We start from the raw sequence: 57,671 nt of genomic DNA, 5'->3' as shown, positions 1-57,671 counted from the left end.
CATCCACCCGGAATATATGGTAGGCGATGTTGTAGAGATTGAAGTAACGCCTAAGGATTTCGGACGCATTGCGGCCCAAACAGCGAAGCAGGTCGTGACACAGCGTGTGCGCGAAGCTGAACGCGGTGTGATCTATTCTGAGTTTATTGACCGTGAAGAAGACATCATGACTGGTATCGTCCAGCGCCTGGACAATAAATTTATCTATGTGTCTCTAGGCAAAATTGAAGCTTTGCTGCCGGTTAATGAACAAATGCCGAATGAAAGCTATAAGCCTCATGACCGCATTAAGGTGTATATCACAAAAGTAGAAAAAACGACGAAAGGCCCGCAGATTTATGTGTCAAGAACACACCCAGGCCTCTTGAAGCGTTTATTTGAAATCGAAGTGCCGGAAATTTATGATGGAACTGTAGAGCTGAAATCTGTTGCCAGAGAAGCAGGCGACCGTTCGAAAATTTCTGTTCGCACTGATGATCCTGATGTGGATCCGGTGGGCTCTTGCGTCGGTCCTAAAGGCCAGCGTGTTCAGGCGATTGTCAATGAATTAAAAGGTGAAAAAATTGACATTGTCAACTGGTCGAATGATCCTGTAGAATTTGTCGCGAATGCGCTCAGCCCTTCGAAAGTGCTGGATGTCATCGTGAATGAAGAAGAAAAAGCGACAACTGTTATTGTTCCTGATTACCAGCTGTCTCTGGCGATTGGCAAAAGAGGACAAAACGCACGCTTAGCTGCTAAATTGACAGGCTGGAAGATTGATATTAAGAGCGAAACAGACGCAAGAGAGCTTGGAATCTATCCGAGAGAACTTGAAGAAGACGACGAAGAGCCGCTCTTTACGGAGCCTGAAACTGCTGAATCGGATGAATAAGAGGTGACCTTAGGTGAATAAACACAAAAAGATCCCGTTACGCAAGTGTGTAGTGACTGGAGAAATGAAGCCTAAAAAGGAACTAATCCGAGTTGTACGTTCAAAAGAAGGCGAAATCTCAGTAGATCCGACCGGGAAAAAGAACGGGCGGGGTGCTTATTTAACGCTGGATAAAGAGTGCATCTTAGCGGCAAAAAAGAAAAACACTTTGCAAAATCAATTTCAATCACAAATCGATGACCAGATTTTCGAAGAATTGCTGGAACTGGCGGAAAAGGTGAAAAAATAAAATGTCTGGAATGGAATGGTTTCCCTTGCTGGGTCTGGCCAATCGAGCTCGTAAGGTCGTGTCAGGCGAGGACTTGGTTATTAAAGAAATCAGGAATGCGCGTGCGAAGCTTGTCCTGCTTACAGAGGATGCATCATCTAACACAGCAAAGAAAGTAACCGACAAGTGCAATTATTATAAAGTTCCTTATAAAAAAGTCGCGGATCGCGCGATTCTTGGACGCTCTATCGGTAAAGAATCCCGTGTCGTTGTCGCCGTCACTGACCAAGGTTTTGCGAATAAGCTGATCAGCTTGCTCGATTAATATTTTTGGGGGTGAACGAATGGCTAAAATGAGAGTATACGAATATGCAAAAGCGTTAAATGTTTCAAGTAAGGAAATTTTGACCGCACTGAAGAACATGGATTTAGAAGTGAATAATCATATGGCCATGCTTGAAGAAAAGGCCATTAAACAGCTTGATGCCAAATTTAAAAAAGGCGGCGCAGCCGTTAAATCTCAAAAGCCTGCGGAAACGAACAAAAACAAACAGCCGCAAGGGGTAAATCAGCAGTCTGCTGGAAATCAACCAAATAAAATTCGAGACGGAAAGAAGAATGACGTGCAGAATAATCAATTTAACAAAAACAAGAAGAATAACAACAACAAAAAAAATAAACGCAACAATAACAACAACAGAAACCAACATCAGCAAAAGCCTGTGAAGCCGAAAAAAGAGCTTCCTGAAAAAATTACGTTCTCAGGCACTTTAACAGTCGGCGCGCTGGCTGAAGAGCTTGGCAAAGAGCCTTCTGAACTCATCAAAAAACTGATGCTTCTTGGAGTTATGGCGACCATTAACCAAGAGCTCGATAAAGACACAATCGAACTGATTGCATCAGAATACGGTGTTGAAACTGAAGAAGTTATTGTCCTTGAAGAAACTGAATTAGAGAAATACGAAGAGCCTGACAAAGAAGAGGATCTTGAAATTCGTCCTCCTGTCGTTACAATCATGGGTCACGTTGACCATGGGAAAACAACGCTTCTTGACAGCATCCGTAAAACAAAAGTTGTTGAAGGAGAAGCTGGCGGAATCACTCAGCATATCGGAGCCTACCAAATCGAAGAAAACGGCAAGAAAATCACTTTCTTGGATACCCCGGGTCACGCCGCATTTACAACAATGCGTGCACGCGGTGCGGAAGTAACCGATATTACGATCCTGGTTGTAGCTGCGGATGACGGTGTAATGCCGCAAACAGTAGAGGCGATCAACCACGCCAAAGCGGCAGAAGTACCGATCATCGTTGCTGTGAATAAAGTTGATAAAGAAGCTGCAAACCCTGACCGTGTGATGCAAGAACTGACAGAATACGGACTAGTGCCTGAAGCTTGGGGCGGAGAAACGATTTTTGTTCCGCTTTCCGCTTTAACTGGAAAAGGCATTGATGAACTCGTTGAAATGATTTTGCTTGTCAGTGAGGTAGAGGAACTGAAAGCGAACCCGAACCGCCAGGCAAAAGGAACTGTTATTGAAGCGGAACTTGATAAAGGCAGAGGGTCAGTTGCGACATTGCTCGTACAGACTGGAACACTGCATGTCGGTGATCCGATTGTAGTCGGCAATACATTTGGCCGTGTCCGTGCAATGGTCAATGATATTGGTCGCCGTGTGAAAACAGCGGGACCGTCTACTCCGGTTGAAATTACCGGTCTAAATGACGTGCCTCAAGCGGGAGATCAATTCCTTGTCTTTAAAGATGAAAAAACAGCTCGTTCTGTTGGAGAAGCCCGTGCTTCCAAACAGCTTGAAGAGCAGCGCAGCGATAAAGCAAAGCTGAGTCTTGACGACTTATTCGAGCAAATTAAACAAGGTGATGTAAAAGACATCAACCTCATCGTAAAAGCTGACGTTCAAGGATCTGCCGAAGCTTTAACAGCCGCACTTCAAAAAATTGAAGTTGAAGGCGTTAAAGTGAAAATCATCCACACAGGCGTTGGTGCAATCACAGAATCTGACATTATTTTAGCATCTGCTTCCAATGCAATTGTTATCGGGTTTAATGTGAGACCGGACGGTAATGCTAAGAGTACGGCTGAAGCTGAAAACGTAGATATTCGTCTTCACCGTATTATTTACAAAGTAATCGACGAGATTGAAGCAGCTATGAAAGGTATGCTTGATCCTGAATATGAAGAAAAAGTAATTGGTCAAGTAGAAGTGCGCCAAACATTTAAAGTATCTAAAATCGGTACGATTGCCGGCGGATATGTTACTGAAGGAACGATTACGCGCGACAGCGGCCTCCGTTTAATTCGTGACGGCGTCGTGATCTTCGAAGGCGAAGTGGACGTTCTGAAACGCTTTAAAGACGATGTGAAAGAAGTTTCACAAGGCTACGAATGTGGTATAACGATTAAGAAATACAATGACATTCGTGAAGGTGACATCCTTGAAGCGTTTGTCATGCAAGAAATTGAAAGAACGTGATCGGATTTGCGGAATGTGAATGCATCATTTATGATGCAGGATCGTTAAAAGAAAAGCGCGCCGTTCTGAAGCGGATCTTAACCAGGGTTCAAAATAAGTTCAATGTTTCGATTTCGGAGATTGGCTATCAGGACACATGGCAAAGAACCAGCTTTGGAATTGCCGCTGTTTCTTCCTCTCGCGTTCAGACAGAAAAAGAGTTGCAGCGTGTTCTTGCGTTTATCGACTCTTTTCCTGAAATTGAACGGACGATCACTAGAACAGAGTGGTTTTAACTTAGAGGTGATTGAATTGAGTATGAGAGCAAACCGTGTCGGCGAGCAAATGAAAAAAGAGCTCGGTGATATTATCAGCCGAAAGCTGAAGGACCCGAGAATTGGTTTTCTGACAGTAACGGATGTACGTGTATCAGGTGATTTACAAATTGCAAAGGTGTATATTTCCGTTCTCGGAGACGAGAAAAAAAGGGAGGAAGCACTGAAAGGGCTTGCTAAGGCGAAAGGGTTTATTCGCTCTGAAATCGGCAGCCGCATCAGACTTCGTAAAACGCCTGAAATTGAATTTGAGTTCGATGAATCAATTGATTACGGAAATCGAATCGAAACATTGATTCACCAATTGAATTCAGAGAACCCGTCTGAATAACAAATGAAGAGGATAGGCGTTCGTCGTCTGTCCTCTTTTCTGCGTTTTGAAGAAAATCCTCACAACAGAAGGAGTGAAAGACATATGGTTAACGGAGTTCTCCTTTTACATAAACCGGTCGGCATGACATCACATGATTGTGTCATGAAGATCCGGAAGCTGCTTAAAACAAAAAAAGTCGGACATACGGGAACGCTTGATCCTGAGGTATCAGGTGTGCTTCCGATTTGTGTGGGCCGGGCTACAAAAATTGTCGAATATTTAACTGAGAAGTCTAAAACATATGATGCTGAAATTACGCTTGGTGTTTCAACGACGACAGAGGATCAAACCGGAGAAACCGTTGAAACAAAGCCAGTAGATCAAGCTGTTGATGAAGCAGAAATAGAAAAGGTTTTAAACAGTTTAAAGGGACAACAAGAACAGATTCCCCCGATGTATTCCGCAGTAAAGGTAAACGGCAAAAAATTATATGAATATGCAAGAGCGGGACTTGAAGTAGAACGGCCAAAACGTCTTATTACCATTGAAGATATTGTGCTCACTACAGGGGTTAAACATAATGGAGAGACAGCGAGTTTCCGGTTTACAGTAACATGTTCAAAAGGAACCTATGTGCGGACATTGGCGGTTATGATTGGCGAAAAGCTCGGATATCCGGCTCATATGTCTCATTTGATCCGTACGGCATCCGGTGACTTTTCTCTTGATAAATGCTTTACGTTTGAAGAGCTGGAAGCTCAAGCCGAGTCCGGAACTGTAGCAGAGCATACAGTCTCTATTGAACGTGCGCTCAATCATTTGCCGAAATGGATCATAAGTGATACATTAGCTAAGAAAGTAGAAAATGGGGCTTTGCTTGAAACACCAGAACAATTCTCGGATCTGACAAGTGATGACCGTCTCGCAGTCTATACGGAATCCGGAAGCTGTCTGGCGATTTATTTCCCTCATCCTACAAAACACGGGCTGTTAAAGCCGGCAAAAGTATTGATGCAAAAAAGCGAACAATAGAAAAAAGGTGACCGTTCTGTGAAGACGATACATATTACACATCCGCATCATTTAATCAAAGAGGAGCAGCCAAAGTCTGTTATGGCGTTAGGTTATTTTGACGGCGTTCATTTAGGGCATCAAAAGGTAATCGGCACAGCTAAACAGATAGCTGAAGAAAAGGACCTGACATTAGCCGTGATGACCTTTCATCCCCATCCTTCCCATGTGCTGGGCAGGGATCAGGAACCAAAGGATCTGATTACCCCTCTTGAAGATAAAATCAGCCAAATTGAACAATTAGGCACGGAGATACTGTATGTCGTTAAATTCAATGAAGTGTTTGCTTCTCTGACTCCTAAGCAGTTTGTTGATAAGTATATTTTAGGCCTTAATGTACAGCATGCAGTGGCAGGCTTTGATTTTACGTACGGAAAATACGGCAAAGGAACAATGGAAACGATGCCCATTGATTTAGATGGAAAAGCTGATTGCACAATGGTGGAAAAATTGACGGAGCAGGATAAAAAAATCAGCTCCAGCTATATTCGGACTGCACTTCAAAACGGAGACGTTGAACTGGCCAATGTCTTGCTTGGACAGCCCTACTTTATTAAAGGAATTGTCATTCACGGAGATAAAAGAGGGCGGACAATCGGGTTTCCGACGGCCAATATCGGCTTAAATAACAGCTATATTGTCCCGCCGACCGGTGTATATGCCGTCAAGGCGGAAATAAACGGCGAGATTTACAACGGCGTTTGCAATATCGGCTATAAGCCGACGTTTTATGAAAAACGTCCGGAACAGCCTTCAATTGAGGTCAATTTATTTGATTTTGATCAAGAAGTATACGGAGCCGCTATAAAAATTGAATGGTATAAACGAATTCGGAGCGAGCGCAAGTTCAACGGCATTCAAGAATTAACAGAGCAAATTGAGAAAGATAAGCAGCAAGCGATCCGTTATTTCAGCAATTTGCGGAAATAACATGCAGCGCACACAAATTTTATTCTAAAATATTTGCATATAGGCTCGATTTTTAGTATGATAGTTTTCGTAGTCTTAAAACCTTTGCTTGGCAATCCGAAGTCACCGACGGTTGCTAGGTAACTGGGGCTAAATATTATTTGGAGGTGAAACAGGATGGCAATTACTCAAGAGCGTAAAAACCAACTCATCAGCGAGTTTAAAACACACGAATCTGATACTGGATCTCCAGAAGTTCAGATCGCTATCCTAACTGATTCAATTAACAACTTGAACGAGCATTTACGTACTCACAAGAAAGACCACCATTCACGTCGCGGTCTTCTTAAAATGGTAGGTAAGCGTCGTAATCTTCTTACGTATCTGCGTAATAAAGACGTAACTCGTTACCGTGAGTTAATTAACAAACTAGGCTTACGTCGATAATCGTAAAAAGCGGGAGGATTCCCGCTTTTTTATCGTATAAAAGCGAAAAAATTTTCATAACCAATCATTGAAATCCTTTTACATACTACTTTGACATTGATATGTTCAATCCATTTCGTTCATAATAGGAGTAATTGATTATTTCACACAACGAAGAGAGGAGTTCGTAATCGTATGGGACAAGAAAAACACGTCTTTACCATAGATTGGGCCGGAAGAACGCTTACTGTTGAAACCGGCCAGCTTGCCAAACAGGCAAATGGTGCTGTTATGGTTCGCTACGGCGATACAGCAGTACTCAGTACAGCAACCGCTTCAAAAGAACCGAAACCGCTTGATTTCTTCCCGCTTACTGTAAACTACGAGGAAAGATTGTATGCGGTAGGTAAAATACCTGGCGGGTTTATTAAAAGAGAAGGACGTCCAAGTGAAAAAGCCGTTTTGGCGAGCCGTTTAATCGACCGTCCGATCCGGCCTTTGTTCGCCGATGGATTCCGTAATGAAGTTCAAGTCATCAGCATCGTCATGAGTGTTGATCAAGACTGTTCTTCAGAAATGGCTGCTATGTTCGGTTCATCGCTTGCACTTTCTGTATCAGACATCCCGTTTGAAGGGCCGATTGCAGGGGTAACTGTCGGACGCATTGACAATCAATTTGTTATTAACCCGACGGTTGATCAGCTTGAGAAAAGTGATATCAATCTTGTCGTTGCCGGAACTAAAGATGCAATTAACATGGTGGAAGCAGGAGCAGACGAAGTTCCTGAGGAAACGATGCTAGAAGCGATTATGTTCGGCCATGATGAGATTAAGCGCCTGATTGCATTCCAAGAAGAAATTGTTGCAGCTGTCGGCAAAGAAAAATCAGAAATTAAGCTTTATGAAATTGATGAAGAGCTGAGTGAAAAAGTTAAGGCTTTAGCAGAGCAAGATCTGCTGAAAGCAATCCAGGTTCATGAAAAACATGCCCGCGAAGATGCCATTAATGAAGTGAAAAACACAGTAGTGGCAAAATTTGAGGATGATGAGCATGACGAGGAAACAATCAAACAAGTCAAACAGATTTTGTCCAAGCTTGTCAAAAATGAAGTACGCCGCCTGATTACTGAAGAGAAAGTAAGACCTGACGGCCGCGGAGTCGATCAAATCCGCCCGCTTTCTTCTGAGGTTGGCCTCTTGCCGAGAACACACGGTTCCGGATTGTTCACAAGAGGACAGACCCAGGCTCTCAGCGTTTGTACGTTAGGTGCTCTCGGAGATGTGCAAATCCTTGATGGTTTAGGTGTCGAAGAATCGAAACGGTTTATGCATCATTACAACTTCCCGCAATTCAGCGTCGGGGAAACTGGACCGATGCGCGGACCGGGACGCCGTGAAATCGGACATGGAGCTCTTGGTGAGCGTGCGCTTGAGCCTGTTATTCCGTCTGAAAAAGATTTCCCTTATACTGTCCGTCTTGTATCTGAAGTGCTTGAATCAAACGGTTCCACTTCTCAGGCAAGTATTTGTGCAAGCACACTTGCGATGATGGATGCCGGTGTACCGATTAAAGCACCAGTCGCAGGTATTGCAATGGGACTTGTCAAATCAGGCGAACATTATACTGTTCTAACTGATATTCAAGGCATGGAAGATGCGCTTGGAGACATGGACTTTAAAGTTGCCGGAACTGCAAAGGGCGTAACGGCGCTGCAAATGGACATTAAAATTGAAGGCCTCTCCAGAGAGATTCTTGAAGAAGCGCTTCAGCAGGCGAAAAAAGGAAGAATGGAAATCCTCAACAGTATGCTTGCTACATTAAGCGAATCAAGAAAAGAGCTTTCTCAATATGCGCCTAAGATTTTAACAATGGCTATTAATCCTGATAAAATCCGCGATGTCATCGGACCTAGCGGAAAACAAATCAATAAAATCATCGAAGAGACCGGTGTTAAAATTGATATCGAGCAGGATGGCACAATCTTTATTTCGTCTACAGTTGAAAGCAGCAACCAAAAAGCGAAGAAAATCATCGAAGACCTCGTCAGAGAGGTTGAAGTCGGCCAGCTTTACTTAGGTAAAGTGAAACGAATTGAAAAGTTCGGCGCTTTCGTTGAAATTTTCAGCGGAAAAGACGGTTTGGTGCACATCTCAGAGCTTGCGCTTGAGCGCGTAGGAAAAGTTGAAGATGTTGTCAAAATCGGAGACGAGATTCTTGTGAAGGTTACTGAAATCGATAAGCAAGGACGGGTCAACTTGTCTCGTAAAGCTGTGCTCCGTGAAGAGAAAGAAAAAGAAGAACAAAAATCTTAAATGAAAACATAAAAGGAGCCTGGGAGACCCGGCTTCTTTATTTTGACGCTTTAAAAAGCAAGCGGGTTCTACCTTGTCCTTCTCCTTCATAATGTGAGGTGAGGGGGGACAGAACATGTACAAAAAATTTGTACCGTTTGCCGTTTTTCTATTTCTTTTTTTTGTTTCATTCGAGATGATGAAAAATCCGCACACACTTGATTATATAGGGGCAATGAAACAAGATACGGTGACCGTCTCGGCGTCCAAAGACCCGTTATATGAAGAATTGCTTCAAAAGGCGCCAGATTATGAAGTAAAGCCTCAGAATGCAAGAATAGACAAGGTGTGGAAAAGCATTCCCGGTTACAATGGTTTAAAGGTCAATATTGAAAAATCATATAAAAAAATGAAAAAGCACGGTGAGTTTCGGGAAAACGATTTAGTGTACAGTCAAGTAAAACCAAGCGTTCATCTTGAGTCTCTTCAGCCAGAGCCTATTTACAAAGGGAATCCGGAAAAACCGATGGTGGCTTTTTTAATTAATGTGGCATGGGGAAACGAATATTTGGAAAGAATGCTCCCTGTCCTTCAAAAGCATAACGTGAAGGCTACGTTTTTTCTGGAAGGCAATTGGGTGAAAAACAATGAACAGCTGGCTAAAAAGATTGCGGAAAAAGGACATGAAATCGGAAATCATTCATACAATCATCCGGATATGAGCAAACTGACTACAGGAAGAATTTCCGAACAGCTCGACAAGACGAATGAGCAAATAGAAAAAACGCTCGGCGTCAAGCCGAAATGGTTCGCTCCGCCAAGCGGGAGTTTCAGGAAAGCGGTTGTTGACATTGCAGCTGAGAAACATATGGGAACGGTGATGTGGACAGTTGATACAATCGACTGGCAAAAACCGGCTCCGTCTGCACTTCAAACCCGGGTGTTAAGCAAGATACATAATGGTGCCATGATTCTAATGCATCCGACTGATCCCACGGCGGAAAGTCTTGAAGCGCTGATTACAAAGATAAAAGATAAAGGATATGCGATTGGAACAGTCACTGAACTAATGGATGAAACAAGACTGTTGAAGTAACAGGGCAGGCAGCTAGTCTTTGAATAGGAGGAACAAATTTGATTAAACGATATACGTGTCAAAATGGTGTAAGAGTTGTGCTTGAAAATAACCCGACAGTCCGTTCTGTCGCGATCGGCGTTTGGATTGGCACAGGCTCGCGGCACGAAACGCCGGAGATAAATGGGATTTCCCACTTTTTGGAGCATATGTTCTTCAAAGGGACGAGCACAAGATCTGCACGTGAGATAGCAGAATCTTTTGATCGTATTGGCGGTCAGGTCAATGCGTTTACCTCAAAGGAATATACCTGCTATTATGCAAAGGTGCTTGATGAGCATGCGAATTACGCACTTGACGTATTAGCAGAGATGTTCTTTCATTCAACTTTTGATGAAAACGAGCTGAAAAAAGAAAAAAATGTGGTTTACGAAGAAATAAAAATGTATGAAGACGCGCCCGATGATATTGTTCATGATTTACTGAGCAAAGCCACGTACGGGAATCATTCTCTAGGCTATCCGATTCTAGGCACAGAGGAAACGCTTGATTCCTTTAACGGCGACTCTCTCAGACAATACATGCATGATTATTATACGCCGGACCGTGTCGTTATTTCTGTAGCGGGTAATATATCAGAAAGCTTTATAAAAGATGTAGAAAAATGGTTCGGATCATACGAGGCAAAAGGCAAAGCGACAGGTCTACAGAAGCCCGGATTCCATACAGAAAAACTCACAAGAAAAAAAGAAACAGAACAAGCCCATTTATGTCTGGGATTTAAAGGGCTGGAAGTCGGTCATGAAAAAATTTATGATTTGATCGTCCTTAATAATGTGCTCGGAGGCAGCATGAGCAGCCGCCTGTTCCAAGATGTTCGTGAAGATAAAGGGCTCGCTTATTCTGTTTACAGCTATCACAGCTCATATGAGGACAGCGGCATGCTCACCATTTATGGCGGAACAGGTGCAAATCAACTTCAGCAGCTGTCAGAAACCATTCAAGAAACCCTTGCAACATTAAAGCGCGACGGCATAACGCCGAAAGAGCTGGAAAACAGCAAGGAGCAAATGAAGGGAAGCTTGATGCTGAGCTTAGAAAGCACGAACAGCAAAATGAGCCGAAATGGTAAAAATGAACTGCTGCTCGGAAAACACAAAACATTAGACGAAATTATTAATGAATTAAACGCTGTAAACTTAGAACGTGTCAACGGTCTTGCCAGACAAATGTTTACGAATGACTATTCTCTGGCTCTTATCAGCCCTTCCGGCAATATGCCGTCATAAATCCGAAATGCCTGCCCTGAAACGGAGCAGGCATTTTTTTATCCTTTTGATCATACATAGTACAAGGGGGTGACAGAGATGCGGCTCAGTGAATTATCCGGGAAGGAAATTGTCGACATCAAAAGAGCTGAACGGCTGGGAGTACTGGGTCAGACCGATTTAGAAATCAATGAACAGGATGGTCAGATCACAGCGCTCCTCATTCCGACAGTCAAATGGTTTGGTTTGAGAAAACACGGTCAAGACATTCGTGTCCCCTGGAATCATATTCAAAAGATCGGATCAGATATGATCATTTTAGATGTCCCTGAGGAAATTTCTCCTCACCAAGAGTAACTATAGAAAAGGCCCAACTCTGCAGGTTATGGGCTTTCATGAAAACATCCAAACATCGGCTGAGTCAGCCGATGTTTTTTTGTGTGAAAAAAGCGTATGTTTTAATTCACCGCTATTTCCTTTTGATCATAAGATGAAGGGGAGCTTAACAGCTAGGGATCCAGTATATACAAAGAAGGTGAACGTTTAACATGTTAACCGGATTGAAAATTGCAGTTATCGGCGGTGACGCAAGACAGCTCGAAATTATTAGAAAGCTCACTGAACAGCAGGCTGACATCTATCTCGTCGGTTTTGACCAATTGGATCACGGTTTTACCGGAGCTGTAAAATGCAACATTGATGAAATTCCTTATCAGCAAATAGACAGTATCATTCTTCCTGTGTCTGCGACAACAGGAGAAGGTGTCGTATCAACCGTATTTTCAAATGAAGAAGTTGTTTTAAAACAGGAGCACCTCGACCAAACGCCTGCACACTGTGTCATTTTCTCAGGGATTTCTAACGCCTATTTAGAAAACATTGCGGCTCAAGCAAACAGAAAACTTGTTAAGCTGTTTGAGCGGGATGACATTGCGATATACAATTCTATTCCGACAGTAGAGGGAACCATCATGCTGGCCATTCAGCACACAGATTATACGATACACGGATCTCAGGTGGCGGTTCTCGGGCTGGGACGCACTGGAATGACGATCGCCCGTACATTTGCCGCGCTTAGGGCGAATGTAAAGGTCGGGGCAAGAAGTTCAGCGCATCTGGCGCGCATTACCGAAATGGGGCTCGTTCCGTTTCACACTGATGAACTCAAAGAGCATGTCAAAGATATAGATATTTGTATTAATACCATACCGAGCATGATTTTGAATCCAACTGTGCTCTCTCGCATGACACCGAAAACCTTAATATTGGATCTGGCTTCACGTCCCGGCGGAACCGATTTTAAATATGCTGAAAAACAAGGGATTAAGGCACTCCTTGCCCCTGGTTTGCCGGGGATTGTCGCTCCTAAAACAGCAGGGCAGATCCTCGCCAATGTCTTGAGCAAGCTTTTGGCTGAACTACATGCTGAGGAGGGGAAATAAGAATGTCGTCATTAAAAGGGAAAAGAATCGGATTTGGACTGACCGGCTCGCATTGCACATATGAAGCGGTGTTTCCGCAAATTGAGGCGCTAGTCAATGAAGGAGCGGAAGTCCGGCCGGTTGTCACATTTACTGTAAAATCGACTGATACACGCTTTGGAGAAGGAGCGGAATGGGTTAAAAAGATTGAAGACCTTACCGGATATGAGGCAATTGATTCAATTGTAAAGGCTGAACCCCTCGGGCCAAAGCTTCCGCTGGACTGCATGGTAATTGCGCCTTTAACCGGAAATTCGATGAGCAAGCTGGCCAACGCTATGACAGACAGCCCTGTACTGATGGCTGCAAAAGCAACAATCAGAAACAATCGGCCGGTCGTTCTCGGTATATCAACAAATGACGCTCTCGGTTTAAACGGCACTAACCTAATGAGGCTCATGTCTACCAAAAATATCTTTTTTATTCCATTTGGGCAAGACGATCCCTTCAAAAAACCGAATTCAATGGTTGCCAAAATGGATCTGCTTCCTCAAACCGTTGAAAAGGCGCTGATGCATCAGCAGCTTCAGCCGATTCTCGTTGATAATTATCAGGGAAATGACTAAATATACAGAAAATCTTTCCCAAACAAAAAAATTCGGTCATCACCCGCATATTCTATGGTAAAATAAAACGTAAAATTATAGTCAAATCAATTCAATGAAGCTGATTGGCGGAAGGAGTTTTACAGATGGGAAGAGGTTTACACGTAGCTGTTGTCGGAGCGACAGGAGCTGTAGGACAACAAATGCTTAAAACACTTGAAGACAGAAATTTTGAAATGGACACACTTACATTGCTATCTTCAAAACGCTCTGCGGGCACCCAAGTCACATTTAAAGGCCAAGAGCTGACTGTACAGGAAGCTTCTCCTGAAAGCTTTGAAGGAGTAAATATTGCTTTGTTCAGCGCCGGCGGAAGCGTATCACAGGCATTGGCACCCGAAGCTGTAAAACGCGGCGCTATTGTTATAGATAATACAAGTGCGTTCCGTATGGACGAAAATACACCGCTTGTTGTGCCTGAAGTTAACGAGGCAGACTTGCACGAACACAAAGGCATTATTGCCAACCCTAACTGCTCTACAATTCAAATGGTGGCTGCGCTGGAACCGATCCGCAAAGCTTACGGCTTAAACAAAGTTATCGTATCAACTTACCAAGCGGTATCAGGAGCGGGAAATGAAGCAGTAAAAGAGCTGTACAGCCAAACAGAGGCGATTTTGAACAACGAAGAAATCAAACCAGAGATTATGCCTGTAAAAGGGGATAAAATACACTATCAAATCGCTTTCAATGCGATTCCGCAAATTGATAAATTCCAAGATAACGGCTATACGTTTGAGGAAATGAAAATGATAAATGAAACGAAAAAAATCATGCACATGCCTGAGCTTCAAGTAGCGGCTACATGTGTGAGACTTCCGATTGAAACCGGCCATTCAGAGTCCGTTTACATCGAGGTAGACCGAGATGACGCTACTGTGGAAGATATTAAAAATCTATTAAAAGAAGCTCCTGGCATTACACTTCAGGACGACCCGAGCCAGCAGCTTTATCCGATGCCTGCCGATGCAGTCGGCAAAAACGATGTGTTTGTAGGCCGCATCCGCAAAGACTTGGACAGAGCAAACGGTTTTCATTTATGGGTAGTTTCTGATAACCTATTAAAAGGCGCGGCATGGAACTCTGTTCAAATTGCAGAAAGCCTGAAAAAACTAAACCTCGTATAAAAGAAAGAATTTCCCAAAGACGAATAGAAGAGAGTAAGGCGCAAATAGCCTGCTCTCTTCTGTTACGTCCGAATAATTTGGAGTGAAAACAGTGAAGATAATTGTTCAGAAGTTTGGCGGGACATCTGTAAAAGATGACAAAGGCCGTAAACTGGCTTTAGAGCACATTAAAGAAGCAATCAGTGAAGGATATAAGGTTGTCGTTGTCGTTTCTGCGATGGGCCGGAAGGGTGATCCGTACGCAACAGACTCTCTGTTGGGACTGCTTTACGGCGACCAGTCTGCGATTTCCCCGAGAGAGCAGGATCTGCTTTTATCATGCGGAGAGACGATTTCTTCTGTCGTCTTTACGAGCATGCTGCTGGATAACGGTGTAAAAGCATCTGCACTGACAGGGGCTCAGGCTGGCTTTCTAACGAATGATCAGCATACAAATGCGAAAATCCTTGAAATGAAACCGGAGCGTTTATTCAGTGTGCTTGCGAATCATGACGCAGTAGTCGTCGCAGGATTCCAAGGCGCTACTGAAAAGGGCGATACAACAACGATCGGAAGAGGGGGCAGCGATACGTCTGCAGCTGCACTTGGGGCGGCAATTGACGCTGAATACATCGATATTTTCACAGATGTTGAAGGTGTGATGACTGCTGATCCGAGAGTAGTGGAAAACGCGAAACCGCTTCCTGTGGTAACATATACAGAAATCTGCAACCTGGCGTACCAGGGAGCGAAAGTGATTCATCCGCGAGCTGTGGAGATTGCGATGCAGGCTAAGGTTCCGATTCGCGTCCGCTCAACATATTCCAAAGATAAAGGCACATTGGTGACATCACATCATTCTTCCAATGTCGGCAGTGATGTTTTTGAACGGCTGATTACCGGAATTGCCCATGTCAAAGATGTCACACAGTTCAAAGTGCCTTCAAAAATCGGTCAGTATAACGTTCAGACTGAAGTTTTTAAAGCGATGGCGAGTGCAGGAATCAGCGTTGATTTCTTTAACATTACACCTAGTGAAATCGTTTATACGGTGGCTGGGAACAAGACGGAAACAGCTCAGCGCATCTTAATGGATATGGGTTATGACCCGATGGTGACGAAAAACTGTGCAAAAGTTTCGGCGGTCGGTGCCGGTATCATGGGCGTCCCGGGTGTAACGTCTAAAATTGTGACAGCTTTATCAGAGAAAGAGATTCCTATTCTGCAGTCGGCGGACAGCCACACGACCATCTGGGTGCTTGTCCATGAAGAGGACATGGTTCCTGCTGTAAACGCTTTGCATGAAGTGTTTGAACTTTCTAAGTAAATGTGATTGAATCATGATGAGGTGAAAAAAATGAATTTCGGAAATGTGTCTACAGCTATGATTACACCTTTTGATAATAAAGGGAATGTAGACTTTCAAAAGTTGTCTACACTGATTGATTACTTGTTGAAAAACGGAACAGATTCTTTAGTAGTAGCGGGAACAACAGGAGAATCTCCAACCCTTTCAACAGAAGAAAAAATAGCGCTATTTGAATATACGGTCAAAGAAGTGAACGGCCGGGTGCCTGTCATTGCGGGTACTGGCAGCAACAATACGAAAGATTCCATTAAGCTGACCAAAAAAGCTGAGGAAGCAGGCGTAGATGCGGTGATGCTTGTTACGCCGTATTATAATAAACCTTCACAAGAAGGAATGTATCAGCATTTTAAAGCTGTTGCTTCTGAAACATCTCTTCCGGTTATGCTGTACAATGTGCCGGGCCGCACCGTTGCTTCTCTTGCTCCTGAGACGACAATCCGTTTGGCGGCAGATATTCCGAATGTTGTTGCGATTAAAGAAGCGAGCGGAGATCTCGAAGCGATTACAAAAATTGTTGCGGAAACGCCTGAAGATTTCTCCGTTTATTCTGGGGATGACGCCTTGACGCTTCCTGTTCTGTCAGTAGGAGGAAGAGGTGTCGTTTCAGTCGCAAGCCATATAGTAGGCTCTGATATGCAGCAAATGATCAAAAATTATACAAATGGGCAAACAGCTAACGCGGCACTGATTCACCAGAAACTGCTGCCGATTATGAAGGAACTGTTTAAAGCGCCTAACCCGGCTCCTGTGAAAACAGCTCTTCAGCTGAAAGGCCTTGATGTCGGTTCAGTGCGTCTTCCTCTTATCCCATTAAACGAAGATGAACGTCTGAGCTTAAGCAGCGCGATCAGCGAACTGTAAGAAAAATTTCATACAGTGAAACAAACGCGGTCATTCTCATTCCACCTGAGTTTGACCGTTTCTTATACATATTGGTTTTCCCTAAACCTTCTGCTTTATCTTGTTTTCTAAATTTACTTTCAGTTATAATAGGAACAAGTGATGATGGACGGGTATGAGACTAGGAGGATATAGATTTTGAAAAAGAAAAATACAGAAAACGTTAGAATTATCGCCCTTGGCGGTGTCGGAGAAATTGGGAAGAACCTTTATGTCATCGAAATTGATTCAGACATATTTGTCGTTGATGCCGGCCTTATGCATCCAGAAAACGAAATGCTCGGTATTGATGTGGTGATTCCTGACATTTCATATTTGATTGAACGATCTGACCGCGTTAAGGCTATCTTTTTAACTCATGGGCATGATGAGAATATCGGCGGCGTTTTTTACTTATTAAACAAGCTGTCTGTTCCTGTATACGGAACAAAGCTGACGCTTGCACTATTAAGAGAAAAATTAAAACAATACGGACATAACCGAAAAGCTGATTTAAGAGAAATTCACTCAAAATCTGTCATTACATTTGAATCAACAAAGGTATCGTTCTTTAATACGATCCACAGTATCCCTGATTCAGTAGGCGTCAGTTTAAAAACATCACTTGGATCTATTGTATGCACGGGAGACTTCAAATTTGACCAAACACCCGCACTTAATCAATCGTGCGACATTGGCGAGATTGCTAAAATCGGCAACAGCGGCGTACTTGCTCTGCTTTCTGACAGTGCTAATGCAGAACGTCCGGGTTACACCCCTTCGGAGGCTGCTGTCAGCGGAGAGATTTCGGACGCGCTGTACAATTCAGAGAACCGGGTAATCATTGCCGTTTTCGCATCCAATATTAACCGGATTCAGCAAGTCATTCATGCAGCGGCTCAAAATGGCAGAAAGATTGCCATTGCCGGAAAAAACCTTCAATCGATCCTTCAGCTTGCAAGAAAGCTTGGATATATTGAAGCAGATGATGAACTGTTTATTTCGATTCAGGACGTCAAAAAATATCCGAAGCGCGAAGTAGCGATTGTAACTGCCGGCAGCCATGGTGAACCGTTGGCAGCTCTGACAAGAATGGCAAACAAAGCTCACAAGCAGCTGAATATCGAAGAAGGGGATACAGTTGTCATTGCATCCACTCCGATCCCTGGGCAGGAACTCATTTATTCTAAAACAGTTGATTTGCTTGCCAGAGCCGGCGCACAAGTCATTTTTGCCCAAAAGCGTGTGCATGTATCTGGACACGGCTCACAGGAAGAGTTAAAGCTGATGATTAATCTGCTTAAACCAAAATATTTAATTCCTGTAAACGGCGAATACAGAATGCAAAAGGCTCATTCAAAAATCGCTGAAGAAATCGGCATGAAGCGCAGTGATATCTTCTTAATTGAAAAAGGGGACGTTGTCGAGTTCCGCGGCCAAAACGTAAAGATCGGTGATAAAGTGCCATACGGCAATATTTTAATCGACGGTTTAGGTGTAGGCGACATCGGAAATATTGTGCTGAGAGACCGCCGCTTACTTTCACAAGACGGCATACTGATTGTTGTCATTACACTTGATAAACAAAAGAAACATCTTGTATCAGGTCCTGAGATTATCACACGCGGTTTTGTTTATGTAAGAGAGTCTGAAGGCCTTATCGTACAGGCTACTGAGCTTGTACGCTCTATCGTGACAGAAGCAACTGAAACATCAAACGTTGAATGGTCAACGCTTAAGCAGGCAATGCGAGATGCTTTGAACCAATTCCTATATGAAAAAACAAAACGTAAACCGATGATCATCCCAATTATTATGGAAGTCTAATGTAAACGTAAGACCGGACCTGTTCCGGTCTTTATTTTTTTGCCTGTTAAGCCGGGATTGAATTGAAGATCTTTGTTCATAATACAAAGAGAAACTCGGAAAGGGTGAAAGCGAAATGGATCATCGTATGGAAAATTCAGAAGAAGAACGTCCCGAAAAAAATGATACGAAAGACAGCATTATGAATAAAATACAGCAGCTAGGGGAAACGACACTTCCGCAGCTGCCGCAAGATACAAATATCCATTGTCTGACCATTATCGGACAAATAGAAGGCCATGTTCAGCTGCCTCCGCAAAACAAAACAACAAAATATGAGCATGTCATCCCGCAAATCGTTGCCATTGAGCAGAATCCAAAAATTGAAGGTTTGCTTATTATATTAAATACAGTCGGCGGAGATGTGGAAGCAGGCCTTGCAATTGCTGAAATGCTCGCATCTTTGTCAAAACCGACCGTCTCCATCGTACTTGGCGGAGGACATTCCATCGGTGTACCAATTGCGGTATCTTGTGATTACAGCTATATTGCTGAAACAGCTACCATGACGATTCATCCCGTTCGTCTGACGGGACTGGTAATCGGTGTGCCTCAAACCTTTGAATACTTGGATAAGATGCAAGAAAGAGTCGTTAAATTTGTAACAAGCCATTCAAATGTAGATGAAGATAAGTTTAAAGAGCTGATGTTTTCAAAAGGAAACTTAACACGCGATATTGGAACAAATGTCGTCGGCAAGGATGCCGTCGAGTATGGACTGATTGATCACGTCGGCGGAGTCGGACAAGCGATTCATAAATTAAATGAGCTGATCGAGGAAGCGAGAGAAGAAGAAGGACGGATGATTCAATGATTTTGTATACCACGATGCCGCAGGAAATTGTTTTCGCGGAACAGAACCAACAGCCAAGTGCACACGAGCAAATTGAGTATAGAGGTGTTCCGCTTCTTGTCGAGATGAAAGGCAATGAAGCAGAGGTTATTCAAGTCATGAGCACTAATCCTATGCACTTTCTGCATCCGGATATTTCTCCGGGACAAAAGCTAAAATTAAACGTATAAGATTCCGGCCCTTTTTTAAGGGCAAAATATGCTATAATAGGGGAATCCTACAGAAAAACGCAGCCAGTAAACGGCTGCTTTCTTCATTATGTATGAACTTACATTTTTTAACGCAGTAAGGTGATGAGTGTGGCAAAGAAAAAAAGAAAATCGAGAAAAAAACAGGCAAAACAGCTCAACATAAAATTTGAATTAAACGGATTGCTGTGCATTGCTATCTCAATTATCGCCATTTTACAGCTTGGTGTAGTGGGACAAACCTTTATCTACTTGTTCCGTTTTTTCGCTGGTGAGTGGTTTATTTTATGCTTGTTAGGCTTATTCGTTTTAGGGGTTTCCCTATTTTGGAAGAAAAAAACGCCGAGTCTTTTAACGAGACGAAAGGCAGGGCTGTACTGCATCATTGCAAGCATATTGCTGCTTTCTCATGTGCAGCTGTTTAAAAATTTGACGAACAGAGGATCCATTGAGTCTGCCAGCGTGATTCGCAATACATGGGAATTATTTTTAATGGACATGAATGGGAGCTCTGCTTCACCTGATTTAGGCGGGGGGATGATCGGGGCGCTTCTGTTTGCGGCTTCACACTTTTTGTTTGCATCAACCGGTTCTCAAATTATGGCGATTGTAATGATTTTGATCGGAATGATTCTGGTCACGGGGCGTTCTCTTCAAGAAACGCTGAAAAAGTGGATGAGCCCGATCGGCCGTTTCATCAAAGAACAATGGTTTGCTTTTATTGATGATATGAAATCAGTCAAAACAAATATGAAATCATCGAAAAAAGCGAAAGCCAATACCAGTAAAAAACAAAAGCCGACGCGCACAAAACAGCAAATGGACCCCGAGCCCGCTGCTGAAGAAGAGGAGGAGGAAATGGTATCGCCTCTCATTCATTCAGAGCCGATTATCTCAAGCTTTTCAGACCGGAATGAAGCGGAAGAGCCTCCGGCAGCTGCAGTAAAACGAATTGAGCCGGCCACAGAACCGCTTCAGGAAAATCAGTCCGAGGCTGACCATAATGAAACGGCAGCTGCTCCGCCAATGACCTTTACAGAACTTGAAAATAAAGATTATCAGATGCCGTCATTAGATTTATTAGCTGATCCCAAGCATACCGGCCAGCAGGCTGATAAAAAAAATATTTATGAAAATGCCAGAAAGCTTGAACGCACGTTCCAAAGCTTCGGCGTAAAGGCGAAAGTGACACAGGTTCATCTTGGGCCGGCTGTCACGAAATATGAAGTGTATCCGGATGTCGGAGTAAAGGTAAGCAAGATAGTCAACCTAAGTGACGATTTAGCGCTTGCGTTAGCTGCAAAAGACATAAGGATTGAGGCGCCTATTCCAGGTAAATCTGCCATCGGAATAGAAGTGCCAAACGCGGAAGTGGCTATGGTATCGCTGAAGGAAGTGCTTGAGTCAAAACTTAATGACAGACCTGATGCAAAACTGTTAATCGGACTTGGCCGTAATATTTCGGGTGAAGCTGTGCTTGCTGAATTAAACAAAATGCCTCATTTGCTTGTCGCAGGTGCGACCGGGAGCGGAAAAAGTGTCTGTGTCAACGGCATTATTACAAGTATTCTGATGCGCGCTAAACCGCATGAAGTGAAAATGATGATGATTGATCCAAAAATGGTTGAACTGAATGTGTACAATGGGATTCCGCATTTGCTTGCTCCGGTGGTAACTGATCCGAAAAAAGCATCACAAGCTTTGAAAAAGGTTGTCAATGAAATGGAACGTCGGTACGAATTGTTTTCTCATACAGGAACAAGAAATATTGAAGGGTACAATGATTATATAAAACGCTCCAATAATGAGGGAGAGGCAAAACAGCCAGAGCTGCCGTATATCGTGGTCATTGTGGACGAGCTAGCTGATCTCATGATGGTAGCTTCATCTGATGTAGAAGACTCGATTACGAGATTGTCCCAAATGGCACGGGCTGCCGGCATCCATCTTATTATTGCGACACAGCGTCCGTCAGTTGACGTCATTACAGGGGTCATCAAGGCAAATATTCCGTCACGAATCGCATTCAGTGTCTCTTCACAGACGGATTCAAGGACCATTTTGGATATGGGGGGCGCTGAGAAGCTTTTAGGACGAGGAGATATGCTGTTTTTACCTGTCGGGGCTAATAAACCTGTCCGTGTACAAGGAGCATTTTTGTCAGATGAAGAAGTGGAGCAGGTCGTAGATCATGTCATTACGCAGCAAAAAGCTCAATATCAGGAAGAAATGATTCCTGAGGAAACAACGGAAACCCATACTGAGATTACCGATGACCTTTATGATGAAGCCGTCGAATTAATCGTCGGCATGCAGACTGCATCCGTATCGATGCTGCAAAGAAGGTTCAGAATCGGGTATACGAGAGCGGCACGCCTGATTGATGCAATGGAAGAACGCGGCATAGTTGGCCCGTATGAAGGCAGCAAACCAAGGGAAGTCTTAATATCAAAAGAAAAACATGATGAGCTCTCTTCTTAAATGAAGAGAGTTTAGTAACAATAATAACATTATGTAAACAGTACACCTTTCTATTTATTTTTTCGACAAAACATGATATAGTTGTCCCAATTGTTCAATAATTTTTATCGAAAGTGGTTTACGGAGGGGAAACATGTCTACAAAAGCTGATAATCGGCACTTGTATTTAAAAGTGATTGAACGAATAAAAGAGGATATTAAAAATGGAATCTACACTGAGAAAGAAAAGCTCCCTTCTGAATTTGAGCTTTCCAAAAAGCTTGGTGTCAGCCGGGCGACTTTGCGTGAAGCACTGCGGATATTGGAAGAAGAGCATGTGATTATCAGAAGGCATGGTGTAGGAACTTTTGTCCATTCTAAGCCGTTATTTCTTTCGGGCATTGAACAGCTGAACAGTGTAACCAAGATGATTGAACAGGCTAATATGATTCCAGGAACGATTTTTCTTTCATCTCAAGTGCTTATGCCGTCTGATGATGATATCAAGAGATTTCATTTGACATCAGGACAGGAAGTTTTTTATCTTGAACGTGTCAGAACGGCAAACGGACAGCCGATTGTGTATTGTATTGACAAAATTCCGATGGATATATTGCCGGATTCTTTTTCTCACCAGCAAGAGTCTATGTTTGACCTGCTTGAGAAAAATTCAGGCTCTGTCATCAGCTACGCTGTAACTGATATTGAGCCGATCGGCTATCATGATACGATTTCTCCAGTGCTGGAATGCGATCCGGAAACAGCTCTTTTGCTGTTAAAACAAACGCATTACGATCAGCATGATAAACCGGTGCTTTATTCATTAAATTATTTCAGAGCCGACAAATTCAGATTCCATGTTTTGCGTAAACGATTCTAAAAACAGACACCTGTGATGTGTCTGTTTTTTTATTTGCCTGGTTTATGTTTCTTTGTACATACTTTTACTGCGGTTAACGCAAGATATAAAGGATGACAAAGTGAATGGGTGAAAATGTTGAAAGAAAAAATAGGAATGAAAAATATTATTGCTCTGGCTTCCGTACCGCTTGTTATGACATTAGGGAACTCCATGCTGATTCCCGTGCTTCCGATGATGGAGAAAAAGCTGTCGGTCAGTTCATTTCAAGTGTCATTAATTATCACTGTATATTCGGTGGTAGCGATCATTTGCATTCCGATCGCGGGGTACCTGTCGGATAGATTTGGCAGAAAAAAAGTGCTGCTCCCATGCCTTCTTATTGCGGGAATAGGGGGAGCTGTGGCTGCTTTTGCTTCGACATATATAGACAATCCTTACGCTATGATCTTGGCCGGACGGGTTCTTCAAGGCATCGGATCAGCGGGTGCAGCTCCCATCGTCATGCCGTTTATCGGCGATCTGTTTGAGGGGGATGATGAAAAGGTCAGTGCCGGTCTTGGCGATATTGAGACCGCTAACACCTCCGGAAAAGTGCTGAGTCCCATACTGGGCGCCTTACTTGCCTCCTGGTACTGGTTCGTCCCGTTTTGGTTTATTCCGTTTTTCTGTTTGATCAGCTTTTTGCTCGTATTGTTTCTGGTCGAGAAGCCTGAAGAAGATGAGGATGCACCTACAATTTCAGAGTTCCTCAAGAATGTGCGGAAAATCTTTAAACAGGATGGACGCTGGCTCTACACAGTTTTTATTATTGGATGCGTCATTATGTTTTTATTATTTGGCGTATTATTTTACTTATCAGACACGCTAGAGAATAAATATACAATTGACGGAGTGGCCAAAGGCGGGCTGCTGGCGATACCTCTTTTATTCCTGTCCAGCAGTTCTTTTATAGCGGGTAAAAAGATCGGCAAAGATAAGGCAAGAATGAAATTTTGCGTCGTTACAGGGATGATTATGTTAAGCCTGTCTTTTATCGGCTTGTGGTGGAACCACAGTTTTTATTTTTTATTTATCTTTTTGAGTTTTGGGGGAATTGGAATCGGAATGGCGCTTCCTGCTTTAGATGCGCTGATAACAGAAGGGATTGAGAGTGAGGAATGCGGAACTATTTCCTCATTTTATAATAGTATGCGCTTTATTGGAGTAGCTCTCGGGCCGCCTGTGTTTGCGGCATTGATGTCTAATGCAAGCTGGCTTATCTTCATTCTTTCCGCGTTTTGCGGGATTGTTTCCTTATTTCTGGTGCTCTTTAATGTAGATGCTAAAAAAAGTGAAGAAGAAAAAAACTTAGGGACGGTTTGACACACCGTCTTTTTTTGCTGAGAAAAATAGTGAATCTTGGCAGAAAATTTGTGAATAAGAGGGATCAAGCAGGAAGCTCTTTTTTATTTCCCAATAGCAGACGAACAATTAATGCGTAAGAGGTTATTGTTTCCTTATAAATCCTACAGTTGCTATAATTACATGAAAGAGTGTTTCTGCGAATGCTGAAATTTGGTCATAATACATACTAATAAGAAATGAACGAAGGAGGTTTCACATGTCATATGTCAATGAAGTCAAAACAAAGCACGGCGGTTTAACCGCACATATTGTAGAAACAGAAAAATTTAAAACCGTCTCGCTTATCTTTAAAATGCTAGCGCCCTTAACAAAGGAGCAAGTTACGAAAAGAGCGCTGTTCCCGCATGTGCTGCTTCGAGGAACAGAAAACCGTCCGAAAACTGCAGAATTGCGTTCTTATCTGGATGAACTTTACGGCACGTCTGTTTCGGCTGATCTCTCGAAAAAAGGTGAACAGCATGTAATTACATTCAGACTTGAAATTCCAAATGAAAAATATTTAAAAGATCAGACACCGCTCCTTGAAAAAGGGCTGCAGCTTCTCGCAGAAATCGTCTTTTCACCTGCTTTGGAAGCAGGCGTTTTTCAATCGCAATATGTGGATCAAGAAAAACGAACGCTGAAGCAAAGAATTCAAGCAGTTTATGATGATAAAATGCGTTACTCTAATCTAAGGCTTATACAGGAAATGTGTAAAAACGAACCTTACTCGCTGCACGTCAATGGTGAGATCGACGATGTGGATGCCATTACGGCCGATCAATTATATGAAACATACCGACACGCGATCCAAAAAGACCAGCTTGATTTATATGTCGTCGGCGATGTTGACAGTAAACAAGTGCAAGCTGCTATTGAACATTATTTTCAAACAGAGGAACGCACCCTGGATGCATTTGCAAACAATCATGCTGAACAACCTGAACCCAAAGAAGTCATTGATGAAGTAGACGTCAAACAAGGCAAGCTGAATATTGGCTATCGGACCAATATTACCTTTACGGATCAGGATTATTCAGCTTTACAAGTTTTTAACGGAATGTTCGGCGGCTTTTCTCATTCCAAGCTTTTCATTAACGTTCGGGAAAAAGCCAGTCTCGCTTATTACGCAGCCTCGCGTATCGATAGCTTTAAAGGTTTATTAATGGTGATGTCAGGAATTGAAGTGAAAAACTACAAACAAGCCGTCTCTATTATTGCCGAGCAATTTCAGGCTATGAAAAACGGGGAGTTCAGTGAGCAAGACATCTCTCAGACGAAAGCCATGATTCGGAATCAGGTGCTGGAAACAATTGATACTGCGTACGGTTTATCTGAATTTCTATATCAGCAGGCCGCTGCCCAAGTCGATATTCCGATCGAAGATTTCCTTGCCAATATTGAGCAGGTGACAAAAGAGGATATCATTAAAGTCGGCGAAAAGATTCAGCTTGATACGACTTATTTCTTAAAAGGGACGGAGGGTGCATCTTGATAAAACCAATCGAATTTGAACAGCTTCAGGAGACGCTGTATCATGAAAAAATGTCAAACGGCCTGGACGTATACGTTTTGCCGAAAAAAGGCTTCAACAAGACATATGCGGTATTCACAACAAAGTACGGATCTATAGATAATCAGTTTGTCCCTCTTGGAAAAGACGAGATGGTTCAAGTTCCGGACGGGATTGCCCATTTTCTTGAACATAAGCTGTTTGAAAAAGCTGATGGAGATGTTTTTCAAGATTTCAGTAAACAGGGCGCCTCTGCCAATGCGTTCACGTCATTTACAAGAACGGCTTATCTTTTCTCAAGCACGTCAAATGTGGAACGCAATTTGGAGACACTGATTGATTTTGTGCAGGACCCTTATTTTACAGAAAAAACGGTGGAAAAGGAAAAAGGGATTATCGGCCAGGAAATTAACATGTATGATGATAACCCTGACTGGAGGCTTTACTTCGGGGTGATTGAAAACATGTACAAAGATCATCCTGTCAAAATTGACATAGCCGGAACGGTTGAAAGTATATCACATATCACAAAGGACCTTCTTTATGAATGCTATGAGACGTTTTATCATCCGAGCAATATGCTCCTCTTTATAGTCGGCCCTGTTGATCCTGAAGCTATCATTTCTCAGGTAAGAGAAAATCAGGAAAGAAAACCGTATACAGATCAGCCGGAAATTAAACGGGAAGAAGTAAAAGAGCAAGAAGCTGTTTTCCGGAAAGAAAAAGAAATTAAAATGAATGTTCAGGGACCGAAATGTCTCGTCGGACTGAAATCAAAGCATCCGTATAAATTAGGGAAAGAGCTGCTCAAGCATGAACTTGCAATGAACCTATTGCTTGAATCTTTGTTCGGCAAAAGCTCTGCCCAATATGAGTCCCTTTATGAAAAAGGGTATATAGATGAAACGTTCAGTTTTGATTTTACGGCTGAATATGGGTTCGGTTTTGCGGCCATTGGCGGGGATACGCCTGAACCGGATAAATTGGCTGAAGACATTTCAGGCAATCTGCTTCGTGCCGGTGAAATCATCACCGCTGAGAAGATAGAACTTGCCAGAAAGAAAAAAATCGGATCATTTTTAAAGGCTTTAAACTCACCTGAATACATCGCTAACCAATTCACTCGCTATGCATTTTTGGAGATGAGCCTGTTTGATATCGTAACTGTTCTCGAGCAGATCACCCTTGAGGATGTGCAGCAAATCATACAAGAGGAAATTGCTGAAGACAGACTGACTGTCTGCAAAGTGGTTCCTAAATCTTAACATGCATCCCTCCAATGTGAGGGGTGTTTTTCTGCGGAAAGAAGGAAAGAGGATGAAAAAAACAGCATTAGTCACCGGGGCGAGCGGCGGTATCGGCAAAAGCATAAGTGAATCGCTTGCAGCAGAGGGGTATGATCTGCTTTTGCACTACAATCAGAATGAAAGCGCGGCTGCAGAGCTTGCTGAAAAACTGAAACGGTCATTTGGCATATATGCTGATATTTTGCAAGGAGATCTCTCCACTCCCACTGGCGCTGATGAACTAACAAAATCAATTGTTCAGCCGGTTGATGCGATCGTTTTAAACAGCGGTAGAAGCCATTTCGGGCTGATTACTGATGTAGATAATGCTACGGTACAGGAAATGGTTCAGCTGCATGTAGCAAGTCCTTACATGCTGACGAGAAACCTTCTTCCAGGCATGATCCGTAACAAATCGGGAGCGATCGTGGCAGTCAGCTCTATTTGGGGAGAGACTGGCGCATCGTGTGAGGTGCTGTACAGCATGGCAAAGGGAGCCCAGCACTCGTTTGTAAAAGGACTGGCTAAGGAGCTGGCCCCAAGCGGTATCAGGGTCAACGCAGTAGCGCCGGGTGCTGTAGATACAAACATGATGAATCAATTCAAACCGGATGAATTAGAAGAGATCGCTGATGAAATCCCGATCGGCAGGCTTGCACAGCCGAAAGAAGTTGCCGAGGCAGCAGCATTTCTCCTGTCTGAAAAAGCTTCCTATATTACTGGACAGATTCTGTCAGTTAACGGCGGCTGGCACTGCTGAAGCAAAATAAAATGTGTATAGTTTCTTTTAAGAAGGACAAAATAATTTTGTAACTTCACATGAAATGGAGGAAACTCACATGTCAGTATTAGAAAACTGGGATAACTGGAAGAATTTCCTTGGTGATCGTTTAAACTATGCGCAAGAAAAAGGCATGAGTCAGGACACCATCACTGACCTTGCTACAGAAATCGGCGGTTACCTGGCTAATGAAGTGGATTCTAAGAACGAGCAGGAAAAAGTGCTGGCAGATCTTTGGAGCGTAGCATCTAAAGAAGAACAGCACGCCATTGCCAATATGATGGTTAAGCTTGTTGAAAATAACAGCACTCATTAAGAAGAGAGGAGATTTTTCCTCTCTTTTTTATGTTTTCCCCATCACAGCAACATTCTTCTTTCTAATTAGAGAAAAATGCTTTATGATAAAGGAAGGTAAAATTTTGCCACAATGAAGGGGGTATATCATTTGGCAAAGCTCGAATGGTATTTTGAATATGAAATTCAAGTGAACCGCCCCGGACTGCTCGGGGATATTTCATCTCTTCTCGGGATGCTTTCTATTAACATCGTAACGATAAACGGCGTCGATCTTTCCAGAAGGGGAATGCTGCTCAGGTGCCGCCATATAGATCAAATTAAACGATTAGAATCAATCTTAAAAACGATGGAAACAATTAAAGTAACGAAGCTGAGAGAACCAAGGCTTCGCGACCGCCTCGCCGTGCGTCACGGCCGGTACATCCAGAGGGATGCCGATGATAAGAAAACATTCCGCTTTGAACGGGACGAGCTGGGCTTATTAGTCGATTTTATGGCCGAACTGTTCAAAAAAGAAGGCCATAAATTAATCGGGATCCGGGGAATGCCGCGCGTCGGGAAAACGGAGTCAATCGTAGCTTCCAGCGTATGCGCCAGCAAAAGGTGGCTGTTTGTGTCATCTACCTTGCTGAAACAGACAATCAGAAGCCAGCTGATTGCCGATGAATACAGTACTGAAAATGTCTTTATCATTGACGGCATTGTATCGACAAGAAGAGGATCAGAACGCCATCTGCAGCTGGTGAGGGAAATCATGAGGCTGCCTGCTACAAAAGTGGTGGAGCATCCGGACATATTCGTTCAAAATACAGAGTATACACTAGATGACTTTGATTATATTATTGAACTGAGAAATGATCCTGATGAGGTTATTACATATGAACATGCTGAAGAACCCCAAATGTTTGATCAATCCGGGTTTTCAAGCTTTGATTTTTAAAATTGGAAGGTGTTTGTTGTGACTGAACTAGGAATCCGGCTGAAAGAAGCCAGAGAGGAAAAAGCAATGTCATTGGATGATCTCCAAGCAGCAACTAAGATTCAAAAAAGGTATTTAACCGCCTTGGAGGAAGGAAATTATGACATTATTCCGGGTAAGTTTTATGTCCGGGCTTTCATCAAGCAATATGCGGAAGCCGTCGGGCTTGATGCTGACCAATTGTTTGAGGAGCATAAAAAAGATATCCCGAATACGTATCATGACGATGTGTCTGAAAAAATCTCCGGCATGAATCTCCAGAAGGAAATGCCAAAGCCTGCTTCTAAGGCGCTGGAATTGCTGCCTACAATACTTGTGATTCTCGGCGTGATTGTCGTGATCGCCATTGTTTACGCTATAATTCAGTTTGCGAATCATAAAAACGATGATAATAGCAATGCGGCATCAGAAAAATCAATCGCGAAAAGTGAAAGCAAGTATGAGATCCCTAAAGATTCAACGCTGAAAGAGAATCAAACCAACAGCTCTGAAAAAGAGACAGACACGAAAAAAGAAACGAAAGACAAAGAAGATAAAAAAGTTAAAAAAGAAGACAGTGACAAACTAGAGATGAAAGCAACTGGCACTGAAGGATCTGTAACAACTTATGAAGTGTCCGGTGCTGATAAAATCGAGCTTGAGCTGAAGGCTTCAGACAGCTCTTGGATTCGAGTGCGTGATGAAAACAGCAGCTCTCTTAAAGAGGGTACACTGAAAAAAGACGAAACGTATAAAAAAGACATAACTGATCAGAAACAAGTTGAAATCCGCACAGGATATGCACCTAACCTGAAAATAAAAATCAACGGTGAGGTTCTTTCATATAAACTTGATCCTAAAGAAGTGATGGCACAAACAATAAAGATTGTAAATAAAAAGGAAGAAAAGTCATCTTAATCACCAGATGACTTTTCTTCACGTCCGAGTATGAAACTGGAGGGGCTTTATGTTTAACTTACCGAATAAAATCACACTAGCAAGAATTGCATTAATCCCAATCTTCATGATTATCATGCTGGCGCCGTTTGACTGGGGCAGGCTCGAATTTGGAGACGAATCCATTCCGGTCACACACTTGGCGGGCGCTATCTTGTTTATTATTGCATCGACGACAGATTGGATAGATGGTTATTATGCCCGCAAACTGAACCTTGTTACAAACTTTGGGAAATTTCTCGATCCGCTTGCGGACAAACTTCTCGTATCGGCAGCGTTAATTATCCTTGTTCAATTTGATCTTGCTCCCGCTTGGATGGTCATTGTGATTATCAGCCGGGAGTTTGCCGTAACAGGTTTAAGGCTTGTATTAGCCGGAACGGGAGAAGTAGTAGCTGCGAATATGCTTGGTAAAATTAAAACCTGGGCACAAATCATTGCAGTATCTGCATTGCTTCTTCACAATCTTCCATTTGAGCTTGTGTCATTTCCGTTCGCTGACCTGGCGTTATGGGTAGCCGTATTCTTTACCGTTGTATCAGGCTGGGACTATTTCGCTAAAAACTGGGAAGCGCTAAAAACATCTAACTAAGAAAGAAGGACATACGTGATGGAATTTCCAAAAAAAGCAGAGATTATTGCAGTCGGTTCAGAGCTCTTACTTGGTCAGATTGCTAATACAAATGCTCAATTTATCAGCAAACAGCTGGCAGAAATCGGAGTAAACGTATTTTACCATACAGCAGTCGGTGATAATCCGGAGCGGCTGAAGCAGGTCATCCGCATTGCTGAAGAGCGCTCTGATTTTATTATTTTTTCCGGAGGGCTCGGGCCGACAAAAGATGATTTAACAAAAGAAACGATAGCAAATGTGCTGGGACGTCCGCTCGTTTTAAATGATGAGGCGTTTCAATCCATTGAGGATTATTTCAAACGAACAAAACGCACGATGTCACCTAATAACCGAAAACAGGCGCTTGTCATCGAAGGATCTGACGTACTGGCGAATCACTTTGGAATGGCGCCGGGAATGCTTACAGAGCATGATTCGCGCTTTTATATGCTTCTTCCCGGGCCGCCGAGCGAATTGCGTCCGATGTTTGAAAATGAGGCAAAACCGCTTCTTCTTAAAAAGATGGGCTCCAATGAAAAAATTGTATCAACTGTTCTTCGCTTTTTCGGTATCGGGGAATCTCAGCTTGAAGCTGATTTAGAAGATATCATTGATGCACAGACGAACCCGACGATCGCTCCGTTGGCAGCGGACGGAGAGGTGACGCTTCGCCTGACAGCAAAACATGCCGATGAAAAAGAAACAGAGCGTTTGTTAAAAGAAACAGAAGCCGTTATTTTAGAACGTGTCGGTGAATTTTTCTATGGCTACGACGATACATCGCTTGTGAAAGAGCTATCTAAAGCATGCAAGGAAAAAGGCATCACGCTTTCTGCCGCAGAAAGCTTTACCGGCGGGCTGTTTTCCGAATGGCTGACAGATCTTAGTGGCGCTTCAGCATTGTTTTCCGGCGGCGTTGTTTGCTATTCAAACGAAGTGAAGCAAAATGTCCTCGGCGTCAAAAAGGAAACATTGGACCGTTTCGGCGCAGTCAGCGAGGAATGCGCATCAGAGCTCGCAAAGGGTGTTCAGCAGCTCACTGGAAGCGATATTGGCATTAGCTTTACCGGTGTTGCCGGCCCTGATACTCAAGAAGGCCATGCACCTGGACATGTGTTTATCGGTATTTCTGCAAACGGAAAAGAAGAGGTTCACGAGTTTCACTTTGCAGGCTCCAGAACAGGAATCAGAAAACGTGCTGCTAAATATGGCTGCCATTTAATTTTAAAACTGTTAGAGCAAAAATAATGTTTTCAGCACACTATCCTCCTCAAAAAACATGATTTCTCTGACTCATTATGATATTTTGGTAGAAATCGGGCCAAGAAAAAATCCGAATATGCGTTCGCTTTTTTCTTGGCAAATCCCTTCAAACAGGGTATAGTATATGTAGTGGTAACATAAAGGAGGAAAAAATAGAATGAGTGATCGTCAGGCAGCCTTAGATATGGCTCTTAAACAAATAGAAAAGCAGTTCGGCAAAGGTTCCATTATGAAACTGGGAGAAAAGACAGATACAAGAATTTCTACTGTCCCAAGCGGCTCCCTCGCTCTTGATACGGCACTGGGAATTGGCGGATATCCGCGCGGACGGATTATTGAAGTATACGGTCCTGAAAGCTCAGGTAAAACAACTGTTGCGCTTCATGCAATTGCTGAGGTTCAGCAGCAGGGAGGACAAGCTGCGTTTATCGATGCGGAGCACGCGCTAGACCCGGTATACGCACAAAAACTCGGTGTCAATATCGAAGAGCTTTTACTGTCTCAGCCTGACACAGGCGAGCAGGCGCTTGAAATTGCAGAAGCGTTGGTTCGAAGCGGTGCAGTTGACATCGTTGTTGTCGACTCTGTAGCGGCGCTCGTTCCGAAAGCGGAAATTGAAGGCGACATGGGAGATTCACATGTCGGTTTGCAGGCACGTTTAATGTCTCAAGCGCTTCGTAAGCTTTCAGGGGCTATCAACAAGTCGAAAACTATTGCGATTTTCATTAACCAAATTCGTGAAAAAGTCGGCGTTATGTTCGGAAACCCGGAAACGACTCCCGGCGGTCGTGCGCTGAAATTCTACTCTTCCGTTCGTCTTGAAGTACGCCGTGCTGAACAGCTGAAACAAGGCAACGACGTTATGGGGAATAAAACGAGAATTAAAGTCGTGAAAAACAAGGTGGCTCCTCCGTTCCGTACAGCTGAGGTTGATATTATGTATGGAGAAGGTATCTCAAAAGAAGGCGAAATCATTGATCTCGGAACTGAACTTGATATCGTGCAAAAAAGCGGTTCATGGTACTCTTATGAAGAAGAGCGTCTTGGCCAAGGCCGTGAAAATGCCAAACAATTTTTAAAAGAAAATAAAGATATCATGCTGATGATTCAGGAGCAAATTCGTGAACATTACGGCTTAGATAATAACGGAGTAGTACAGCAGCAGGCGGAAGAGACACAGGAAGAACTCGAATTTGAAGAATAAAAATAAAATGAATTTGAAATGATAAAAAAGGCAGAGTGAAAACTCTGCCTTTTTTTCTTTTGTATTTTCTGCAAAATAATAATAAATAAATTGGTTTTTTTGACAACTTTTATAGTGCTTCATACGTCTAACAAAACGTGTGTATTTGAAATTAGATTGGGAGGATAAAATGGATGACAAGCCCCACTCACAGAAGAACTGCGAAGCGCAGACGCAGAAAACTAAATAAAAGAGGCAAATTTTTGTTTGGTATGTTGGCCGCAATCATTTGTTTCATGATTTGGAATGCCGTTCATCGAGAGGATGAAGAAGCCGAACCATCTCAAGAAGCTGCAGCGGTTTCTGATACTAGTCAGAAGCAAACGGATCAGAAGAAAAACAAAGCCAAAAAAACAGAGGAACAAATCAAAACAGTGGATCGCAATCAAAAAATCAGCAGTTATTTAAAAGAGATCGGCTTCAGCGGGACAGCCATGATCGTCAGAAATGGGGAAGTCGTAATCAATAAAGGTTTTGGTTACGCGGATCGCGAGCATCACATAAAAAACAATCCTGCGACATCTTTTTATGTCGGATCATCACAAAAAGCGCTGATAGCAACCGCTATTTTGCAGCTTGAGGAAAAGGGAAAGCTCCAGACAAGTGATCCGGTCAGCACGTATTTACCCCATTTTCCTAATGGAAAAAATATTACATTAAAGAATCTGCTTACTCATACATCGGGAATAAACGGACATGTTGAAGGGAATGGCGCGATCACACCGGATGACTTAATAAAAGACATAGAGCAGCAAGGAATCAAACGCCAGCCTGGAATGTGGGACTATCAGGATTCTAACTATTCAGTTCTCGCTTATATTGTTGCTGAAGTGAGCGGTGAGTCTTATGAACAATACATAACGAATCATATATTTAAGCCGGCGGGGATGACGCATTCGGGTTTTTACAAGACATATGATAAGCAGCCTTATCCAGCTGTCGGCTATAAGCTGAAAGGCAGCAGGGCCATTACACCGTATATGCTCGATTTATCTCAGATGTATGGAGCTGGCGATATATATATGAGTGCTGCTGATATGTACAAATTTGACAAAGCGCTGATAGACGGCAAGCTCTATTCGCAAGAAAGCTATGAAAAAATGTTCACGCCAGGGAGCAGTTCCACATACGGGATGGGATTTTATGTTGCTCCCGGAAGCTATTCAAACCACGGAGTCATGCCGGGCTTCAACGTATTGAACAGCTTCAGCAAATCCGGACAAACCGTTGTTGTTTTATTGTCAAACATTCAAAATAACGCTAAACTTGGACAAGTGAACAATAAAATATACCAGCTTCTCAATCAGGAGTAATTTACGATCTTTTTTTTCAAAAGATTGGCGGGTTCACGTTCGGCACGATAAATGGGGGCGGCTCGGCAAACGTTAAGCTGGCAAGCTTGACAAGTATTTCCGACACAATTACAATGAAGTTGTAACATTTGTTTTTTTAACATGATTGTTAAACCATTTAAACTTGACAAGGGCGATGAAACTTTCATTCCCTGTGAAGGTTCTGTATGTTGAGAAAACCAGACAATGTACATGCCGACACTTATTTTGAGCAACAACCAAGTTCATAGCAAGAGGAGGTGAAAGTATGACCCCAATTATGATGGTTCTCATCTCCATTTTGCTGATTCTACTCGGTTTAGTTGTTGGCTACTATGTTCGTAAAACCATTGCCGAAGCGAAAATTGCAGGCGCACGCGGTGCAGCCGAGCAAATTCTTGAAGATGCAAAGCGTGATGCTGAAGCACTGAAAAAAGAAGCTCTGCTTGAAGCAAAGGATGAAATCCACAAACTTCGAATAGATGCTGAACAAGAAGTTCGTGAAAGACGAAATGAGCTTCAAAAACAAGAAAACCGTTTACTCCAAAAGGAGGAAAACCTTGATCGCAAACATGAGGGAATTGATAAACGGGAAGCGATGTTGGAGAAGAAAGATCATTCTCTGAATGAACGACAACAACATATTGAAGAGATGGAAAGCAAAGTGGATGAGATGATTCGTATGCAGCAGTCAGAGTTGGAACGAATTTCGAGTCTGACTCGTGACGAAGCGAAACAAATCATTCTTGACCGGGTTGAAAACGAGCTTTCACATGACATCGCCATCATGACAAAAGAAACTGAGAACCGTGCGAAAGAAGAGGCGGATAAAAAAGCGAAAAACATTCTTTCACTCGCCTTACAGCGCTGCGCAGCGGACCACGTTGCCGAAACAACGGTATCAGTTGTCAATCTTCCAAATGATGAGATGAAAGGACGTATCATCGGCCGGGAAGGGCGTAACATTCGTACGCTTGAAACGCTGACAGGTATTGACCTGATTATCGATGATACCCCTGAAGCTGTCATCCTGTCCGGATTTGATCCGATCAGACGTGAGACAGCAAGGATTGCTCTTGATAAACTCGTTCAGGATGGCCGTATTCATCCGGCACGGATTGAAGAAATGGTTGAAAAATCTCGCCGCGAGGTCGATGACTACATTCGTGAGATGGGTGAGCAAACGACATTTGAGGTTGGCGTTCACGGCCTCCACCCAGATCTGATCAAGATTCTCGGCCGCTTAAAGTTCCGTACAAGCTACGGTCAAAATGTGCTTAAGCATTCCATGGAAGTCGCATTCTTGGCTGGGCTGATGGCATCGGAGCTTGGAGAAGATGCAAAGCTTGCTAAACGGGCGGGACTTCTTCATGACATCGGAAAAGCGATTGACCATGAAGTAGAAGGAAGCCACGTTGAAATCGGAGTCGAGCTTGCGACTAAATATAAAGAGCACCCAGTCGTAATTAACAGTATTGCATCACACCATGGGGACGAGGAGCCGACTTCCATTATCGCTGTGCTGGTAGCTGCAGCAGATGCGCTTTCCGCTGCAAGACCCGGCGCAAGAAGTGAGACACTCGAGAACTACATTCGAAGACTTGAAAAGCTCGAAGAAATTTCTGAGTCCTACGAAGGTGTTGAAAAATCATTTGCGATTCAGGCTGGACGTGAAGTGCGTATTATGGTGAAGCCGGATTCAATAAATGATCTTGAAGCTCATCGCCTGGCGCGAGATATCCGAAAACGAATTGAGGACGAGCTCGATTATCCAGGTCATATTAAAGTGACAGTCATTAGAGAAACTCGAGCCGTAGAGTATGCAAAATAAAGTGATGCGCTAAGCATCACTTTATTTTTTTGAAGGCTGAGGAATAGAAAGGATTTACAAAATGAGAATTTTATTTATCGGAGATGTTGTCGGGTCACCGGGCCGCGACATGGTAAAAGAGTATGTGCCAAAGCTGAAAACAAAATACAAGCCGCATTTTACCATTATAAATGGCGAAAATGCCGCACATGGAAAAGGCTTAACAGAAAAAATCTATCACAGTTTAATACAGTCTGGCGCAGATGCGATCACGATGGGAAACCATACATGGGACAAAAAGGAAATTTTCGATTTTATCGACGATGTCCCGAACTTAGTCCGTCCTGCAAACTTTCCGGAAGGAACACCGGGAAAAGGGATCACATATGTGAAAGCAAACGGTAAAGAACTTGCTGTTATCAACTTGCAAGGCCGTACGTTTTTACCGCCGCTCGATGATCCGTTTTTAAAAGCGGATGAATTAATTGCCGAAGCTGCTAAAAGAACACCGTACATTTTTATCGACTTCCATGCGGAAGCGACAAGTGAAAAGCTCGCACTCGGCTGGTACACGGATGGACGGGCATCTGCTGTAGTAGGAACTCACACTCACGTGCAAACAGCGGATAACCGCATTTTGCCGAAGGGCACGGCATATATTACTGATGTAGGAATGACCGGCCCATATGATGGTATACTGGGGATGGACAGAGAAACGATTATCAAACGTTTCAAAACAAACCTTCCTGTGCGCTTTACTGTCGCTGAAGGAAAAACAACCCTAAGCGGAGTCGTCATCGATATAGACGATCAAACGAAAAAAGCCGTTAAAATCGAACGTATTTTAATCAATGATGATCACATGTTCTTTGACTAATTGATCACATGGTTATTTTATAAAAATATTAAAAAGAAAAGCAGGAATATAGCAACTCCTTAGTGAATATAGTAAAAATGGAAGGTAGCCCGCTATTTTTGAAAAGCATTGTGGGGATGGCTTTTTGGATAGCAACATCTAATAATGATTGTTCTAATGAACACTCACTTATCCATTGTAAAACTAAGGGGGAGCAGAAATGGAAATCTTAAAAGTTTCAGCAAAATCGAGTCCAAATTCAGTGGCAGGTGCGCTTGCAGGTGTGTTAAGAGAGCGCGGAGCCGCCGAGATTCAAGCAATTGGAGCGGGTGCTTTGAACCAAGCTGTAAAAGCTGTGGCAATCGCCAGAGGATTTGTGGCGCCGAGCGGGGTTGATTTGATTTGTATTCCGGCTTTTACTGATATTCAGATCGATGGTGAAGAAAGAACAGCGATTAAATTAATCGTGGAGCCTCGCTAAGAAAATTAAAGTATTCACAACCTGTTTGCATATGCAAGCAGGTTGTTTTTCATTTATTGTGATATTTTCTCTCAATAGTATTTTTATAATAGAAATGAACCATATGTCATGTGTAAAAACGATTCCGGCTTTTTATAAAAAAAATTTAGCCCATTTTTCAAGACGGATACTTTTGTCTTTTCTAGGAGGACACAGTTGTTTACGGTGATTCCAGATCATGGTACAATCCGGTTATAACAAGACTTTTAAAGGAGGATTGTACATGCAGAGTGGAAAGATGAAAGTTGTAATGAAAAAACACGGTGCTTTCGGCGCTGTGCTGGCTGAAGTTCCCATTCCTGAAATCGATAAGCATGAAGTTCTTATAAAAGTTAAGGCAGCTTCCATTTGCGGCACGGATGTGCATATTTATAATTGGGACCAATGGGCACGGCAGAGAATAAAAACTCCTTGTGTCTTCGGCCATGAGTTCAGTGGTATTGTCGAGGCTGTAGGCGAGAATGTCAGCAGTGTAAAAATCGGGGAGTATGTTTCTGCGGAAACACACATTGTATGCGGCACATGCGTCCCTTGTTTAACAGGAAAGCCTCATGTATGTAAAAATACGGCCATTATCGGAGTGGACACGGCAGGCTGTTTTGCGGAGTATGTCAAAGTGCCGGCCGAAAACGTTTGGAAGAATCCCGCGGATATGGACCCGGCGATTGCTTCCATTCAAGAGCCTTTAGGAAATGCCGTTCATACAGTTCTTGAGAGTCAGAACGCCGGTGGAGCGACTGCTATTATCGGATGCGGGCCGATCGGACTTATGGCGGTAGCGGTCGCAAAAGCAGCAGGTGCATCGCAGGTGGTCGCCATTGACAAAAATGAGTACAGATTAGCTCTCGCCAAACAAATGGGAGCCACAAGCACGGTCTCCGTCGAAAAAGAAGATCCGCTCAAAATTGTAAGCGCTTTAACGAGCGGGGAAGGAGCTGATCTCGTTTGTGAGATGTCGGGTCACCCTTCAGCTATCGCGCAAGGCCTAGCAATGGCTGCAAATGGCGGGAGATTTCATATTCTCAGCCTGCCGGAACATCCGGTTACCATCGACTTGACGAATAAAGTCGTGTTTAAAGGTCTTACCATCCAAGGGATCACAGGGAGAAAGATGTTTACGACATGGCGGCAGGTTTCACAATTGCTTCGATCAAACACACTGGATCTTTCACCTATTATTACCCATCAGTTTCCATTAGAAGAGTTTGAGAAAGGGTTTGAACTGATGAGAAGCGGACAGTGCGGGAAGGTTATTTTAATTCCATAAAAGGGGGATCAACATGACAAAAGAATTTGAGTTTCTAAAAGCAGAGCTTGAAAGAATGAAAGAAAACCATACATGGCAAGACGTTAAACAGGTAGAATCAATGCAGGGCCCTTCTGTTACAGTGAATCATAAAAAAGTCATTCAGCTTTCTTCTAATAATTACCTCGGATTTACATCACACCCAAGACTCATCAAAGCTGCACAGGAAGCTGCTCAGCAATTTGGAGCCGGAACCGGTTCAGTCCGGACAATCGCCGGAACGTTTACCATGCATCAAGAATTGGAGAAAAAGCTGGCAGCCTTTAAAAAAACAGAGGCGGCACTTGTCTTCCAATCAGGCTTTACAACAAACCAAGGTGTACTTTCCAGCATTCTTTCAAAAGACGATATTGTCATTTCTGATGAATTGAACCATGCCTCTATCATTGATGGAATCAGATTGACTAAGGCGGATAAAAAGGTTTATCAGCATGTAAATATGAGTGATTTAGAGAAGGTGCTGAGAAAATCAATGAATTACCGCATGCGCTTGATTGTCACTGACGGCGTATTTTCAATGGATGGAAATATTGCTCCTCTGCCTGACATTGTGGAGCTCGCTGAGAAATATGACGCTTTTGTGATGGTTGATGACGCCCACGCATCCGGAGTGCTTGGCGAAAACGGCAGAGGGACGGTAAATCATTTCGGTCTTGACGGAAGGGTTCATATTCAAGTCGGAACGTTAAGCAAGGCAATCGGAGTTTTAGGGGGATACGCTGCCGGTTCAAAGGTGTTAATCGACTATTTGCGTCATAAAGGCCGTCCGTTTTTATTTAGCACGTCACATCCTCCGGCTGTAACTGCAGCTTGTATGGAAGCAATTGATGTCTTGCTGGAAGAGCCGGAGCATATGGAGCGTCTGTGGGAGAATACACATTATTTTAAATCAATGCTTGTCCAAATGGGTTTTACTCTCACACAGAGCGAGACGCCGATTTTGCCTATTTTAATAGGTGATGAGGGGGCAGCGAAGCAATTTTCTGATCAGCTTCTGTCACAAGGTGTTTTTGCACAAAGCATCGTTTTCCCGACTGTTGCAAAAGGAAAAGCCAGAATACGCACAATTATTACAGCCGAGCACACCAAAGAAGAACTGGATCAGGCGCTTGATGCCATTGAAAAGACAGCAAAGGAGCTTCAGCTATTGTAAGGAGAAGGGAACACTCTTCTCCCTTTCATTCCTTATTGATTATTATTCTCAATGAGTGTACAATGATAGGTTGCCAGTTGTGCAGAGCTTCAATAACCTTTATACTGGAGGGTGGAAGTTTGGTTTGAAAGGAGAAATAACATATGAATGAAAAGCAAAAATTAGAGAGCGGACAAGTTAATCCATCGGACAAAAAATCCGAGAAGGATTACAGCAAGTACTTTGAAGCTGTCTACATTCCGCCTTCTTTAAAAGATGCGAAAAAACGCGGCAAAGAAGCCGTTACTTATCATAATGACTTTAAAATTTCTGAAGAATTCAAAGGCATGGGTGAAGGAAGAAAATTCTATATCCGGACGTACGGCTGCCAAATGAACGAACATGATACAGAAGTAATGGCAGGGATCTTTATGGCTCTTGGCTATGAAGCGACAAACTCTGTTGACGATGCCAATGTCATTCTGTTAAATACATGTGCGATCCGTGAAAATGCGGAAAACAAGGTATTCGGTGAGCTTGGACACTTAAAAGCACTCAAAAAAAATAACCCGGATCTTATCTTAGGCGTTTGCGGCTGTATGTCACAAGAGGAATCAGTCGTTAACAGGATTTTGAAAAAACATCCGTTTGTCGATATGATTTTCGGTACGCATAATATCCATCGTCTGCCGGAGCTTTTGTCTGAAGCATACCTTTCAAAAGAAATGGTCATAGAAGTTTGGTCCAAGGAAGGCGATGTCATTGAAAACCTTCCGAAAGTCCGCAACGGAAAAATTAAGGGCTGGGTCAACATCATGTACGGCTGTGACAAGTTCTGTACGTATTGCATCGTACCGTATACACGCGGAAAAGAAAGAAGCCGCCGTCCGGAAGAGATTATTCAGGAAGTAAGAAGACTTGCAAGCGAAGGCTATAAGGAAATTACACTGTTAGGCCAAAACGTAAACGCGTACGGAAAAGACTTTGAAGATATGAACTACGGCCTTGGTGATTTGATGGATGAGCTGCGCAAAATCGATATCCCGAGAATCCGTTTCACAACGAGTCATCCGCGTGACTTTGATGATCATCTCATTGAAGTGCTTGCAAAAGGCGGCAATCTGCTCGATCATATTCATCTGCCGGTCCAATCAGGAAGCTCAGAGGTCTTGAAACTGATGGCACGCAAATATGACAGAGAGCGTTACATGGAGCTCGTCAGAAAAATCAAAGCGGCTATGCCAAACGCTTCTTTAACAACTGACATTATCGTCGGCTTCCCTAACGAAACGGACGAACAGTTTGAAGAGACGCTGTCATTATACCGCGAAGTGGAGTTTGACAGCGCCTATACGTTTATTTACTCTCCGCGTGAAGGCACACCTGCAGCAAAAATGAAAGATAACGTTCCGATGAGAGTGAAAAAAGAACGCCTGCAGCGTCTGAACGCATTGGTTAATGAAATTTCTGCTAAAAAAATGAAGGAATATGAAGGCAAGGTTGTCGAAGTATTAGTTGAGGGCGAAAGCAAAAACAACCCTGAGGTTCTTGCCGGCTACACTGAAAAAAGCAAGCTTGTGAATTTCAAAGGACCAAAGGAAGCGATCGGCAAAATCGTTCGCGTGAAAATCCAGCAAGCGAAAACGTGGTCGCTTGACGGAGAAATGGCAGGAGAAGCAATCGAGGTGAAATAAGATGACGCTCTACTCTAAAAAAGACATTGTGCAGCAAGCACGAAACCTTGCAAAAATGATCTCTGAAACAGAAGAGGTTGATTTTTTCAAACGGGCTGAAGCGCAAATTAATGAGAACGCAAAAGTGTCTGTAATCATTAATCAGATTAAAGCCCTGCAAAAACAAGCTGTTAATCTGAAGCATTACCAAAAACTCGAAGCGCTCAAACAAGTAGAAGAAAAAATTGATGCGCTGCAAGAGGAGCTTGAAGACATTCCTGTCATCCAGGAATTCAGAGATTCTCAGGTTGAGGTGAATGACCTTCTGCAGCTCGTGGCGACCACCATTTCCAATCAGGTCACAAATGAAATCATTACATCAACCGGAGGCGACCTTCTAAAAGGAGAAACCGGTTCGAAGATGAAACATTCAAATAACAGCTGTTCTCTTTAAACACGGTGCCTTTTCAGGCCCGTGTTTTTTTATGTTGAACTATAAAAATAACTAATTGAACTATGTACTAAATATTCAATTCGTTTTGCCGCCTTTAGCCAAATAAACTTTATCGCACTTATGAGTAAAGTTTCTAGGCACCCCTGCATACAATGGAACAGAAACTTTGTATTTTTATATTTTATTTATAAAAATGCACACTAGACGAATGCCCAGCATAAGATAACACGAAGAAGAACAAGGAGGCATGCCGGAATGTCTGAATACAGGGAAATTATCACGAAGGCGGTAGTAGCGAAAGGCAGAAAATTTACACAGTGCACCAATACCATCTCCCCTGAGAAAAAACCGAGCAGCATTTTGGGCGGTTGGATTATCAATCACAAGTATGACGCAGAAAAAATCGGAAAAACCGTAGAAATTGAAGGGTATTATGATATAAACGTATGGTACTCTTACGCAGACAATACAAAAACAGAGGTTGTCACAGAACGAGTGAAGTACGTCGATGTGATTAAACTCAGATACAGAGATAACAATTACTTAGACGATGAGCATGAAGTGATTGCAAAAGTGCTTCAGCAGCCAAACTGCCTTGAAGTCACCATATCTCCAAATGGCAATAAAATTGTTGTGCAAGCGGAGAGGGAATTTTTGGCGGAAGTGGTAGGGGAAACAAAGGTTGTTGTAGAAGTGAATTCTGATTGGGAAGAGGATGACGAAGAGGATTGGGAAGACGAACTTGATGAAGAGCTTGAGGACATCAATCCTGAATTTTTAGTTGGAGATCCTGAAGAATAAAAAAGAGACTAGGGGAGTCGGTACCCCAAGTCTCTTTTTTATATAGACATATCATTCTTTTAACACTTTCTGTTTATGTTATAATGAAGGCTGGCAAATAGAAACGTTGATACATAGTGAGGGATTAAACAATGGCTACTTATACGCCTATGATACAGCAATATTTAAAAATAAAGGCAGAGCACCAGGATGCCTTTTTATTTTTTCGTCTCGGTGATTTTTACGAAATGTTTTTTGAGGACGCTAAAAAAGCGTCACAAGAGCTGGAAATTACGTTAACAAGCAGAGACGGAGGCGCCGCTGAAAAAATACCGATGTGCGGTGTTCCGTATCATTCTGCTTCGGCATATATCGAACAGCTTATTAAAAAAGGATACAAGGTGGCCATATGCGAACAAACGGAGGATCCAAAGGCTGCAAAGGGCGTCGTCAAACGTGAAGTCGTTCAGCTGATTACGCCTGGAACTGTAATGGACGGAAAAGGCATCCATGAATCAGAAAACAACTTTATTGCATCAGTTTCGGCCTGCTCAAACGGATACGGGCTGGCGCTGTCCGATTTAACAACGGGTGAAAATTTGGCTGTTTTAATTGAACGGCTGGAAGACGTCATATCAGAAATTTATTCGGTCGGCGCGCGGGAAATTGTCGTAGCAGGAAGCCTTGATGAAAAGACGGTTGCTCAGCTGAAGGAGCGGTGCGGGGCTACCATTTCAATTGAAGATGGGGAAACGGATGAGCACGTTCAGATTATTGAGCATTTGCAGAATCCGGACGTAACGAAAACATTTCTCCGTTTATATACGTATCTGAAAAGGACTCAGAAACGGAGCTTAGATCACCTTCAGCCTGTACAAGTGTATGAGCTTGAAGAAGCCATGAAAATCGACTTATACTCAAAGCGAAATTTGGAGCTGACTGAAACGATTCGTTCAAAAAATAAAAAAGGCTCCCTGTTATGGCTGCTTGATGAAACAAAAACTGCGATGGGAGGGCGGCTGCTGAAACAGTGGATTGACCGTCCGCTTATCAGAGTGAATCAAATTGAAGAGCGTCAAGAAATGGTGGAAACATTAATGTCCCATTTCTTTGAACGGGAAGATCTTCGTGAGCGTTTAAAGGAAGTCTATGATTTAGAACGCCTCGCAGGCCGTGTCGCATTCGGAAATGTCAATGCACGGGATCTCATTCAGCTGAAGGAATCATTAAAGCAAGTGCCCGGCATTAAACAGCTTGTTGCTTCACTGGCTCATAAGAAAGCGAAGGAACGTGCGGAGCGGATTGACCCGTGCGGTGATGTTCTAGAATTACTGGAAGGAGCCCTGTACGAAAACCCTCCGATATCAGTAAAAGAAGGAAACCTGATCAAAGACGGGTACAATCAAAAACTCGATGAATATCGCGATGCTAGCAGAAACGGGAAAGACTGGATTGCCCGCCTTGAACAGCAGGAACGTGAATATACAGGCATTCGGTCATTAAAAGTCGGCTTCAATAAAGTATTTGGCTATTATATTGAAGTGACAAAGGCGAATTTGCACCTTCTTGAAGAAGGGCGTTATGAGCGGAAACAGACGCTAACAAATGCAGAACGCTACATTACACCTGAATTAAAAGAAAAAGAAGCGCTCATTTTGGAAGCGGAAAATAACATCTGCGAGCTGGAATACGAGCTCTTCACCGAGCTGCGTGAGAAAGTGAAATTGTATATTCCGCGTTTGCAGCAGCTCGCCAAACAGATGAGTGAGCTCGATGCGCTGCAATGCTTTGCGACAATCAGTGAAAATCGTCATTACACGAAACCTGAGTTTTCTAAAGATGAAGTTGAGGTCATAGAGGGCAGACACCCGGTTGTTGAAAAAGTAATGGACAGCCAGGAATACGTGCCTAACAACTGTGTGATGGGCGATAACAGACAGATGCTGCTCATTACCGGTCCGAACATGTCGGGGAAAAGCACATACATGAGACAAATCGCGCTCATCTCCATTATGGCGCAAATTGGCTGCTTTGTGCCCGCCAAAAAAGCTATGCTTCCGATTTTCGATCAAATTTTCACCCGAATCGGCGCGGCGGATGATTTGATTTCCGGACAAAGTACATTTATGGTGGAAATGCTTGAAGCCAAAAATGCGATTGTAAATGCAACCAAAAACAGCCTCATTTTGTTTGATGAAATCGGGCGGGGAACGTCCACATATGACGGTATGGCCCTTGCGCAAGCGATTATTGAATATGTTCATGACCATATTGGCGCCAAGACGCTGTTTAGTACGCACTATCATGAGCTGACGGTTCTTGAAGAAAAGCTTCCGCAGCTGAAAAACGTCCATGTTCGTGCTGAGGAGTATAATGGAACGGTTGTCTTTCTTCATCAAATTAAAGAAGGGGCCGCTGACAAAAGCTATGGTATCCATGTTGCCCAGCTGGCTGAGCTGCCGGAAGATCTGATTTCGCGCGCTCAAGACATTCTAAAAGAACTTGAGCATTCAGGGAACAAACCGGAAGTGCCAGTGCAGAAACCTGAGGTACCAGTGCAGAAACCTGAGGTACCAGTGCAGAAACATGAGGTAAAAGAAGAGCCGGCACAGCTGTCCTTCTTTGACGAATCGGATAAACCGGCGGCATCACCAAAGCTTTCTAAAAAAGAAAAGCAAGTACTTGATGTCTTTAAATCATTGAATATACTTGATATGACACCGCTGGAAGCAATGAATGAAATGTACAAGCTGCAAAAGAAATTACATTAAAACGGGGTGATGAATGTGGCAAAAGTCATCCAGCTGTCAGATGAACTTTCAAATAAAATTGCGGCGGGCGAGGTTGTGGAACGGCCCGCCTCAGTCGTGAAGGAATTGGTGGAAAATGCCATCGACGCTGACAGCACAGTCATTGAAATCGACATTGAGGAAGCGGGTCTTGCATCCATTCGTGTTCTGGATAATGGAGAAGGAATGGAAAATGAAGATTGCAAGCGTGCCTTCCGCCGCCACGCAACAAGTAAAATAAAAGATGAGAATGATTTATTCAGAGTGAGAACACTTGGCTTCAGGGGAGAGGCACTGCCGAGTATTGCGTCAGTCTCCCATCTGGAGATTACGACAAGCACGGGAGAAGGAGCGGGAACGAAGCTCATGCTCCAAGGCGGAAACATTATTTCTGAATCGCGTTCCTCAAGCAGGAAGGGAACCGAAATTGTCGTTTCCAATCTGTTTTTTAATACACCGGCCCGCTTGAAATATATGAAAACCGTTCATACAGAGCTTGGGAATATTACGGATGTGGTCAACCGGATTGCGCTGGCACATCCGGAGGTATCGATCCGCCTTCGCCATCATGGAAAAAATCTTCTCCAAACGAACGGAAATGGAGATGTGCGCCATGTTCTTGCCGCGATTTACGGTACGGCTGTCGCTAAAAAAATGCTGCCGCTTCATGTCAGCTCACTGGATTTTGAAGTGAAGGGATATATCGCTCTGCCAGAGATTACACGGGCATCGAGAAATTACATGTCGTCCGTCATCAATGGCCGTTATATTAAAAATTTCCCGCTCGTCAAGGCGGTGCACGAAGGATATCACACACTTTTGCCAATCGGACGCCATCCGATCACATTTATAGAAATTACCATGGACCCGATTTTAGTCGATGTCAACGTGCACCCTTCGAAGCTTGAGGTACGGCTCAGCAAGGAAACAGAGCTGCACGACTTAATTCGTGACGGCATAAAAGATGTATTTAAACAGCAGCAGCTGATACCGAGCGCACAGCTTCCGAAAAAGTCAGCACCTGTGATCAAAAATGAGCAGCAGTTCATGACCTTTGATGAAAAACCTGCTGAAAGAAAAGTGCCGGAAAAAGCGCCTATGCCTTCGTATTCACCAATGAAGCTCAGTTCAGTTGTCAAAGAACCAGTTGAGATAGAAGACGAATTGCCTTCAGAGCAGCTTGAAACTCATTCTGTGGCTGAAACAAAACAAGATATGGCAGAGCCTGCTGTTTCAGAGGAATTGCCCGAAGCATTCGAACAGGAGCCCGCTCAGGAACTTCAGCAGACATCATCTGAACGTGTGCCGATCATGTACCCGATCGGCCAGATGCATGGGACCTATATATTGGCGCAAAACGAAAACGGCTTATATATTATCGACCAGCATGCCGCCCAAGAGCGTATTAAATACGAATATTTTCGTGAAAAGGTCGGGGAGGTTGAGCCTGAGGTGCAGGACATGATTGTGCCGCTGACGTTCCATTATTCCACGAACGAGGCACTCATTATCGAACAGCATCAACAAGAGCTCGAAAGCGTAGGTGTCTTTTTAGAGTCTTTCGGCTCGAACAGTTACATCGTCCGCTGCCACCCGGCTTGGTTTCCAAAAGGAGAAGAAGCCGAGCTGATAGAAGAAATCATTCAGCAGGTGCTCGATTCGAAAAACATTGATATCAAAAAACTGCGCGAAGAAGCGGCGATTATGATGAGCTGCAAAGGTTCAATCAAAGCAAACCGCCATCTCAGAAACGACGAGATCAAAGCGCTCCTGGACGATCTCCGAAGCACATCAGACCCATTTACATGCCCGCACGGCCGTCCGATTATGATTCATCATTCCACGTATGAGATGGAAAAGATGTTTAAACGTGTGATGTAGCGGGGTTTGGCGAAGGGGAATATACCCTTTGCCCATATTTTACCCATACATTTTTCAAGCATTGAGATATTCTTCGAATTGATCAATGCTTTTTTTATTGTGTTTTTTGGTGATATGAATATAAACATCAGCAGTCATATTGACTGTAGTATGGCCTAGTCGTTCACTTACATATTTAAGATCTGCATCACTTTCTAACAACATGATTGCATGAGTATGTCTTACACGCCTGCGGACACTAATCACTGTACAGAGAAATCTGTGCTTTGGTTGGTGTCCGTTTTTTATTTGAACGGAGGGGTGGCATGAAGAAGAGGAAGAAAAAGCCCAATAAAAACGAGCAGGAGCGCTCAGAATGGTTTTGGCGGCAAATGATGGGCCACAAGATAGGCAAACATTGAAAAGAGGCAAAGGCGGGGCTTTAAGACGTAAATAAACGGGAGGGTAAAAATATGAATCAATTAACATTAAACATTCCTAAGATTGACGAAGAAGCGACTAAATTAAAAATAGAGAAGCTGCTGGATCAATACCGGTTATATCTCTTACAGGTGCCAGGTGATTTTTTGCCATAGGTTACACCTACTTACAGCATTGTTCCGCCGAGCATTACGAATGAATTTCATTCATCGACGGAAGATGCAGCATAAAAGCGTCTTGATTGGGAGATACAGCGAGACAAATTCTTGAAAAGGATTCAAAGGGCTGTTAACCGGACTTCTCAAAGAGAACGGCAGATCATTTTCATGCTCTATATGCAATCGGAAGAAATGTATGATTATGAGGTATATGCAGAAATGAGCCTGAGTCAGCGCAAGTATTATTGTATAAAAGCAAAAGCTCTCTATCGGCTGGCGTTTGCTCTGAGAGAAGAAGTCTACAAGAAAGTGGCGGCTTCTTAATGAATTTTGTTCAGCCTATACGTGATCCGGAATGTATCTTCTACATCAAGAGGTTTTTAAAAGAGCAAAACATGAGAAATTACATGCTATTTGTGACTGGTATCAACTCAGGACTCCGCATATCGGATATTCTGCAGCTGAGAGTAAGAGACGCTAAACAGCCATACTTCAATCTCATAGGGAAGAAAACGAAAAAGAGAATCGACATGACGCAGCTCTTCAAAGAGCATTTAAGACATATGTCGAAGGGAAAGAGGACCATGAGTTTCTCTTTAAAAGCCGTGAAGGGATTAACAAACCAATATCCCGGTCGATGGCATACAAGATTCTCAGGGCGGCTGCTGAGTACGTGGGGTTAGATGACATTGGCACACATACGTTGAGGAAAACATTTGGCTATCACTTTTATAAACAGATAAAGGACGTTGCTATGCTGCAGGAGATATTTAATCACTCTGACCAACGGACAACCCTGCGATATATCGGAATCAATCAAGACGCAATGAACAACGCCATGAAGAAGTTTAAAATATAACCCGGCTCATCTAAAACAACAAGGATGGCCTTTTTCTTTGCATTTTTCGTCAATTCCTCAAAAAAAACAGGTGTGTAATTCATTTTAGGGATATTGGTTAAAAACAGAGAGGACAAGGGGATGGCTCAGTTCGATGAGTTGCACAGTATAAAACATATGGGTAATTCGTGGATAATGTGGATATGTATAAAAGTTAGTGTTAATTAATTCGTGATTGTGAGAAATGAAGCTGATATGATTAGTATAAAATGGCAGATGGATGTAAGTTTGTGAGCAGCGAGAATGAATTTTGTAAGTGTGAAAATAGATCAGGACCACATACACAAATAGAAGATGAGTGGGGTTATTGGTTCTGTTGTAGTGATTGTAATAGAAAAATAGAAGATGATTTTCATTATTTTGATGAACCAGATATTTATTAAAGGAGGTGAACAGGATGAGTAGAGGTGCTGGATCAAAGAAAGAACAAAAAGGTATGGTTTGATGTTCTTTTATACTACATTTTGGGTGGTGAATAGTATGAGTAGAGGCGCAACTGCTTCACGTTTAGAACAAAAGGGCATGTATTAAGATTCATCTTGGCAGGGGTGGTGTTTCTTTTGAGTAGAGGAATGACAGAAAATAATTTTGGTGCAAATTTGGCATTTTAACGGCACACCATTTTGTTTTAAATAAAGTATTATGGTAATAGGTTATAAACCGACAGACGCTTTCCCAATCGGGAAGGCGTTTTTAATTGAATGTAGACTACAATTAACAATATAGATAGGTTCTTTTAGAACCTTTTCAATATAGCTTGATTTTTTTGTCGCATTGAACATAATTTATAATTTACGTATAATGTTATTTATAATTGACAGAATGGAGAAAAATAGAAATGTCTAATTATGAGGATATGTTTTATGATTACTATGAAAGCCTGGTAGATGATGTTGATTTATTAAATATAGACTTTTCAAATGCACCATATATAAAGGATAAATATTAATTTAACTGTTGATCTTGAAGAGCTTGGTTTATGTGATGATAGATAAGAAATCAAATATTTGATCATGTCGGAACTTATAATAAAGACGGAAATGAATATTTTTTCATGAAAAATATACAAAGCATTTTTACGAAAAAGGAGGAAGCCCTTCTTACTCATTTATTAGAAAATCTAGAAATTGATCAGGATATTGAATTTGCCTATAAAGAAAACTTAATTAAAGAAAACAATAAATGCATTTTTATTAAAGCTTTATATGAATTTAGAAATAGTATTGTACATTCAAAATTTGACTTTAGAACAACAATTAATTTCCCTGAGTATATCAATCGAAACGGAAGTTCTGATAATAGTTGGTTATATATCTTGGAGTCACTAGCGAAAAAATGTATAGGTAAGTTCTGTTAAAAGCATCCAGTGGGGTGCTTTTTTATATTCTCTGTAAACTGCTTCCGGTAAATCTCGAGGAGAACTATTGGCGGTTTACGACTTGAGTGCGGTGGCAGTTTAGAGGGAATATTATTTAATGAAACCAACAACTCATTAAGATCGTATGAATATTAGTGTCGTATTTGATTAGCCTTATTTGGCAGATTACTTTTATAGAAAGTGGTGATGTGATGGATTGGCCTTGGTATGCTGCAATGATTATTGCATTGGCAGTTGCATTTGGTTTATTTGATAGTAAAAAAAGAAAAAATAAAGAAAAAAAATGAAGTATGTAGGTGAATGGTATTGATGTGTAAAGCCTTGCGTATATTAATTAAAGATTGAATGGGTCTAACGCAAGGCTTTAACTAAGTGCAAATAAAGTGTTGAAGGTGTTACGCTCAAATAAAATTATTATCTTAAATTTTATTTTATATTCGTTAAGGCGCTTTCCCGTCGTGGGGAAGGCGCTTTTTATATTCTCTGTAAACTGCTTCCGGTAAATATCAGGATAGACAATTGGCGGTACGGATGGCAGTTTAGAAAGGAATAAATATGTGATTAAAAGGGAATCGTTCGACAAATTTTGCGAACTGTTTCATTTCTAGTCCTCTTGTCTGATAATAAATCAAGAGGTGAAAGTTTATGAAATTTGAAGTTGTTTTTTGGTTTGATAATGAAAATTTAAGAACAGCTAAAGTATTTGCAGAATCTGAGAAAGCACTTATAAAAGAATTGCAAGAATGTGAACATTGGTATGAGTTTGAAGATGGTAAGCGTATAGCAAATGTTAATATGCGACTTGTAACACAATTTGATGTGAAAAGAAAATAAAAAAGCATCCCTCGGGGTGCTTTTTTATTTAGGTAGTTGCGCGATGCAGTTGCACATGTAAACAGAGGAAAGGAACGTATGGGGGAGGGATTAACTTTTGTCTATTAAAAAGTAGTTTGAAACAATCATGTAAGGTATACTCTTCTCATAATGGAGGGAGTTACATGAAATACATAAATAATAATTACTTTGATATCTATTGGACTGCTTGCTGGCTGTTCAACCAGCAATGAAACGAAAAACATTGACACTACGAAACAGAATGAAATAAACAAGGAATCAAACACAGATGGGTTGTCTATAGTTGATGCTGGTGTTACTCAAGAAGACGAGTCTACAGACACAGCACAGGCAGAAGTTAACGAAACAGTAAAGGAAATTGCTACTCAAGCGTCATACGAAGAATTAAATGTAAACGATCCACCAGTTGATAAAGTTGTGAAGATAACTGGCACAGTCGAGAATGTAACGGATGAAGGTGGTGCTTTGGATTCGTTTATAATTTCTCAGGAAGAAGATGGTGAAAAGTGTTTGTATCTAGTGATGAACATGAGTTACTTAACATTAACTAAGGGCGATAAGGTTTCAGATTACGGCCCGGTGCAAGAAGGTGAAGAGACACCGATGATTACAGGCGTTCTAGTAGAAAGAGAGTAAGACATCCGATTGGGTGTCTTTTTATATTGGCAAAGGAGAGATTATGAATAGGATACAAAATATTCGAAGGAGAATTAAAGATGACTAAACAAAATTCATTAAAAAGATTTCATATGTATCTTCACTCGCGAATGAAAGGACAAAGAGTGAGGGCTATGCTCTTAAGCCTTGAACCGCCTCTGGTTGCCCATTCCTGCCTCACCCGGAGCCGGGGCTGTGATGCACACTAGACACAGCAACAAGAAGAAACGAAACCATAACAAGTTTTTAGACATATTTTGATTTTTGTTTTGCATTCCAGGTTTCATTCCTCTAATTGTTTTACACTTTCTCGTTGACTATATAGGAAAGTGAGGCGACGAAAATGTCATTACAGCATAAAACCGCTTGAATCAATCACAAGCGGTTTTATATCTTTTTATGTTTTAGGCTGATCATCAAATGCTAGTTCAATGAACGCCATAAATGCTGATATGACAAAGAGTAATGCGTCCGGGATATAAATAGAATCCATAAAGTAATCTACTAAACAGATTGTTATGAAATTAGCGATGAAATAAAAAACACATGTGAAAAGTGCTGTTTTTCTGATAGAAAGTGAATGGATCATTATCAGAGAAACGACTTTTGCTAGAGGATCTATGACCAGTCCGGCAGCAAAGCATCCCAATATAAAAAACAATAAGGTTTGATTGGAATCGTATGTAATGCCGAGAATGGCAAATAGCCCTTTCATGCCGAAGAAATAACCGCCGAAGATCACAGCAGCTGCAATTGTGATAAGGAGGGCAATGGATACAATCACTGTTATTTTTGAGCTTGGTTTTAAGTCTTTAAATGGCGTGCCGTGTTCTTTCTGGCTCACGTATTACACTCCTTACATGTTAGTGATTCACAATACAGCAGAACTCATCCCGAATATACTAAAATAATAATAAAAACAGATATGTTTCCTAGGCAAGTGCCTAATGAAAAAAGCGAAAATCCGACAGGTATACTGAGAAAGCAGAGGCTTTTTTCATATAAGCTCCTTATCTAGATGACTTGCATAAAGTGTAACATATATTTACAAAAGTGAAAAAATCCTTTTTCTATTGAAAAAGGATTTTTTAGTAAGACTTATTTTAACTTCTGAGATTTTTTGAAGATTTCGCTTTTTTCGGCCAGATAAAATAACTGGCGGTGATCAGGCAATCAATGCCCAGAATGACTGTCCATAGCTTTAAAACACTGCTCAGCGCTTCGGTACGGGCAGCATCATTAATAAAATAAATCATCCCGGCCAGCAGCCCGGCACCAATAAGATAAGCGAGCACATGTCTGATCAAGCTTTTCGCATAATGTTTCGCATGATCCATTCCATAGCGCACAAGCGGTTTTGAGCCTTGCTTTGTTACATAATAACGGAATTTTTCATCCGCCCATTGGATCATTTGCTTGCCGAAAGCAATCGATACGCCGATGTACACTGCCGCAATCGCGTGTGCAGTAGTCGCAACGGCTCCGCTGTATAAGTCCGCAGACGTCATTATTAACAAAATCAGGTCAATGACAGGGGTTAAGGCAAAAAGAAGCAGCCCTAATTTATCTTGTTTAAATAGATAGCGTACGACAAGGCCTAACACTATTACAACCCAAAATCCTATTTCGCAGAAGACAATCATCCAAGCGACACTGTTCAATCTGTTCCCCTCTTTCCAATACAGTTGTATTATTTAATATGATTTTACCATCTACGTTTTTATAAAACAACTGTATTATAAAAATTGCTCTCTGATTTTTTTCTTGGTAAAATAAAGATATGCCAAAACAAATTGACCATGAAAAAAGAAGAAAACACATTGCAGAAGCGACATGGCGGGTGATTTTAGAACGAGGGATGGAGGGGGCCTCAGTCAGAAACATTGCCAAAGAAGCAGGACTGTCGTTAGGTGCGCTTCGCCATTATTTTTCAACTCAGGATGAATTGCTTGTTTTTGCAATGAAACTTGTGAAAGAAAAGGTGACAGCCCGCATTCATGAAATTGCTGCCCATGATTTGCCGCCTAAAGAAAAAGTGTTACACATACTGCTTGAAATTGTCCCGACAAATGCTGAAACGATTAGAGAGATGGAGGTATGGTTTGCTTTTACTGTTTATGCGAGACATAAAGACAATATGTTTGATGCGGGACATGACGAAATTTACAATGCAATTCGAAATCTGATTGACTACTTGGACCAGCTTCATTTATTGCAAAAACATGCTGATAAAGAAATAGAAGGAGAGAGGCTGTACGCCTTAATTGATGGCTTGGCTTTACATGCGATGTTTGACCCTCGCCGTGTGAATAAAGAACGGATCAAACGTGTTATGATGCAGCATTTACAATCTATATGCGTGGATGAATCAGCCCAAGAGTGAATAGGTCACTGCAAAAAGTTATTCTTAATGGACAAGTCTCCAAAAAGAATAACTTTTTTTATGAGAATCAAGCCGTAACTGCAAGAATGAATTGAAGAATGGAAAAGCCGCATGCCGTTTGGTAAAGTGGGAATGGAAGAGAGAATGAAAGAACTTCATATTGATAGGAATGGTGAAAATGGTTACTTATGCGGTACATACGATCAAAACATTTCATCACAGGTGGACTAACTATTGTTACATCATTGAAGATATTGTAAGCCGATCTGCGATAGTTGTTGATCCATCATGGGAATTGAGTAAAATAACTAATAAACTTTCTGAGCTGGAGGTTGATTTATCAGCAATTCTTTTAACGCACTCTCATTTTGATCATGTAAATCTTGTTGAGCCGCTCTCGGCATTATTTCATCCTCAAGTGTATATGTCGAAAACAGAAATCGACTTTTACCAATTCAGATGCAAAAACTTAATTGCTCTTCAAGACCGTGAAACCATCAGCATAGGAATGACGAAAGCGCAATGTCTGCTTACACCTGGGCATACAGCCGGCGGGATGTGTTATTTGTTTTCAGAAAGTATATTCACAGGAGATACGATTTTTACGGAAGGATGCGGGATATGTGAAGATCATGGCAGTTCCGCAGATGATATGTTCGATAGTGTTCAGAGGATAAAATCCATCGTTTCCCCAGAAGTGCGGGTTTATCCGGGGCATTCATTTGGTCAAGCACCAGGGCAAACAATAGGTGAGCTTTTAAAACATAATATTTATTTTCAGATTGATAAAAGAGAATATTTTGTGAAATTCCGCAATAGAAAAAACCAAAGAGGCATTTTTGATTTTAAATAAGTTTTTCCCGAAATCATTCTATTAGACTATTTTCTTTCTGCATCCGAAAGATTTGCCTTTTGAAAAATGATGACAAAGCACGGGTTGATTTTATTAAGTAATGAAATGAAGCTTATGTATCATCATCTTTTGGCACAAATGATATGCAGGTCTATTTTCTTATGTTTTACAGCGTGTCCTGATTCTTTATACCTTTATGGAAAAATGCAGAGAAAAAACGATGGAAAGTGTAGGAAAAATTAACTTGACGGATAATATTTACAGAGGTTACCATCAACATGAACATGCTACTATTTATCCGGGGCAATACTTATATTTTCTATAACGTAAGTCAGCAGGTAATTATATATGCGGGGAAGGGTGGCTTTAATAGAATGATCACATATGTTTTTCCGGGACAGGGTTCACAGAAACAGGGAATGGGCAGTGAGTTATTTGATGAGTTTAAAGAACTGACGGCACAAGCAGATGAGATCTTAGGGTATTCTATCAAACGCCTATGCATAGAGAATCCTTATTCAAACTTAAACAAAACGCAATTTACTCAGCCGGCCTTATATGTAGTGAACGCATTAAGCTACCTGAAAAAAATACAGGAAACAGACATAAAACCCGATTTTGTTGCCGGGCACAGCCTTGGAGAATACAATGCGCTATTTGCGGCTGAAGCCTTTGATTTTGAGACGGGGTTAAAGCTTGTCAGAAAAAGAGGCGAGCTGATGAGCATGGTAAGCAACGGCGGTATGGCGGCCGTTATGGGACTAAATGAAGAACAGGTTTCAGAGGTTTTGATAGATCATCATTTACATGCGATTGACATTGCGAATGTAAATGCTCCTTATCAAATTGTGATTTCAGGTCAAAAAGAAGATATTGGCAAAGCCGCATCCATCTTTGAAGCCAAAACAGACGTTACGATGTTTCTCCCCTTAAACGTCAGCGGTGCGTTTCATTCCAGATACATGAATCATGCAAAGCAGGAGTTTGAACAGTTTCTTGACACTTTTCATTTTGCTCCTTTGTCTATTCCGGTTATTTCTAATGTATATGCCAGACCGTACTCTTCTGAAGTAATTAAGCCGACACTGGCGGATCAAATCAACCATTCGGTAAAATGGACTGAAAGCATACGCTTTTTAATGGAAAAAGGTCAAATGGAGTTTGAGGAAATAGGACCGGGAAATGTGTTAACAGGATTGATCCGCCGCATTGAAACAGATGCGGAACCTATGACACGCTAAACCGATTTCTATACCAAAAGGCCTCAAATTCGGGTCTAAAGTATACGTGATGCATGATTCGATAGACACTGTTAAAACTGAAAGAATTTATATACTGTTACATAAAGAGGCTGATAACAAAGTTCGCTCTCTAGCGGACATTTGCACTATCGCAGTCAGTTTTTATATTACGATAAACCATCGCTCTCCTTTCAAGAGAACCGCCCTTTATTTCAAAAACATCTAAGTCATAATAGAGTCGATGTTTTTGGCGATGCCAAAATGATTCACATCAAATTCAGATACTTCCAAGATCACTTCATTAACGAGCTTCCACATCCAGAACAACAAAACCAAAGCATTTTTCCATTCATGTTATAAACCATATAACGAGGCTTTTCTCACAGCCAGCCAGCATCATCATATTTCCGTAACTCACCTTTAAATACATAAAAAAGAAGGTTATACAAATGAATGAACCACTCGTTTTTATGTTTTCCGGACAAGGCTCTCAGTACTATCATATGGGAAAAGAATTATTCAGCGGAAACACCGTTTTTCGCCAATGTATGCTTGAAATGGATGCCATTGTCTCTCGGCGAATCGGCATATCTATAGTCAATGAAATGTATCATCCCGCTAAGCGTATATCGGATCCGTTTGACCGTGTCCTTTATACGCACCCCGCTATTTTTATGGTTGAGTATTCTTTATATCGGATTTTCGCAGAAAAGGGAATCCAGCCTGATTACGTGCTGGGGACAAGTCTGGGAGAATTCGCGTCAGCTGCTGCTTCCGGTGTTTTAGACGCAAAAGAGATACTGGAATGCATACTTGAACAGGCTACCGTCATCGAAAAATACTGCGATAAAGGAAAAATGCTGGCTATACTCGACAAACCGCAACTATTACTTGATCATCCGCATCTATTTGAAAATAGTGAATTAACCTCCATTCATTATGATTCGCACTTTGTCATTTCGGGAGAAAGAGAAAACATACAGCAGATCACTGATGTCCTGAGAGAGAACGAGATTCTCTGCCAGCCG

General features: G+C 42.3%; 54 protein-coding genes and 4 pseudogenes (2 of these 58 cut by a window edge). 55 read left to right on the top strand and 3 right to left on the bottom strand.

Going from position 1 to position 57,671, the window contains the following annotated elements; genetic code table 11:
• The 44 genes from nusA to mutL all read left to right on the top strand — a co-directional run.
• Positions 1 to 874 carry the 3' portion of a transcription termination factor NusA gene (nusA, locus tag UJ203_RS06380; protein WP_024121428.1) on the top strand. Its footprint begins 245 nt before the window's first position, so the window shows 874 of its 1,119 coding nt (coding positions 246-1,119); its start codon lies beyond the left edge, outside the window; it ends in the stop codon at positions 872 to 874.
• 13 nt (positions 875 to 887) lie between these two features.
• Positions 888 to 1,163, top strand: coding sequence for a glucose-induced regulator RulR (rulR, locus tag UJ203_RS06375; protein WP_010334283.1), 276 nt, complete (start codon positions 888 to 890; stop codon positions 1,161 to 1,163).
• Between the two features lies 1 nt (position 1,164).
• Positions 1,165 to 1,467 carry a YlxQ family RNA-binding protein gene (locus UJ203_RS06370; RefSeq protein WP_024121429.1) on the top strand — a complete coding sequence of 101 codons (303 nt, stop codon included), beginning with the start codon at positions 1,165 to 1,167 and terminating at the stop codon, positions 1,465 to 1,467.
• Positions 1,468 to 1,486: 19 nt separating this feature from the next.
• Positions 1,487 to 3,637 (top strand): translation initiation factor IF-2, encoded by a 2,151-nt coding sequence (infB, locus tag UJ203_RS06365; protein ID WP_105991182.1) that lies wholly within the window; start codon positions 1,487 to 1,489, stop codon positions 3,635 to 3,637.
• Positions 3,634 to 3,912: a DUF503 domain-containing protein gene (locus UJ203_RS06360; protein WP_003220950.1), complete on the top strand. Its 279-nt coding sequence runs from the start codon at positions 3,634 to 3,636 to the stop codon at positions 3,910 to 3,912. Before infB ends, UJ203_RS06360 begins: the two co-directional genes overlap by 4 nt.
• 16 nt (positions 3,913 to 3,928) lie before the next feature.
• Positions 3,929 to 4,282: a 30S ribosome-binding factor RbfA gene (rbfA, locus tag UJ203_RS06355; protein ID WP_010334286.1), complete on the top strand. Its 354-nt coding sequence runs from the start codon at positions 3,929 to 3,931 to the stop codon at positions 4,280 to 4,282.
• Positions 4,283 to 4,366: 84 nt separating this feature from the next.
• Positions 4,367 to 5,296, top strand: a complete 930-nt coding sequence (truB, locus tag UJ203_RS06350) for a tRNA pseudouridine(55) synthase TruB (protein ID WP_322009208.1) — start codon at positions 4,367 to 4,369, stop codon at positions 5,294 to 5,296.
• A gap of 18 nt (positions 5,297 to 5,314) precedes the next feature.
• Positions 5,315 to 6,265, top strand: coding sequence for a bifunctional riboflavin kinase/FAD synthetase (gene ribF, locus UJ203_RS06345; protein WP_322009206.1), 951 nt, complete (start codon positions 5,315 to 5,317; stop codon positions 6,263 to 6,265).
• Positions 6,266 to 6,421: 156 nt separating this feature from the next.
• Positions 6,422 to 6,691 carry a 30S ribosomal protein S15 gene (gene rpsO / locus UJ203_RS06340; RefSeq protein WP_003154182.1) on the top strand — a complete coding sequence of 90 codons (270 nt, stop codon included), beginning with the start codon at positions 6,422 to 6,424 and terminating at the stop codon, positions 6,689 to 6,691.
• 174 nt (positions 6,692 to 6,865) lie between these two features.
• The gene (gene pnp / locus UJ203_RS06335; RefSeq protein WP_095713847.1) at positions 6,866 to 8,983 is read left to right on the top strand and encodes a polyribonucleotide nucleotidyltransferase; all 2,118 of its coding nucleotides are present in this window, start codon (positions 6,866 to 6,868) and stop codon (positions 8,981 to 8,983) included.
• A gap of 115 nt (positions 8,984 to 9,098) precedes the next feature.
• Entirely contained in the window at positions 9,099 to 10,058 is a 960-nt protein-coding gene (locus UJ203_RS06330) for a polysaccharide deacetylase family protein (RefSeq protein WP_322009201.1), read from the top strand.
• 38 nt (positions 10,059 to 10,096) lie between these two features.
• Positions 10,097 to 11,326, top strand: coding sequence for a pitrilysin family protein (locus tag UJ203_RS06325; RefSeq protein WP_322009199.1), 1,230 nt, complete (start codon positions 10,097 to 10,099; stop codon positions 11,324 to 11,326).
• Positions 11,327 to 11,404: 78 nt separating this feature from the next.
• The gene (locus UJ203_RS06320; protein WP_010334291.1) at positions 11,405 to 11,662 is read left to right on the top strand and encodes a YlmC/YmxH family sporulation protein; all 258 of its coding nucleotides are present in this window, start codon (positions 11,405 to 11,407) and stop codon (positions 11,660 to 11,662) included.
• A gap of 191 nt (positions 11,663 to 11,853) precedes the next feature.
• Positions 11,854 to 12,747 carry a dipicolinic acid synthetase subunit A gene (gene dpaA, locus UJ203_RS06315; protein WP_322009196.1) on the top strand — a complete coding sequence of 298 codons (894 nt, stop codon included), beginning with the start codon at positions 11,854 to 11,856 and terminating at the stop codon, positions 12,745 to 12,747.
• A gap of 2 nt (positions 12,748 to 12,749) precedes the next feature.
• Positions 12,750 to 13,352 (top strand): dipicolinate synthase subunit B, encoded by a 603-nt coding sequence (gene dpaB / locus UJ203_RS06310; RefSeq protein WP_044155854.1) that lies wholly within the window; start codon positions 12,750 to 12,752, stop codon positions 13,350 to 13,352.
• Positions 13,353 to 13,477: 125 nt separating this feature from the next.
• A complete protein-coding gene (gene asd, locus UJ203_RS06305) occupies positions 13,478 to 14,518 on the top strand; it encodes an aspartate-semialdehyde dehydrogenase (protein ID WP_322009192.1) in 1,041 nt (346 codons plus the stop codon).
• A 91-nt stretch (positions 14,519 to 14,609) separates the two neighbouring features.
• On the top strand, positions 14,610 to 15,824 hold the full coding sequence (gene dapG, locus UJ203_RS06300; RefSeq protein ID WP_024121441.1) for an aspartate kinase: 1,215 nt from the start codon (positions 14,610 to 14,612) through the stop codon (positions 15,822 to 15,824).
• 30 nt (positions 15,825 to 15,854) lie between these two features.
• Complete coding sequence (gene dapA, locus UJ203_RS06295) at positions 15,855 to 16,727, top strand: 4-hydroxy-tetrahydrodipicolinate synthase (RefSeq protein WP_024121442.1); 873 nt, start codon at positions 15,855 to 15,857, stop codon at positions 16,725 to 16,727.
• Between the two features lie 177 nt (positions 16,728 to 16,904).
• Positions 16,905 to 18,572 (top strand): ribonuclease J2, encoded by a 1,668-nt coding sequence (gene rnjB, locus UJ203_RS06290; RefSeq protein ID WP_044155851.1) that lies wholly within the window; start codon positions 16,905 to 16,907, stop codon positions 18,570 to 18,572.
• Positions 18,573 to 18,687: 115 nt separating this feature from the next.
• Positions 18,688 to 19,425 carry a translocation-enhancing protein TepA gene (gene tepA / locus UJ203_RS06285; protein ID WP_322009188.1) on the top strand — a complete coding sequence of 246 codons (738 nt, stop codon included), beginning with the start codon at positions 18,688 to 18,690 and terminating at the stop codon, positions 19,423 to 19,425.
• Positions 19,422 to 19,634 carry a YlzJ-like family protein gene (locus tag UJ203_RS06280; RefSeq protein WP_024121444.1) on the top strand — a complete coding sequence of 71 codons (213 nt, stop codon included), beginning with the start codon at positions 19,422 to 19,424 and terminating at the stop codon, positions 19,632 to 19,634. Before tepA ends, UJ203_RS06280 begins: the two co-directional genes overlap by 4 nt.
• Positions 19,635 to 19,763: 129 nt before the next feature.
• Entirely contained in the window at positions 19,764 to 22,133 is a 2,370-nt protein-coding gene (locus UJ203_RS06275) for a DNA translocase FtsK (protein WP_322009185.1), read from the top strand.
• Positions 22,134 to 22,266: 133 nt separating this feature from the next.
• Entirely contained in the window at positions 22,267 to 22,992 is a 726-nt protein-coding gene (locus UJ203_RS06270) for a GntR family transcriptional regulator (RefSeq protein WP_059292764.1), read from the top strand.
• 135 nt (positions 22,993 to 23,127) lie between these two features.
• On the top strand, positions 23,128 to 24,336 hold the full coding sequence (locus UJ203_RS06265; RefSeq protein ID WP_322009486.1) for an MFS transporter: 1,209 nt from the start codon (positions 23,128 to 23,130) through the stop codon (positions 24,334 to 24,336).
• 238 nt (positions 24,337 to 24,574) lie between these two features.
• Positions 24,575 to 25,852: an EF-P 5-aminopentanol modification-associated protein YfmF gene (gene yfmF / locus UJ203_RS06260; protein WP_322009181.1), complete on the top strand. Its 1,278-nt coding sequence runs from the start codon at positions 24,575 to 24,577 to the stop codon at positions 25,850 to 25,852.
• The gene (gene yfmH / locus UJ203_RS06255) at positions 25,849 to 27,135 is read left to right on the top strand and encodes an EF-P 5-aminopentanol modification-associated protein YfmH (RefSeq protein WP_105954257.1); all 1,287 of its coding nucleotides are present in this window, start codon (positions 25,849 to 25,851) and stop codon (positions 27,133 to 27,135) included. Before yfmF ends, yfmH begins: the two co-directional genes overlap by 4 nt.
• A 52-nt stretch (positions 27,136 to 27,187) precedes the next feature.
• Positions 27,188 to 27,916: an elongation factor P 5-aminopentanone reductase gene (gene ymfI, locus UJ203_RS06250; RefSeq protein WP_322009178.1), complete on the top strand. Its 729-nt coding sequence runs from the start codon at positions 27,188 to 27,190 to the stop codon at positions 27,914 to 27,916.
• Between the two features lie 79 nt (positions 27,917 to 27,995).
• Positions 27,996 to 28,253 carry a DUF3243 domain-containing protein gene (locus UJ203_RS06245; protein WP_024121451.1) on the top strand — a complete coding sequence of 86 codons (258 nt, stop codon included), beginning with the start codon at positions 27,996 to 27,998 and terminating at the stop codon, positions 28,251 to 28,253.
• A 129-nt stretch (positions 28,254 to 28,382) separates the two neighbouring features.
• Complete coding sequence (locus tag UJ203_RS06240; RefSeq protein ID WP_024121452.1) at positions 28,383 to 29,174, top strand: DUF3388 domain-containing protein; 792 nt, start codon at positions 28,383 to 28,385, stop codon at positions 29,172 to 29,174.
• An 18-nt stretch (positions 29,175 to 29,192) separates the two neighbouring features.
• A complete protein-coding gene (rodZ, locus tag UJ203_RS06235; protein WP_105954259.1) occupies positions 29,193 to 30,110 on the top strand; it encodes a cell shape determination protein RodZ in 918 nt (305 codons plus the stop codon).
• 49 nt (positions 30,111 to 30,159) lie between these two features.
• On the top strand, positions 30,160 to 30,741 hold the full coding sequence (gene pgsA / locus UJ203_RS06230; RefSeq protein WP_010334305.1) for a CDP-diacylglycerol--glycerol-3-phosphate 3-phosphatidyltransferase: 582 nt from the start codon (positions 30,160 to 30,162) through the stop codon (positions 30,739 to 30,741).
• Between the two features lie 18 nt (positions 30,742 to 30,759).
• On the top strand, positions 30,760 to 32,010 hold the full coding sequence (locus UJ203_RS06225) for a competence/damage-inducible protein A (RefSeq protein WP_059352925.1): 1,251 nt from the start codon (positions 30,760 to 30,762) through the stop codon (positions 32,008 to 32,010).
• Positions 32,011 to 32,182: 172 nt separating this feature from the next.
• Complete coding sequence (gene recA / locus UJ203_RS06220) at positions 32,183 to 33,229, top strand: recombinase RecA (RefSeq protein WP_010334307.1); 1,047 nt, start codon at positions 32,183 to 32,185, stop codon at positions 33,227 to 33,229.
• A 173-nt stretch (positions 33,230 to 33,402) separates the two neighbouring features.
• A complete protein-coding gene (locus UJ203_RS06215; RefSeq protein ID WP_268497737.1) occupies positions 33,403 to 34,581 on the top strand; it encodes a serine hydrolase domain-containing protein in 1,179 nt (392 codons plus the stop codon).
• A 286-nt stretch (positions 34,582 to 34,867) separates the two neighbouring features.
• Positions 34,868 to 36,430 (top strand): ribonuclease Y, encoded by a 1,563-nt coding sequence (gene rny, locus UJ203_RS06210; protein WP_010334309.1) that lies wholly within the window; start codon positions 34,868 to 34,870, stop codon positions 36,428 to 36,430.
• A 61-nt stretch (positions 36,431 to 36,491) separates the two neighbouring features.
• The gene (gene ymdB / locus UJ203_RS06205) at positions 36,492 to 37,286 is read left to right on the top strand and encodes a 2',3'-cyclic-nucleotide 2'-phosphodiesterase (protein ID WP_322009166.1); all 795 of its coding nucleotides are present in this window, start codon (positions 36,492 to 36,494) and stop codon (positions 37,284 to 37,286) included.
• A gap of 199 nt (positions 37,287 to 37,485) precedes the next feature.
• A complete protein-coding gene (spoVS, locus tag UJ203_RS06200; RefSeq protein ID WP_003154135.1) occupies positions 37,486 to 37,746 on the top strand; it encodes a stage V sporulation protein SpoVS in 261 nt (86 codons plus the stop codon).
• 262 nt (positions 37,747 to 38,008) lie between these two features.
• Positions 38,009 to 39,052, top strand: coding sequence for an L-threonine 3-dehydrogenase (gene tdh, locus UJ203_RS06195; RefSeq protein ID WP_322009163.1), 1,044 nt, complete (start codon positions 38,009 to 38,011; stop codon positions 39,050 to 39,052).
• 13 nt (positions 39,053 to 39,065) lie between these two features.
• Positions 39,066 to 40,244: a glycine C-acetyltransferase gene (locus UJ203_RS06190; protein ID WP_044155834.1), complete on the top strand. Its 1,179-nt coding sequence runs from the start codon at positions 39,066 to 39,068 to the stop codon at positions 40,242 to 40,244.
• A 143-nt stretch (positions 40,245 to 40,387) separates the two neighbouring features.
• Complete coding sequence (gene miaB, locus UJ203_RS06185; RefSeq protein WP_024121459.1) at positions 40,388 to 41,917, top strand: tRNA (N6-isopentenyl adenosine(37)-C2)-methylthiotransferase MiaB; 1,530 nt, start codon at positions 40,388 to 40,390, stop codon at positions 41,915 to 41,917.
• A gap of 1 nt (position 41,918) precedes the next feature.
• The gene (locus UJ203_RS06180) at positions 41,919 to 42,350 is read left to right on the top strand and encodes a RicAFT regulatory complex protein RicA family protein (RefSeq protein ID WP_024121460.1); all 432 of its coding nucleotides are present in this window, start codon (positions 41,919 to 41,921) and stop codon (positions 42,348 to 42,350) included.
• Between the two features lie 255 nt (positions 42,351 to 42,605).
• The gene (gene cotE / locus UJ203_RS06175; protein WP_024121461.1) at positions 42,606 to 43,151 is read left to right on the top strand and encodes an outer spore coat protein CotE; all 546 of its coding nucleotides are present in this window, start codon (positions 42,606 to 42,608) and stop codon (positions 43,149 to 43,151) included.
• A gap of 131 nt (positions 43,152 to 43,282) precedes the next feature.
• The gene (mutS, locus tag UJ203_RS06170; protein WP_322009158.1) at positions 43,283 to 45,901 is read left to right on the top strand and encodes a DNA mismatch repair protein MutS; all 2,619 of its coding nucleotides are present in this window, start codon (positions 43,283 to 43,285) and stop codon (positions 45,899 to 45,901) included.
• A gap of 15 nt (positions 45,902 to 45,916) precedes the next feature.
• Complete coding sequence (gene mutL / locus UJ203_RS06165; protein WP_322009155.1) at positions 45,917 to 47,800, top strand: DNA mismatch repair endonuclease MutL; 1,884 nt, start codon at positions 45,917 to 45,919, stop codon at positions 47,798 to 47,800.
• Between the two features lie 54 nt (positions 47,801 to 47,854).
• Here the strand turns inward: mutL and UJ203_RS06160 are convergent, their stop codons facing one another.
• On the bottom strand, positions 47,855 to 48,046 hold the full coding sequence (locus tag UJ203_RS06160; protein WP_322009153.1) for a tyrosine-type recombinase/integrase: 192 nt from the start codon (positions 48,044 to 48,046) through the stop codon (positions 47,855 to 47,857).
• A 59-nt stretch (positions 48,047 to 48,105) separates the two neighbouring features.
• Here UJ203_RS06160 and UJ203_RS20885 point away from each other — a divergent pair.
• The 6 genes and pseudogenes from UJ203_RS20885 (at position 48,106) to UJ203_RS06135 (ending at position 52,145) form a co-directional block, all read left to right on the top strand.
• A pseudogene (locus UJ203_RS20885) lies at positions 48,106 to 48,236 on the top strand (hypothetical protein).
• 16 nt (positions 48,237 to 48,252) lie between these two features.
• A pseudogene (locus UJ203_RS06155) lies at positions 48,253 to 48,702 on the top strand (ArpU family phage packaging/lysis transcriptional regulator).
• A pseudogene (locus UJ203_RS06150) lies at positions 48,702 to 49,237 on the top strand (tyrosine-type recombinase/integrase). Before UJ203_RS06155 ends, UJ203_RS06150 begins: the two co-directional pseudogenes overlap by 1 nt.
• 1,093 nt (positions 49,238 to 50,330) lie before the next feature.
• A complete protein-coding gene (locus UJ203_RS06145) occupies positions 50,331 to 50,633 on the top strand; it encodes a hypothetical protein (RefSeq protein WP_322009151.1) in 303 nt (100 codons plus the stop codon).
• Between the two features lie 666 nt (positions 50,634 to 51,299).
• Positions 51,300 to 51,488: a hypothetical protein gene (locus UJ203_RS06140; protein ID WP_322009149.1), complete on the top strand. Its 189-nt coding sequence runs from the start codon at positions 51,300 to 51,302 to the stop codon at positions 51,486 to 51,488.
• Positions 51,489 to 51,782: 294 nt separating this feature from the next.
• Positions 51,783 to 52,145 (top strand): hypothetical protein, encoded by a 363-nt coding sequence (locus tag UJ203_RS06135; protein ID WP_322009147.1) that lies wholly within the window; start codon positions 51,783 to 51,785, stop codon positions 52,143 to 52,145.
• A 418-nt stretch (positions 52,146 to 52,563) separates the two neighbouring features.
• Here UJ203_RS06135 and UJ203_RS06130 read toward each other — a convergent pair whose 3' ends face one another.
• Positions 52,564 to 53,010: a YrvL family regulatory protein gene (locus UJ203_RS06130; protein WP_322009145.1), complete on the bottom strand. Its 447-nt coding sequence runs from the start codon at positions 53,008 to 53,010 to the stop codon at positions 52,564 to 52,566.
• A 259-nt stretch (positions 53,011 to 53,269) separates the two neighbouring features.
• The gene (locus tag UJ203_RS06125) at positions 53,270 to 53,827 is read right to left on the bottom strand and encodes a hypothetical protein (RefSeq protein ID WP_322009143.1); all 558 of its coding nucleotides are present in this window, start codon (positions 53,825 to 53,827) and stop codon (positions 53,270 to 53,272) included.
• A 119-nt stretch (positions 53,828 to 53,946) separates the two neighbouring features.
• Between UJ203_RS06125 and UJ203_RS06120 the strand changes: the two genes are divergently transcribed.
• From UJ203_RS06120 to UJ203_RS06100, 5 genes and pseudogenes are all read left to right on the top strand, one after another.
• A complete protein-coding gene (locus UJ203_RS06120; RefSeq protein WP_305934068.1) occupies positions 53,947 to 54,549 on the top strand; it encodes a TetR/AcrR family transcriptional regulator in 603 nt (200 codons plus the stop codon).
• A gap of 178 nt (positions 54,550 to 54,727) precedes the next feature.
• Positions 54,728 to 55,402, top strand: coding sequence for an MBL fold metallo-hydrolase (locus UJ203_RS06115; RefSeq protein ID WP_322009139.1), 675 nt, complete (start codon positions 54,728 to 54,730; stop codon positions 55,400 to 55,402).
• 178 nt (positions 55,403 to 55,580) lie between these two features.
• Positions 55,581 to 55,703 (top strand): annotated as a pseudogene (locus UJ203_RS06110) (hypothetical protein); the annotation flags it as partial.
• A 73-nt stretch (positions 55,704 to 55,776) separates the two neighbouring features.
• The gene (gene fabD / locus UJ203_RS06105) at positions 55,777 to 56,643 is read left to right on the top strand and encodes an ACP S-malonyltransferase (protein WP_105991166.1); all 867 of its coding nucleotides are present in this window, start codon (positions 55,777 to 55,779) and stop codon (positions 56,641 to 56,643) included.
• A 449-nt stretch (positions 56,644 to 57,092) separates the two neighbouring features.
• A protein-coding gene (locus UJ203_RS06100; RefSeq protein WP_322009134.1) for an acyltransferase domain-containing protein crosses the window boundary here: on the top strand, positions 57,093 to 57,671 show its 5' portion. It continues 387 nt past the right edge of the window; the window shows 579 of its 966 coding nt (coding positions 1-579); the start codon lies at positions 57,093 to 57,095; its stop codon lies beyond the right edge, outside the window.

The sequence above is a fragment of the Bacillus sp. V26 genome (genome assembly GCF_034296245.1).
Classification (GTDB): Bacteria; Bacillota; Bacilli; order Bacillales; family Bacillaceae; genus Bacillus; species Bacillus halotolerans.
Note: the sequence above shows the minus strand (reverse complement) of the source record. Positions and strands in the feature narration are given on the sequence as shown.

Bases quoted from the DNA above. Each gene is read 5' to 3' on its own strand.
- UJ203_RS06370 (WP_024121429.1), top strand. From the start codon at position 1,165: ATGTCTGGAATGGAATGGTTTCCCTTGCTGGGTCTGGCCAATCGAGCT.
- infB (WP_105991182.1), top strand. From the start codon at position 1,487: ATGGCTAAAATGAGAGTATACGAATATGCAAAAGCGTTAAATGTTTCA.
- truB (WP_322009208.1), top strand. From the start codon at position 4,367: ATGGTTAACGGAGTTCTCCTTTTACATAAACCGGTCGGCATGACATCA.
- rpsO (WP_003154182.1), top strand. From the start codon at position 6,422: ATGGCAATTACTCAAGAGCGTAAAAACCAACTCATCAGCGAGTTTAAA.
- pnp (WP_095713847.1), top strand. From the start codon at position 6,866: ATGGGACAAGAAAAACACGTCTTTACCATAGATTGGGCCGGAAGAACG.
- UJ203_RS06330 (WP_322009201.1), top strand. From the start codon at position 9,099: ATGTACAAAAAATTTGTACCGTTTGCCGTTTTTCTATTTCTTTTTTTT.
- UJ203_RS06320 (WP_010334291.1), top strand. From the start codon at position 11,405: ATGCGGCTCAGTGAATTATCCGGGAAGGAAATTGTCGACATCAAAAGA.
- dpaA (WP_322009196.1), top strand. From the start codon at position 11,854: ATGTTAACCGGATTGAAAATTGCAGTTATCGGCGGTGACGCAAGACAG.
- dpaB (WP_044155854.1), top strand. From the start codon at position 12,750: ATGTCGTCATTAAAAGGGAAAAGAATCGGATTTGGACTGACCGGCTCG.
- asd (WP_322009192.1), top strand. From the start codon at position 13,478: ATGGGAAGAGGTTTACACGTAGCTGTTGTCGGAGCGACAGGAGCTGTA.
- dapA (WP_024121442.1), top strand. From the start codon at position 15,855: ATGAATTTCGGAAATGTGTCTACAGCTATGATTACACCTTTTGATAAT.
- tepA (WP_322009188.1), top strand. From the start codon at position 18,688: ATGGATCATCGTATGGAAAATTCAGAAGAAGAACGTCCCGAAAAAAAT.
- UJ203_RS06280 (WP_024121444.1), top strand. From the start codon at position 19,422: ATGATTTTGTATACCACGATGCCGCAGGAAATTGTTTTCGCGGAACAG.
- UJ203_RS06270 (WP_059292764.1), top strand. From the start codon at position 22,267: ATGTCTACAAAAGCTGATAATCGGCACTTGTATTTAAAAGTGATTGAA.
- UJ203_RS06265 (WP_322009486.1), top strand. From the start codon at position 23,128: ATGAAAAATATTATTGCTCTGGCTTCCGTACCGCTTGTTATGACATTA.
- yfmF (WP_322009181.1), top strand. From the start codon at position 24,575: ATGTCATATGTCAATGAAGTCAAAACAAAGCACGGCGGTTTAACCGCA.
- ymfI (WP_322009178.1), top strand. From the start codon at position 27,188: ATGAAAAAAACAGCATTAGTCACCGGGGCGAGCGGCGGTATCGGCAAA.
- UJ203_RS06245 (WP_024121451.1), top strand. From the start codon at position 27,996: ATGTCAGTATTAGAAAACTGGGATAACTGGAAGAATTTCCTTGGTGAT.
- pgsA (WP_010334305.1), top strand. From the start codon at position 30,160: ATGTTTAACTTACCGAATAAAATCACACTAGCAAGAATTGCATTAATC.
- UJ203_RS06225 (WP_059352925.1), top strand. From the start codon at position 30,760: ATGGAATTTCCAAAAAAAGCAGAGATTATTGCAGTCGGTTCAGAGCTC.
- recA (WP_010334307.1), top strand. From the start codon at position 32,183: ATGAGTGATCGTCAGGCAGCCTTAGATATGGCTCTTAAACAAATAGAA.
- UJ203_RS06215 (WP_268497737.1), top strand. From the start codon at position 33,403: ATGACAAGCCCCACTCACAGAAGAACTGCGAAGCGCAGACGCAGAAAA.
- rny (WP_010334309.1), top strand. From the start codon at position 34,868: ATGACCCCAATTATGATGGTTCTCATCTCCATTTTGCTGATTCTACTC.
- ymdB (WP_322009166.1), top strand. From the start codon at position 36,492: ATGAGAATTTTATTTATCGGAGATGTTGTCGGGTCACCGGGCCGCGAC.
- spoVS (WP_003154135.1), top strand. From the start codon at position 37,486: ATGGAAATCTTAAAAGTTTCAGCAAAATCGAGTCCAAATTCAGTGGCA.
- tdh (WP_322009163.1), top strand. From the start codon at position 38,009: ATGCAGAGTGGAAAGATGAAAGTTGTAATGAAAAAACACGGTGCTTTC.
- UJ203_RS06190 (WP_044155834.1), top strand. From the start codon at position 39,066: ATGACAAAAGAATTTGAGTTTCTAAAAGCAGAGCTTGAAAGAATGAAA.
- miaB (WP_024121459.1), top strand. From the start codon at position 40,388: ATGAATGAAAAGCAAAAATTAGAGAGCGGACAAGTTAATCCATCGGAC.
- UJ203_RS06180 (WP_024121460.1), top strand. From the start codon at position 41,919: ATGACGCTCTACTCTAAAAAAGACATTGTGCAGCAAGCACGAAACCTT.
- cotE (WP_024121461.1), top strand. From the start codon at position 42,606: ATGTCTGAATACAGGGAAATTATCACGAAGGCGGTAGTAGCGAAAGGC.
- mutS (WP_322009158.1), top strand. From the start codon at position 43,283: ATGGCTACTTATACGCCTATGATACAGCAATATTTAAAAATAAAGGCA.
- UJ203_RS06145 (WP_322009151.1), top strand. From the start codon at position 50,331: ATGAAAAATATACAAAGCATTTTTACGAAAAAGGAGGAAGCCCTTCTT.
- UJ203_RS06140 (WP_322009149.1), top strand. From the start codon at position 51,300: ATGAAATTTGAAGTTGTTTTTTGGTTTGATAATGAAAATTTAAGAACA.
- UJ203_RS06120 (WP_305934068.1), top strand. From the start codon at position 53,947: ATGCCAAAACAAATTGACCATGAAAAAAGAAGAAAACACATTGCAGAA.
- UJ203_RS06115 (WP_322009139.1), top strand. From the start codon at position 54,728: ATGGTTACTTATGCGGTACATACGATCAAAACATTTCATCACAGGTGG.
- fabD (WP_105991166.1), top strand. From the start codon at position 55,777: ATGATCACATATGTTTTTCCGGGACAGGGTTCACAGAAACAGGGAATG.